A 45280-nucleotide genomic window follows, 5' to 3' on the forward strand; every position below is an offset into this window, starting at 1 on the left:
CTCCCATAGAAGGATGTTAACTGAATATTGCGACCGCTGGTGTTCCTGATCCTGCCCCTGTCTGTCTTCTTCGCGATCTACCCCGGACTCTTCATCCTCCGGCTCGGCATCGGCTGAGCTCCCACGAAAGGAATCCCATGAACCCGACCCTTCCCTCCCGCGCCCGCGCGACCCGGTGGATGCGCGCGCTCGCGCATGATGACCGCGGCGATGTGCCCGGCTGGGTGCTCGTGACCCTCATGACCGCCGGGCTCGTCGTGCTCATCTGGGCGGTCGCCGGCCCGGCGCTGTCGGATCTGTTCGAGCAGGCGATCCAGCGGGTCTCCGGGCTCCAGTGAGTTCGCCCGGGATCCGCGACGACGAGCGGGGATCGAGCCCCGTCGAGTTCGTGCTCGTCGGAACGCTCCTGACCGCGCTCACGCTCGCCGTGATCCAGCTCGGCGTTGCCGTCTACGTGCGAAACGTGGTGCATGATGCAGCGGTCGAGGGGGCGTACCACGCCGCGCTCGCCGACACCACGCTCGACGAGGGTGCCGAGCGGGCGCGCGAGGTGATCGAGCGCGCAGTGGGGGCCGCCTACGCCGAGGACATCGCCGTCGACGTCACCGACCTCGGCGACCGCGATCGCGTCGATGTGCGCATCCGGACGACGTTCCCGCTGGTCGGCTTGATCGGCATCCCCGCCGGCTGGGAGGTGACCGCGCATGCCCCGATGGAGAGCCTGGGGGAGGAATGACGACGGCTCCGCCGCGCTGGAGTTCATCACGGTCGGGGTGATCCTGCTGGTGCCGTTCGCCTATCTCGTCATCGTGCTGGGCGCCATCCAGGAGCAGCCCTTGGGGGCGGAGGCCGCTGCACGCCACATCGCCCGGACCATCGCGCTGTCGACCGGCCCGGAATCGGCGGCCCTCGCCGCAGACGACGTGCTCACCGCGGTCATCGACGAGTACGGCATGGACGCCGAAGCCACCGACCTCGCTCTTTCCTGCGTGCCCGAGGCGGCCGAGTGCCCTGCGAGCGGCGCGACGATCCGAGTCACGGTGACCACCGTGGTGCGGATGCCGTTCGTGCCGGAGATGCTGGGCCTCGACAGCGCACTCGCCGTTCCGCTGGAAGCCTCCTCCCTGCAGAAGGTCGGTCGCGGATGGGAGAGCGGATGATGCGGCGTCGTGCGAGCGAAGCCGAGGAGGGGAGCATCCTGCTTCTGACCCTGGGCTACGTGCTTCTCTCCCTCGCGATCGTGCTCGTCTGCGTGTGCGCCACCGACCTGTACCTCGCGCAGAAACGGCTCGACGCGCTGGCCGACTCGGCGGCGGCAGCGGCAGCGGACGGGTTCACGCTGGTCGCGGATGAGGACGGCGTCCGTGCCGAGCTCAACGACGACGACATGCGGGAGCAGGCGCTCGAGATCATTGACGCGGTCGAGGGAGACGCCGATCTCATCGACGCGTGGACACCCGATGGCGTCTCGGTGCGGGTGACGGTGACGGCGCCCTGGCACCCGCCGGTGTTCTCGCCCTTCGTGCCCGATGGCGTCGTGCTCGAGGCGACCGCCACGAGCCGCACCGCGCTGCGATGAGCGACCGTCAGCGGGGAGGCGGCGCCGGGTCGTCATCCCGCGCTCGAGGGACGAAACGAGGGATCCACCGGACGAACCCGACGGCACCGAGCAGACCGATCACGCCAATCGCCGCGGCCGCGATCGGAAGAGATGCGACCGCGGTGATCGCCGACACCAGCAGCGGAGCGACCGCCCCACCGGCATCGGTGAGCGTCCGCCAAGACCCGAGGAAGGCCGCGGGCTCGCGCTTCGGGGCGACATCGGCCCCCAGCGTGAGCAGGATGCCGCTGGACAGGCCGTTGCCCACACCGAGCACCGCGGCGAACATCCCGAACCACAGCACCGGAGCCTCGACGTCGTGCGACAGCGAGAGGGCGACGAAGCCCGCTCCCATCAGGATCATCGCCGGCATCGCCGCCCACATCCGTCCGAACCGGTCCATGACCTGCCCGCTCGCGTAGAACAGCGCGAAATCGATCGCGCCCGAGATCCCGACGACCAGTGCGATCGTCTGTGCGTCGAGGCCGAGCGAGAGTCCCCAGAGCGGCAGCACGACCTGGCGGGCCGACCGCACGGCCGACAGCGACGCCGCGGCGAGGCCGAGCCGGCTGAGCACCGTGCGCTGCTGCCACATCGTGCGGAAGATCCCGATCCGCTCGACGGTCGGGATCGCTCCGCTGACCGCCTCGCCCGAATCCTCGGCCGTGCCGATGCGGATGGGGGAGGTCACAGCGACCGGGATCGTCTTCTCCGGATCCGGGCCGAAGAGCACGAGCAGCACCATCACCGTGAGGCATCCCAGGAAGAACCAGATCGCGGCGGCCTCGGTGGCGAACACCTCCAGAAGCCCCGCCGCGACGAACGGCCCGATGAAGATGCCCAGGCGGAAGCTGCCGCCCAGCAACGACAGCGCGCGTGCGCGGAACTCGATGGGCACCCGCGTGGTCATGAAGGCGTGACGCGCGAGTCCGAACGCTGCGGCGCAGAAGCCGAGGACGAAGACGGATGCCGTCAGCACGCCGATCGACGGCGCGAGGACCATCCCGACCGCCGAGAGCATGGCGATCGCACCGGCGATGACCATGGTGAGCCGCTCGCCGATGCGGGCGACCGCCCATCCGGCGGGGAGATTGCCGCAGAGCTGGCCCACGACCAGCGCCGAGGCGACCAGCGCCGCGAACGCGACGTCGGCCCCCATGGATGCCGCGATGACGGGGATCAGCGGGATCACCGCGCCCTCGCCGAGCGAGAAGAGCACGGTCGGGAGGTACACCATCGGTCCGAATCGTCGGAGGACCGTGGATGCACTGCTCACCGTTCGAGGCTACTCCCGCGGCGGCGACAGGATAGGCTCGGTGATCATGCTCGAACTCGATCTCTCCGCCGACATCCAGGCACTCAGGCACACCTTCGGCGACATCAGCGAGGTCGTCGACGTCGCACGACTCCGCGATGAGATCGCGCGTCTCAGCGAAGAAGCAGGCGCCCCCGACCTCTGGGACGACACCGAGAACGCGCAGAAGATCACCAGCGCGCTGAGTCACCGCCAGTCGGAGCTCGCCCGCGTCACCGGTATCGCCCAGCGTCTCGACGATCTCGAGGTGCTCGTCGGCCTGGCCAACGAGATGGGCGACGAGGACTCCGCGCAGGAGGCTCGCGCCGAACTCGCGGCCCTCACCGAGCTCATCAACCAGCTCGAGGTGCAGACGCTGCTCGACGGCGAGTACGACGAGCGATCCGCGATCGTGACGATCCGCTCGGGCGCGGGTGGCGACGACGCCACCGACTTCGCCGAGATGCTCATGCGCATGTATCTGCGCTGGGCCGAGCGTCACAAGTACCCCGTCAAGGTCATGGACACCTCCTACGCCGAGGGCGCGGGAATCAAGTCCGCAACGTTCGAGATCGATGCGCCCTACGCATTCGGCACGGTGTCGGTCGAGGCCGGCACGCACCGACTGGCGCGCATCAGTCCCTTCGGTTCGGCCGACAAGCGTCAGACGTCGTTCGCCGCGGTCGAGGTCATCCCGCTCATGGAGGAGGCGACCGAGGTCGACATCCCCGAGAGCGACATCCGCGTCGACGTCTTCCGCTCGTCCGGCCCCGGAGGGCAGTCGGTCAACACCACCGACTCCGCCGTTCGTCTGACGCACCTTCCGACCGGCATCGTCGTGTCGATGCAGAACGAGAAGTCGCAGATCCAGAACCGTGCCGCAGCCATGCGCGTCCTGCAGACTCGCCTTCTCCTGCTGCAGAAGGAGCAGGAAGCGGCGAAGAAGAAGGAGCTCGCGGGCAACATCACCGCCAGCTGGGGCGACCAGATGCGCTCGTACTTCCTCTACGGTCAGCAGCTCGTGAAGGATCTGCGCACCGGATACGAGTCAGGCAACCCGATGGCGGTCTTCGACGGCGATCTCGACGGCTTCATCTCGGCCGGCATCCGGTGGCGCAAGCGTCCCGAAGAGGACTGATCGCGAGCGGGCCGCCTGCAGCTCAGCGGGCGACGCCCTCGAGCGTGCCGGTGACTGTGCCGTCGTAGCTGTAGATCAAACACTGCATGGTGCGGTCTCCGCCGGCCCACGACGTCTCCGTCGGCGTGAGCCACCAGTAATCCAGCTCGGAGTCCTCGTAGGCGATGTCGGCGAAGTCCTCGAACTCGGGTTCACACTCGCGGATCGCGGCGTCGGCGAGTGCGTCCTCACCGGGGAAGTCGCCGTCCGGCAGAGTGAACTCGTAATAGATCTCGTCGAGATGCGGGCCGTCGCAGGGCACGGTCGTCACCTCGAGGAACTCCTCACCGTCGAGTCCCTCGGGCAGGCAGTCGCCCACCTCCAGATCGCTGGCGTAGATGACCTCGCTGCCGGGCACGTCGTCAGCGCTGCTCGAGCCGGCGGGGGAGACTTCCGCGACGAACGCGAGCACCGCGGCGATGAGCGCTCCGAGCACCGCGACAGCCAGGCCCGCAATCCCCGCCCACTTCCGGGCGCGGAGGAAGAGCGAGACGATCGACAGAACGAATCCGGCACCGAGGAGCAACCATCCGAGGAGCGGGATCTGCGGGATGCACGCAACGATCGCCCCGAGCCCGGCTGCGACGAGGCCGGCGAGTCCGATGGCCGGGAACGGCGCAGGGGAGGCCGCGGGGAGGGCGTAGCCGTCGTAGACCACCGGCGTCCCGGTCGCCGGCGAGGGTGGCGGAAACTGCGCGGCCGACGGATGTGACGGATGCCCCGGAGCCGACGGATATGCCGGTGCCGAGGGGAACTGCGGCGCTGATGTGTACTGCGGGACCGCGGGAGACTGCGGCGCAGCGGCGGGCGGCGTGAAGGGCGGTACGAACGGCGCGGGTTCGGGAGCCACGGGTTCTGGAGCCACCGGCGCGGCGACGTGCGTCGTCCACCCCGATCCGTCCCACCAGCGTTTCTGCCCGGATCCGTCGTCGTACCAGCCTGCGGGAGTCGACACCTCGGTGGTGCTCGTCGTCTCGACGGCCCGCGGTCAGCGGGCGCTGGCCTCGACGGTCACTTCCGCGACGTCCTGCATCAGTTCGTCCCTGATGACGATCGTGTAGGAGTCGCTCTGCGCGACGTCGAACGACAGCGTGCCCTGCGCGGTCTCGCCCGGAGCCAGCTGGGCGGACTCGAGCGTGGCGTCGCCGAAGTAGTCGTAGGTGCCTTCGTTGCCGTCGGCATCGATCACCGTGAAGTAGAGGGGGTTCACCGAAGTGTCACCGCTGATGGCCTCCCACGTGAGCTCGACCTGCAGATATCCGCCGTTCTCGGCCTCGAAGCTCGAGCCGTTCGACGTGCCCCACGACGCGGCGGTGATGGTGACTTCACTCTCGCCCGCGTACTGATTCACGGTGACGGGGGAGCCCATCGTGCCCTCGACGATCTCGCCGGAGTCCTCTCCGCCGTCGGTGCCGATCGAGGGCACGGGCGGGGGTGAGTACGACTCCGCGGTGTCGATCGCGATCTGGGCGATACCGAACGTGAAGAACACGATCGCCATGATGCCGCCGACGATTCCACCCAGGACGGACACGCCGATTCCCGTGATTCCCGGCCACTTCTTGCCCTTGAGGAAGAGCGAGACGATCGACACGACGAGGCCGGCGAAGAGCAGGATCCAGCCGAAGACCGCGGTCAGCAGGAAGCAGACGAGGATCGTTCCCAGAACGGCGAGACCGAGTCCGACCAGGCCGAGAACCGACATCGGGCGGGGCTCGGCGACGGCGGAACCCGGGTACGGGGCGTAGCCGCCGGGGGCGCCGCCGTAGGGAGCGCTGCCGGGGTAAGCGCCCGTCGGAGTGACGCCGTAGGCCGGAGCGGTGCCGGGGGCGCTCGTCGGGTAGCCGGGCGCGGAGACGGCCGGCGCCGCGTACGCAGGCGCCTCGGGGGCCGCATATGCGGGGGGTTCGGGAGCCGCGTACGCGGGCGCTTCGGGTACGGCAGAGGCGGGCGCCTCGGGAGCCGAGAAACCGGGCGATTCGGGGGCGACGTACGCGGGCGATTCGGGGGCGACGTACGCGGGCGATTCGGGGGCGGAACCGGATTCGGTCTCCCCGGCTGCGGCATCCGCATGCGCCGACGGCTCGTCCTCTTCGGCGACCGCGATGGTCGCATCGATCTCGGCCTCGGTCGGAACGACGGGGAGCGGTTCCTCCGCGACCTGCTCGGTCGGCTGCGCGGAGACCGGGGTCGCCTCGGGAGCGGTCGCCTCGGGGGCGAAGTGCTCGGTCCACTGCTCGCCGTCCCACCAGCGCTGACGCCCGGAACCGTCGTCGTACCAGCCTGCAGGTGTCGTCATGGCATCCCCCTCGGATCTCGCGTCCGCGTGGATGCCGCGGACTGCCACTTCATGTATAGCAGTGGCCCGGGACATCGACGGAGACGGATGTCCAACGATGCACTCTCGTACGTCCGGCCCGCGCGGGGTGTCGCACGCGGCGCGGGAGGGGAGCGCGCTTAGGCTCGTACCGCCATGATTCGGTTCGAGAACGTCACGAAACGCTACCGCGGGACGTCCAAGCCCGCCCTCTCCGGAGTCGACTTCGAGGTGCAGCGCGGGGAGTTCGTCTTCCTCGTCGGCGCCTCGGGCTCCGGGAAGTCGTCCTGCCTGCGGCTCATCTTGCGCGAGGACGTGCCCACCACGGGACGCGTCGCCGTGATGGGGCGCGACCTCCGATCGCTCGCGAACCGCAAGGTGCCGTACTTCCGGCGCCACATCGGTTCGGTGTTCCAGGACTTCCGGCTGCTTCCGTCGAAGACGGTGTACCAGAACGTCGCCTTCACCCTGCAGGTGACCGGTTCGTCACGGGGCTTCATCCAGCAGGCCGTTCCCGAGGCGCTGGCCCTGGTCGGTCTCGACGGCAAGCAGAAGCGCATGCCGCACGAGCTCTCGGGCGGTGAGCAGCAGCGCGTCGCGATCGCGCGCGCTCTCGTCAACCGCCCGCAGGTGCTGCTCGCGGATGAGCCGACGGGAAACCTCGACCCCGCCACCTCGGTCGACATCATGCAGCTGCTCGCTCGCATCAACGCCGGCGGCACGACCGTGCTCATGGCCACGCACGAGGCCGGTTTCGTCGATCAGATGAAGCGCCGCGTGATCGAGCTCCGAGATGGCGTGATGGTCCGCGACGAGGTGCACGGCGGTTACGGCGACACCTCCAACATCCCGCGGCTCGTTCCCGAGGAGGTGCGCGGTGCCGCAGCCGCGGCCGCCCTCACGGCGGTGCAGGAGGTGCAGCGTCAGACGTCGGATCTGTCGATCGTGCGGGCGGCATTGACCGAGGAGCTCAGCGCACAGCGCAAGGCCGCGGCATCCGCTCCGACTCCCGCCGCGTCGGCATCCGCTCCGGTTCCCTCCGCCCCGGCACCCGCGCCGACCTCGGATCCGGTGCCCGCCGCGGCTCCTGCGGAGCCCGTCGCCGAAGCGGCGGTGCCTACCGAAGACGATGCCGCGCCCACGCCTCCCACAGGTCCGCGCACGCATCCGATCGTGCTCCCCGAGGTGAACGTCGCCGAGCTCGGAGTCGCCGACAGACTCGGCCTCTCCAGCGGCGACGACGAAGAAGTGGGGCCGACCTCATGAGAATCGGACTGATCCTCACCGAGGCCCTTCTGGGCCTGCGCCGGAACATCTCGATGGTGATCTCGGTGGTGCTCGTGACGTTCGTCTCGCTCACCTTCGTGGGCGCCGCGATCCTGATGCAGTCGCAGATCGGCGTCATGCGCGGGTACTGGAGCGAACGCGCCCAGGTCGCCGTGTACATGTGCTCGGCGGTGTCGGAGTCCGACACCTGCGTCGACGGGGCTGCGAGCGAGGAGCAGGTCGCCTCGGTGCGCGCCCAGCTCGAGGGCGACGCGCTCGCACCGCTCATCAGCTCGATGACCTTCGACACGAAGGAAGACACTTACGCCAAGCTCGTCGAGCAGGTGGGCGAGGAACAGGCGAGCGTGATCACCCCGGACCAGGCGTTCGAGGTCTTCTTCGTGACGATGAAGGATCCGGGGCAGTCCCAGGTGCTCTCCGAGGCTTTCAGCGGTCAGACCGGCGTCGAGCAGGTCAAGGATCAACTGCAATACCTCGAACCGCTGTTCTCGGCCCTCACCGTCGCGACATACGTGGCCGTCGGGATCGCCGTGCTCATGCTCATCGCGGCGACGCTGCTCATCGCCACGACCATCCGATTGTCGGCGTACGCGCGACGGAAGGAGATCGGGATCATGCGCCTGGTGGGCGCGTCGAACCGGTTCATCCAGACCCCGTTCGTGCTGGAGGGCGTCTTCGCCGCTCTCCTCGGATCCGCTCTCGCGAGCGCCGCGATCGTCGCCGGTGTCCACTTCGGGGTGAACGGATACCTGCGGGGACGCGTGCCCTTCATCACCACGTGGATCGGAATGCAGGATGCCGCGTGGGTGGTGCCGGTGCTGATCGGCATCGGTGTCGTGCTCGCCGCGCTGTCCGCGGGGTTCGCGATCCGGCGCTGGCTGCGCACCTGACCCTGGCCGCCGAGCCGGAAGTGGCTCGGAGGCACGCGACGCAGGTATGCTGAAAGGCTGTTGTGCGAGCGCACGACACGGATCAGGAGAGCATCATGCCCAGGGAACGCGGGGAGAAGGTCATCGCGACCAATCGTCGCGCACGTCACGACTACAACATCGAGAAGTCGTACGAGGCGGGGATGGTGCTCACCGGCACCGAAGTCAAGTCACTGCGTCAGGGGCGCGCGAATCTCTCGGACGGTTACGCGTTCGTCAAGGGCAACGAGGTCTTCCTCGACTCCGTGCACATCCCCGAGTACTCGCAGGGGCACTGGACGAACCATTCGGCCAAGCGCATCCGCAAGTTGCTGCTGCACCGCGAGGAGATCGCGAAGATCGCCCATGCGGTCTCGGCGGGCGGTTACACGCTGATCCCGCTCAAGCTGTATTTCTCCGACGGTCGCGCCAAGGTCGAGATCGCACTCGCGAAGGGCAAGCGCGAGTACGACAAGCGCCAGACGCTCCGCGAGCGTCAGGACACGCGCGAGGCCGAACGCGCGATGCGACTGCGCAACCGCGTCGGCGAATAGCCGCCGCTCAGGGCGACGGCGTGAAGCCGAATGCCCGACCGAGGAACGCGAGTTCGCGCTCGAGTGCATCGACGACGGTCTCCGCGCGCCGGAAGCCGTGTCCTTCTCCGGGGTAGAGCACGTACTCGTGATCGACGCCCCGTCGGGCGAGTGCCTCGCGGATGGCTTCGGACTGCGACGGCGGGACGACGATGTCATCGGCGCCCTGCAGCAGCAGCACCGGAACACCGATCCGGTCGGCGTGCGTCAGGGGGGAGCGCTCGATGTAGAGCTCTTCGGCCGCTGGGAGCGGACCGACGAGGCCGTCGATGTAGTGCTTCTCGAAATCGTGGGAGTCGGCCACGAGCATCCTCAGGTCGGAGACGCCGTAGCGCGAGATACCGGCCGCGAAGGCGCCCCCTCGCACGAGCGCGGACAGGACGGTCCACCCGCCGGCCGAGCCTCCGCGGATCGCGAGGCGCGTCGGGTCCGCAAGGCCGGACTCCGCGAGGCCATGCGCCGCGGCGATGACGTCGTCGACGTCGACGACACCCCACTGGCCGTCGAGTCGCTCGCGATAGGCGCGTCCATAGCCCGTCGACCCGCCGTAGTTGACGTCGAGCACCCCGATCCCACGGCTCGTATAGAAAGCCAGTGCCGCCGAGGTCGCGCCGGTCACGTGGGCCGTCGGGCCGCCGTGCACCAGCACCAGGTAAGGCGGGAGTTCGTCGGCGGATGCCGCAGCACCCGGGTTCGCGGGCGGATACGCGTAAGCGTGAACCGGACCGTGGAGGCCGTCGAAGGTGAGCGGGAGGGGCGAGGGCATCCACGCGGGATCGACGGGTTCGCCCCCGCGGACCGCGACGACGGCACCCGTGTCGAGATCGGCGCACCACACGCCGGAGGTGACACCCGATCCGTTGCCCGAGAGGAGGACGAGCGAGCCGACGACGTCATCGATGCTGACGTGTCCATCGCACGGCGCCTCGACGCGTCGCTCCGAGCCGTCGGCGGAAAGGACGACGATCTCGTCTCGGCCGTTCGTGCGCACGGCCACGAGACGACCGTCATCGAGAGGTTGGAACCAACGATTGCCGAGAACCCACAGTCCGTAGCCGGTGTCGGCGTCGGCGGGGGCGAGTGGGACCGGCGGAGTCGTGGGCGCGATCCCGTCGACAGCGATCCGGTGGACTCCCCAGCGCCCGTCGTGGTCGTCGGCGAAGACGAGTTCGCTCTCGGATCGCCATTCCGGCTGCAGAGCCGCACGCGTGGACACGGAGCCGGTCTCGCCGGTGCGCAGGTCGCGCAGACGCAGATGCGCTTCGTCCCACGGCATCCGCTCGCCCGACCACTCGACCCAGGCCAGCCGCGTGCCGTCGGGGGAGAGCGCGGGATGGGCGTAGAACGCGCCGCTCTCGACGTGCACGATGACGGCGGACGCGGACTCGCCGGCCGACCCGTCGGTCGGGATCTCGACGATCGCTCGACGATGCTCCCTCGAGTCCTCCCGCACGGCGAGAAGACGGCCGTTCTGCACACGTAGCCCGCCGTGGGCGGGGCCCGGAGGGGTGAGCGCCACGGGCTCGGTCCCGCGTCGGAACCGGTAGACGCGCTGATCGTCGGCGTGCACGAAGAAGAGGGTGCCATCGGCATCCGCCGTCCATGCTCCGCCGCCGTACTCGTGCACGCGCGAACGCGCGCCCCAGGGCGCAGGGAGCACCTCGTGGCCGAGCGAGGAGCGCACCGTCATCCGACCGCCCTCGGCGGGCACCGACTCCGCCCACCAGATCTCCTCACGGACGAACCGTGCTCCGTCGAGGCGGGGTGAGGCCGCGGCAACGGATGCCGCGGTGAAGGGCGAGGGCCAGGAACCGTACGGTGACGACATGGTTCGAGCCTATGCGTCGGCGGGAGCGCGACGGGCCCGGGTGCGTGTCAGACCGCGCGGAGAACAGCGACGACCTTTCCGAGCACGACGGCTTCGTCGCCCAGGATCGGTTCGAACGCGGAGTTGCGCGGAAGCAGCCACGTGTGGCCGTCGCGGCGCCGGAAGGTCTTGACCGTCGCCTCGCCGTCGAGCATCGCCGCGACGATCTCACCGTTCTCGGCGGTGTGCTGGGACCGGACGACGACCCAGTCGCCGTCGCAGATCGCCGCGTCGATCATGGACTCGCCCGAGACCTTGAGCATGAACAGATCGCCTTTGCCGACGAGCTGTCGCGGCAGAGGGAAGATCTCCTCGACGTGCTGGTCGGCCGTGATCGGGACGCCGGCGGCGATGCGGCCGACGAGGGGCACCAGAGCGGCGTCGCCCACGGGAGTCGCGACATCTGCGGGGTTCTCGGTGCTCGTGCCGGGCAGATCGATCAGGACCTCCATGGCACGCGTCTTGCCGGGATCGCGACGCAGGTAGCCACTGAGCTCGAGCTGGCCGAGCTGGTGGGTCACGCTCGAGAGCGACTTGAGCCCCACGGCGTCGCCGATCTCCCTCATGCTGGGCGGATACCCCTGCTGGGCGATCGACGCCTGGATCACCTCGAGGATGGCCATCTGCTTGGGGCTCAGGCTCTTCCGACGACGTGTGCGCGGTGCCTCGGGATCGGGGGCGGTGATCTCGCTCATGATGCTCCTTCGGTGCGCGATTCCGGCGTCCTTCGTCGAATGTCGGAGGCCCGTGGTTCGGTGTTGATATCGAAACCGTATCCGAGAAAAGCGCGGATGTGGAAGATCTGTTCGAGCGTGTCGGCGAAATCGCGAATGCGATTTCGAAGAAAGCTTGACAGATATTCGAATTCGAAGATACCTTCGGAACGTAGCTTCGCACTCGCCTCTCCCGGCCGAGAGGCGGATGCGAACGCTACGCCAACGTGGTCATCGCTCGCGGGTGATGACAGACCTCCGGTTCGCCGGAGCAAGGCAGAGGAGAACGACATGAGCAGCATCACCTTCAGCACCGTAGCCGTCCGTCCGGTTCACCCGTCGACGCGTCTCCGGCTGACGGCGCGCGGTCGTCGTGTCCTGCTCGCCCTGGCCGCGCTTCCTCTCGCGTTCGGCATCGCCTTCGCCGCACTCAGCGGCGGTAGCGCGCTGGCGACCGGAGAAGGCGCCGGCACGGTGACGTTCGAGACGGTCACCGTGATGCCCGGAGACACGCTGTGGTCGATCGCGGCCGAGGTCTCGCCCGAGTCCGACCCGCGAGAGGTGATCGGCGAGATCACCCGTCTCAACATGCTGCAGGGCGGCGTGCTGCAGATCGGCCAGGAGCTGTCGATCCCGGCGGAGTACGCGAGCTGATTCGTCCGGACGGTCGTCCGGATCGCGAAAGGCGGTAACGCGAAGAGCGCGCCCGGCTGTGCCGCCTAGCATGGAGTGGTGACTTCTTCGCTCGATGATCTCCCTCTCCGCGACGATCTCCGAGGGCTCACCCCGTATGGGGCCCCTCAGGCGCCGCTTCCGATCGCTCTGAACGTCAACGAGAACACGCATCCCGTGCCGGATGCGGTGGCGAGCGACATCCTCGACGACATCGCGGTCGCGCTCCGTGACGTGAATCGTTACCCCGACCGCGAGTTCACCGCTCTCCGCGAAGGCTTCGCACAGTACCTGGGTCACGGCCTCGACGCCGCGCAGATCTGGGCAGGCAACGGGTCAAACGAGGTTCTCCAGCACATCCTCCAGGCCTTCGCGGGGCCAGGGCGGACGGTGTTCGGCTTCGCGCCGACGTACTCGATGTACCCGCTGCTGACTCAGGGGACAGGCGCGCGCTGGATGGCGGGGGAGCGCCAGCCCGACTACACGATCACCCCGGAAGAGGCGGTCGCTCAGATCGAGCAGGCCGATCCCGATGTCGTTCTTCTGTGCTCTCCGAACAATCCCACGGGTACGCCGCTCGGACTCGATGTCGTTGAAGCGGTGTATGCCGCCACTCGCGGTGTGGTCGTCGTCGACGAGGCCTATCAGGAGTTCGCTCCGCACGACGCACCTTCGGCGCTCACGCTGCTGGAGGGGCGCCCGCGGCTCGCGGTGTCGCGCACGATGAGCAAGGCCTTTGCCTTCGCCGGAGCGCGAGTGGGATACCTGGCCGCCGATCCCGCGTTCATCGACGCTCTGCGTCTCGTTCGGCTGCCGTACCACCTGAGCGCGCTCACCCAGGCGGCGGCGGTCGCGGCGCTCCGCAACTCCGACGTCATGCTGGGCATGGTCGAGGAGATCGTCGCGCAACGCGATCGGATCACGGCGACGCTCGAGGCGCTCGGATACACGCCTCACGAGTCCTGGTCGAACTTCGTCCTGTTCGGCGGTGTCGCCGACCCGAAGGCGACGTGGCAGCGCCTCTACGAGCAGGGCGTGCTGATCCGTGACGTCGGGATCCCCGGCCACCTGCGCGTCACCGCGGGCACCGAGGCGGAGACCACGGCGTTCCTGGATGCGCTCGCCTCGATAGAATCGGCATCATGAGCACCTCCACCCCGACCCCGCGCGTCGCGCGTCGCGTGCGCAGCACGTCGGAGTCCACCGTCGAGCTCGAGCTGAACCTCGACGGCACCGGCGCCAGCCGCATCGACACCTCCGTGCCGTTCTTCGACCACATGCTCACCGCCTTCGCCAAGCACTCGCTCACCGATCTGACGGTGCGGGCGTCGGGCGACACCCACATCGATGCGCACCACACCGTGGAGGACATCTCGATCGTGCTCGGCCAGGCGATCGGCGAGGCGCTCGGCGACAAGGCGGGCATCTCTCGCTACGGCGACGCACTCGTGCCCCTCGACGAGGCGCTGGCCCAGGCTGTCGTCGACATCTCGGGTCGCCCGTACCTCGTGCACGAGGGGGAACCCGCGGGCTTCGAACAGCACCTCATCGGTGGCCACTTCACGGGCTCGCTCGTGCGTCACACCTTCGAGGCGATCGCGTTCAACGCCGCGCTCACCGTGCACGTGCGCGTGCTGGGCGGCCGCGACCCGCACCACATCGCCGAGGCGGAGTACAAGGCCTTCGCGCGCGCCTTCCGCGAGGCCAAGGCGCTCGACCCGCTGGTCGACGGCATCCCGTCGACCAAGGGTGCACTGTGACCCGCACACCTCGGGTCGCCGTCTTCGACTACGAGTCCGGCAACGTGCACTCGGCGGTGAAGGCGCTGGTCGCCGCGGGAGCGGATACCGTTCTCACCCGCGATCGCACCGAGGCACTCGAAGCCGATGGGCTGCTCGTGCCCGGTGTCGGCGCGTTCGCCGCGGTCCGAGACGCGCTGCGGGCGCACGGGGGAGACGACATCATCGATCGCCGGCTCGCGGGTGGACGCCCGGTCATGGGGATCTGCGTCGGGATGCAGGTGCTCTTCGAACGCGGCGTCGAACGCGGGCAGAACACCGAGGGACTGGGGGAGTGGCCGGGGGCAGTCACCGAGCTCAACGCCTCGGTCCTCCCGCACATGGGCTGGAACACGGTGTCCCCGGGGCCCGACAGCGTCCTGTTCGACGGCATCGAGGACGAACGCTTCTACTTCGTGCACTCGTACGCGGCACAGACCTGGGAGCTCGACGTCATCCCGCCGTTCCCGCAGCCCGTTCTCACGTGGACGACGTACGGCGATCCGTTTCTGGCCGCGGTCGAGAACGGCCCGCTCACCGCGACGCAGTTCCACCCCGAGAAGTCGGGGGACGCGGGCATCCGCCTGCTGCGCAACTGGACCCGGAGTCTCTGAGAGACGCCGCCCGGCGTCACGCATTTTGAGGCCCGCGCGACCGCAGAGTACCCTCGAATCTCGTGCCCGCAGCGGGCGCCGAGCCCCCACACCAAGGACGTCATGAACGACTTCGCACAGTCTCCCTCTCTCACGCTGCTCCCCGCGGTCGATGTCGCCGGTGGCAAGGCGGTTCGCCTCACGCAGGGCGAGGCCGGCACGGAGACGAGCTACGGCGACCCGTTGGATGCCGCCGGCGAGTGGGTCTCGCAGGGCGCTCAGTGGATCCACCTCGTCGACCTCGATGCGGCGTTCGGCCGGGGGAGCAACGCGCCGATCCTGCGCAAGGTCATCAAGCAGTACCGCGGCGTCAACGTCGAGCTCTCGGGCGGGATCCGCGACGACGCGACCCTCGAGGCCGCTCTCGAGAGCGGGGCGACCCGGATCAATCTCGGGACGGCCGCGCTGGAGAACCCGGAGTGGGCGGCCGATGTGATCGGCCGTTACGGCGAAGCGATCGCCGTCGGTCTGGACGTCCGCGGTACCACCCTCGCTGCGCGTGGGTGGACGAAGGAGGGCGGCGACCTCTGGGAGGTGCTCGACCGCCTGGAAGACGCGGGCTGCAGCCGTTACGTGCTCACCGACGTGACCAAGGACGGCACGCTCCGCGGGCCGAACCTGGAACTCCTGCGCGAGGTCACCGCGCGCACGCCCAAGCCCGTCGTCGCCTCGGGCGGTATCTCGAGCCTCGACGACATCGCCGCGCTGCGCGAGTTGGTGCCGCTCGGAGTCGAGGGTGCCATCGTCGGCAAGGCCCTGTACGCCGGGGCGTTCACCCTGGCTGAGGCGCTGGATGTCGCCGGCGACTGACGACTCGTGCGGTCACGGCCCGCACGGTTACGGTTCCCATGACGACGAAGGTCCGGTCAACCGTGGCGACTCCGCGGGCGTTCCCTGGGAGGGGCGCAGCTTCGAGGCGAACCAGCACGCCGCCGACGACGGCTCCGCCGACCCCGCTCTGCTCGCCGCGTTGCTGAGCTTCCGTGCGGGCGCCGGCAGCCAGACGGAGGTCGTGGACGCCTTCCGCCATTCTCGTGTGCTCATCCCGCTCGTGGCCGAGAAAGGGGAGGAGGGCGTGGCCCCGAGTGGTCTCGCCGTCGACAAGACGCAGGAGCTCTCGATCGTCACGGTCGCGGCCCCGGACGGGCGCCGCGTGCAGCCCGTGTTCTCCTCGGTGGACGCGATGCGGCGATGGGATGCGTCGGCGCGACCCATCCCCGTCGAGGCTGTTCGCGCGGCTCTCGCGGCATCCGCCGACGACACCGACCTGATCGTGCTCGACCCGACGTCGGAGACCGAGTTCGTGATCCGCCGCCCCGCGGTGTGGGCGATCGCGCAGGATCAGGCGTGGGAACCGAGCTTCCTCTCGCCCGAGGTCTTCGCCGCCCTGCAGGCGAGCATCGCGCAGGAGCTCGCGGTGATCGACGTGGCCGTGGCGGCGGGCGACCCGGATGCGCGTCTGCGGGGTCCCGAGTTGATCGTGATCCTCGAACTCGTCGACGGTCTCGAGCGCGAGGTCCTCGACGCGGTGCTGGCCCGCCTCGCTCAGCGGTGGGCGTCCGATGACCGCATCGCGGTGCTCGCGGACTCTCTCACCGTGAAGCTCCGCCGCAGCGCCTGACCCGCGGCGTCGCTGCGCTCGCCTCGGAGAGCCTAGTTGACCGGGCCGGTCCACTTCTCGCCCGGCCCTTTGCCGATCGGGTCGGGGATGACGGACGCCTCCCGGAAGGCGAGCTGGAGCGAGCGCAATCCGTCGCGCAGAGAGCGCGCGTGCATGTCGCTGATCTCCGGGGCGCCGGCGGTGATGAGCCCCGCGAGGGAGTTGATGAGCTTGCGCGCCTCGTCGAGGTCGAGCTGGTCCTGCGCGTTCGGGTCGTCGGCGAGACCGAGCTTGACGGCGGCCGCGCTCATGAGGTGCACGGCGGCGGTCGTGATGACCTCGACGGCGGGGACGTCGGCGATGTCGCGCGTCGCGGACGACGCGGCCTCCTCCTGCCGTGCCCAGCGCTCTTCGCGCTCGCGGTCAGCCTCGTTGGATGCCTGGTTCGTCACTTCGCCTTGCCTTCTGTTAGACTTTGTCGGGCTCCGGAGCGTCATGCTCCGGCACGAAAGAGGATTCACTTCCCACCCGCGCTTGCCGTTCCAGGCTACCGGGTCTTGCACTCCACCGGATCCGCTCACAGAGCGGGACGGTCGTCAGGGTGCGAAGCCGGCGTCTGAAGGCCGGTGGGTGGGGGACGATTCTGATTTCGCCCGGAATGCTGACAGCATCCCGGTGGCCGAATCCCATCGTCTAAGGAGTTCCGCATCAGCGATCCCCGCACCAATGAGCGCATCCGCGTCCCCGAGGTCCGCCTCGTCGGCCCCGCGGGTGAGCAGATCGGCGTCGTCCGCATCGAGGCGGCGCTGCGCCTTGCGCAGGAAGCCGACCTCGACCTCGTCGAGGTCGCACCCAACTCGAAGCCCCCCGTGGTCAAGATCATGGACTACGGCAAGTTCAAGTACGAAGCCGCCCAGAAGGAGAAGGAGGCTCGCCGCAACCAGGCGAACACCGTTCTCAAGGAGGTTCGCTTCCGCCTGAAGATCGAGGCGCACGACTACACGACCAAGCTCAAGCGTGCCGAGGGCTTCCTGAAGGCCGGCGACAAGGTCAAGGCCATGATCCTGTTCCGCGGCCGCGAGCAGTCGCGTCCCGAGCAGGGCGTTCGTCTGCTGCGCAAGTTCGCCGAGGACGTCGCGGAGCTCGGAACCGTCGAGTCGAACCCGACGATCGACGGCCGCAACATGGTGATGGTCGTGGCTCCGCTGAAGAGCAAGTCCGAGGCCAAGCAGGAGCAGAACGCCGTTCGCGACGCACAGCGCGCCGCCAACAAGCAGGCTGCCCGCGAGGCGAAGGCCGAGACTCCGGCCGAAGCCGCCGCGGAGTGACACCCGCCCCACACACTCCCGCACCGCGGGTTGACACCGTCGCCTGAGAAGGCGCCATACGAAGGAAGAGAAGATGCCGAAGCAGAAGACCCATTCGGGTGCGAAGAAGCGCTTCAAGATCACCGGCAGCGGAAAGCTGAAGAAGCAGCAGGCTGGCATGCGTCACAACCTCGAGCACAAGTCGAGCCGTCGCACCCGTCGCCTCAACCAGGACCAGGTTCTGTCGAAGGCAGACGCCAAGGTCGCGAACAAGCTTCTCGGTCGCTGACGCGCCGAACGCACGATAGGAATACAGGAAAATGGCAAGAGTCAAGCGGGCGGTAAACGCTCACAAGAAGCGCCGGGTCATCCTCGAGCGCGCCTCCGGTTACCGCGGCCAGCGTTCGCGCCTCTACCGGAAGGCCAAGGAGCAGGTCATCCACTCCCTGGTCTACTCGTACCGGGACCGTCGCAAGCGCAAGGGTGACTTCCGTCGCCTCTGGATCCAGCGCATCAACGCTGCGGCACGCCAGAACGGCATCACCTACAACCGCTTCATCCAGGGCCTCGGCCTCGCGGGTGTGACGGTCGACCGTCGTATGCTCGCCGACCTCGCGGTCAACGACGCGGCGACGTTCACGACTCTCGTCGAGACGGCCAAGAAGGCGCTGCCTTCCGACGTCAACGCTCCGAAGTCGGCTGCGTAAGCAGCGATCTCTTCAGAAGGCGCTCTCCTCCGGGAGGGCGCCTTCTGCATTCTCGCGGCGTGGTCGCAGCGCGGAGCGCACGCCGACGTCGATAGCGACGGTCACCGCGACGGCGCAGACGTAGACGACCAGATCCCGGGGATCGAATCCGGAACCCAGCACCAGGTGCACGGGTGGGAACGCCTCGGCCAGAGCGCGCGGGATGCCGGTGAGCTGTGAGAACTCGACGGTCGCGCACACGAGGGCGGCCGCCACCGCCACGGCGTCGGAGCGCGCACGGGGGAGCGCGCAGGTGATGAGTGCGTAGATCAGCACGGCGTAGAGGGCGTCCCCGGCGATGTCGCCCACCGGCCCCTCGGCGAGACCGTGGACGAGAAGGCCGACGCCGATGACGCACGCGGCTGCGGCAGCGGAACCGATCCGTCGGCGTCGCCTCGCCCGCGAGGATGATGCGCTGTCGGTGGCCACGCGCGAACCCTATCGATCGAACCTGTAACTGCGCCTGCCTCAATGGCTCGGCGCGGGGGAGGTGTTCTCTAGACTGAGATGGTGCTGGAGAACCCCCGCTCCCCCCGAGTCCGAGCCGTCGCGAAGCTGACGAAGCGCAGCGCACGCACCGAGACCGGGCTTTTCCTCCTCGAAGGGCCGCAAGCCGTCCGAGAGGCGCTGACCTACCGTCCCGAGGCGATCGTCGAACTCTTCGCCACCCCGACCGGGTGGGAGAGGCATCCCGACATCCGGGCGCAGGCCGCGGATGCCGGCATCGATGTCGAGCACGTCACCGAGTACGTCCTGAACGCGATGGCCGACACGGTCACCCCGCAGGGGCTCGTCGCCGTCGTCCGACAGACGCCGACGTCTGTGCGCGACGTCTTCGCGGCATCCCCCCGTCTGGTCGCGATCTGCCAGGAGGTGCGCGATCCCGGCAACCTCGGGACGATCATCCGTGCGGCGGACGCAGCGGGAGCGGACGCCGTCGTCCTCACCGGACGCACGGTCGATCCGTACAACCCCAAGGTCGTGCGCGCGACGACCGGATCGCTGTTCCATCTCCCGGTCTCCGTCGGCGGGGAACTCGACGATGTCGTCGCCCGCGCACACGAAGCCGGCTTGCGTATCCTCGCCGCGGATGTGAAGGGTGACGACCTGCTCTCCGCGCGTGCCGAGGGTGTGCTCGCCGAACCGACCGCGTGGCTGTTCGGAAACGAGGCACGAGGACTGGAGGACGACGCTCTGGAGCTGGCCGACCGTGTTCTGCGCCTCCCGATCTTCGGGAAGGCGGAGTCGCTGAACCTTGCGACCGCTGCGAGCGTCTGCCTGTACGAGAGCGCGTTCGCGCAGCGCGCCGTGACGGTCGGCTGATACTTTTGCTCCTGCCCGTCCGTCGCCGCCGACGGGGAGAGGAGGGGAGCGCATGCGGATACTGATCGTGGAAGACGATGATCGCGTCGCCGCCGCGCTCGACGCCTTCCTCGCCCGCTCGGGGTATGCGACCGTGAGAGCATCCGACGGTGCCGCGGCGATGGATCTCCTGGGCGCGGACACCGAGGTCGTCCTCCTCGATCTCGGTCTGCCCGACGTCGACGGGATCGATCTGTGCCGCCGTATCCGTGGCCGCTCCGACGTGCCGATCGTCGTCGTGACGGCGCGCAGTCAGGTCACCGAGCGCATCAAGGGGCTGCGTGCCGGCGCCGACGACTTCGTGGTGAAGCCGTACGACGTGCACGAGCTCCTCGCCCGGATCGAGGCGGTGACACGGCGGTCGCGAGCGGTGCGCCCCGAGTCGGACGGCGTGGTCACGATACACGGCGGTGCGGTCGCGATCGATCTCGTGGCGCGGCAGCTCCGGGTCGACGACCAGGCGGTCGATCTCACGCCGAAGGAGTTCGACATCGTCGCGGTGCTCGCGCGCTATCCCGGAGTCGCGGTGCCGAAGGATCGACTCATCCGCGAGGTGTGGAACACCGATTGGCGCGGCTTCGGACACTCGCTCGAAGTGCACGTCGGAGCGATCCGCAAGAAGACGGGCTCGCGCCGGGTCATCGAGACGGTGCGTGGCGTCGGCTACCGGCTCGTGGGGTCGTAGCCGGTGCGCAAGCGGCTCGTGATCGTCTTCCTGGTGCCCCTGGTCGCGATCCTCCTCTCCCTCGGCGGCGCGACGGGATGGAGCGCCGCGCGCAGCATCCAGCAGGCCGTCTACACCGAGCAGATCGGCGATCTCGGCTACTTCGCCACGACAGCACGGCAGGCGCTCCGCTCGGATGCGGCCGGGGTGTTCGAGGGTGAGGCGCGCAGGTTCGAGCAGGTCTACGGCATCGAGGTCGCCGTCTACGACCTCACCGGGTCCGTCTGGGCGGCGAGCGAGTCGGAGCCGGGGGTGCTCTCCGAGGAGGAAGCCGAGCAGGTGCGACTCGCGCTCTCCGGGCGCCGCGCGGAGGCGCCGGAGGCATTCTTCCCCTGGATCATCTCGGACGCCACGATGGTCGAGCCGGTGTTCGACGACGGCGATGTGATCGGCGCGGTGATGATCTCGGCCGAGGTGGAGGCCCCGCGCACGGCGATCCTGCAGCAACTGCTGATCCTGATCGGAGTCGCCCTCGTCTCGATCTCCTTGGGCGTTCTCCTGGTGTTCCAACTCGCCCGTTGGGTGCTCTCGCCCGTGCGGCGCCTCGACGATGCGATGGTGGCGATCGAGCACGGCGAGATGGATGCGCGCGTCGCGGAGGACACCGGGCCCCCTGAACTGAGGCGGATGACGCGGGTCTTCAACGGCATGGCAGAAGAGATCGAGCGCAGCCTCGCCCGCCAGCAGGAGTTCGCGTTGAACGCCTCGCACGAACTGCGCAATCCTCTCAACGCCCTGCTGCTGCGTGTCGAGCATCTGGCGACGGGGCTCGACGACGACTGGAAGGACGACATCGCGGAGACGCGCGAGGAAGGGCGCCGGATGACGCGGATCCTCGAGACCATGTTGAACCTGGCCCGCAGCGGTCGCGCCGATTCGATGTTCTCGGCGGTCGACCTCACCACGCTCGTCGAGCGTCGCAGCGATGCCTGGCGCGAGGTGGCGGGGCCCCGCGGCATCGGCTTCCGACGCACGGGGCAGGGGATCGTCATGTGCGTGACCGATCGCACGATCGTCGAGAGCGCACTCGATGCGGTCATCGACAATGCCGTGAAGTTCTCGCCCGCCGACTCGGTGATCGAGCTGGGGGTGGAACGCGACGGCGAACGCTGTCGATTGACCGTACGCGATCACGGGCCGGGGCTCGCCGGGGATCAGGTGGAGTACGCCACCGACAGATTCTGGCGCAGCGCCGACAGCGACGACACCCCGGGCACGGGACTCGGGCTGGCGATCGCCACCGACCTGCTCGCATCGATCGGCGGCGAACTGGTCGTGTCATCGCCGGACGACGGAGGTCTCCTGGTCTCGCTCGTGCTCGCGAACGGGGGAATCGAATGATCCGGGATCGGATGCCCAGGATCGCGCGCCGTATCGCTGTCGTGATCTGCGCCGCCGTCGTCGCCCTCGGCGCGAGCGGCTGCAGCCCGCGCGCGGGCGAGTGGCCGACGGACACGGCCGTGATCGCCGGCGGAGGGACGACGGGCGTCTACTTCGACTACGGCGGGCACCTCGCCGAGGAACTCTCGACCGCGCTCGGCGTATCGGCGGAAGTGACCGAGACCGATGGCTCCGTCGACAACCTGCGCAGGGTCGCGTCCGGCGAGGCGCTGCTCGGATTCGCGCAGGGCGATGCAGCTGCGGATGCCGTGGCCGGTCGCGGCGCGTTCGACGCTCCCCTCCCGATCCAGGCGGTGGCGCGCCTGTACGACGAATATGTGCACGTCGTCGTGCGGGCGGACTCCGACATCGACGGCATCGCCGAACTCGCCGGCAGGACGGTGTCGCTGGGCGCCGTCGGATCGGGCGTCAACGTCATCGCCACGCGCATCCTCGCTGCCGCCCGGGTGGACGACGCGTCGGTGAGTAATCCGCAGCTCGATCTGCGCGAGTCGATCGCCGCGCTCCAGAGCGGCGAGATCGACGGGTTCTTCTGGGTCGGGGGACTGCCGACGCCCGGCATCGAGAACCTCTCGGGTTCCCTGCCCCTGCGACTGCTGCCGATCGAGCAGGACTGGGTCAATGCCGTGAACGAACGGTACTCCGACGCCTACCGTTCGTCGGACTTCCCCGCGGGCGCCTACGGGATCGCGCGATCGGTGCCGACGATGGCTGTTCCGAACTATCTGATCGTCGCCTCCGCGACCCCGGGCGCGGTCGTGAGAGACGTGCTGACGGTGCTCTTCGACGCGCGCTCGCGCATGGCGGAGGACGTGCCGGCGGCAGCACTCCTGAGCCGTCGCCAGGCGATCTTCACCGTGCCGGTGGAGCTACACCCCGGGGCCGTGGACTTCTATCGCGACCAGCGTGGATGAGATCGCCGGGGCTCTCGGCGACCGCCGCGTAACGCCCTTGTTACGACCCTCAAGAAATCCTCAAGAAGTCTGACAGCGCCCGGGGGCTCTGGGATCGTGAGGTCGGTCGCGCACCGTTCGACGATGAACGCGGATGCCCCTGGGGACGGGTGGCGCGAGACTGAACCCACCGGGGCCGACCCCCGATCGAGCACTGCCGACGACCTGGCGAGTTTGGAGAAAAGATGACCACCGGTAAAGCCCTTGTCGTGGTCGACAACGTGCAGAAGCACTACGGCGAGTTCCAGGCTCTGACCGATATCGACCTGACCGTGAACGCCGGCGAGGTGGTCGTCGTGATCGGCCCGTCCGGATCGGGCAAGTCGACCCTGTGCCGCACCATCAACCGGCTCGAGACGATCACCAGCGGGTCCATCAGCATCGACGGCAAGGCGCTTCCCGCCGAGGGACGCGGTCTCGCCGAACTCCGCGCCGATGTCGGCATGGTCTTCCAGTCCTTCAACCTCTTCGCCCACCTCACGATCCTCGAGAACGTCACTCTCGGTCCGATCAAGGTGCGCGGTCTCAAGAAGGCCGATGCCGAGCGAGAGGCGATGGAACTGCTCGAGCGGGTCGGCGTCGCCCAGCAGGCTTCCAAGCTTCCGGCTCAGCTCTCCGGCGGGCAGCAGCAGCGCGTCGCGATCGCGCGAGCGCTGGCGATGCATCCGAAGGTCATGCTCTTCGACGAGCCGACCAGCGCGCTCGACCCCGAGATGATCAACGAGGTTCTCGACGTCATGGTCGAGCTCGCCCAGGAGGGCATGACGATGATCGTCGTCACCCACGAGATGGGCTTCGCCCGGAAGGCTGCCGACCGCGTGGTCTTCATGGCCGACGGACGGATCGTCGAAGAGGCGACGCCCGAGGAGTTCTTCACACACCCGAAGAGCGATCGTGCGAAGGACTTCCTCTCGAAGCTCCTCACGCACTGATCAACCAGACCCTGCACCCACAGCACACGAAGGAGACGCACATGCGACGCACACGGACACTGGCAGGCATCGGAATCGCGGCGGCGGCGCTGCTCGCGCTGACCGCCTGCAACAGCGGCACCCCGTCGAGCACGGGCACCGACGGCGGCGGTGACGGCGGCGACGCCTCGAGCAGCACGCCCTGGACGGTGGCGTCCGACGTCAGCCTCGACGGCAGCCCGACGTTCGACCGGATCTCGTCCAGCGGGACGATCAAGGTGGGTGTCAAGGAGGACCAGCCCGGACTCGGCTACCTCGACCCCGTGACGGGAGAGCGCACCGGTTTCGACGTCGACATCGCTCGCTGGATGGCCGCATCGCTCGGGGTCGACCCCGAGAAGATCGAGTTCCAGGCGATCGCCTCGGCGAACCGCGAGCAGGCGATCGTGAACGGCGACATCGACTACTACGTCGGTACGTACTCGATCACCGACAAGCGCAAGGAGCAGATCTCCTTCGCCGGTCCGTACTTCGTGACGGGTCAGGGTCTCCTCGTCGGTGCAGACAGCGATATCGCGAGCGTCGACGACCTCGACTCGTCGACCACGGTGTGCTCGGCCACGGGCTCCACGCCGATCCAGAACATCAACACGAACTACCCCGACGTACCCACCAAGGAGTACGACACGTACTCCAAGTGCGTCGAGGACCTCAAGAACGGCCAGGTGGATGCCGTCACGACCGACGAGGCGATCCTCATCGGCTACGCGGCTCAGGACCCCGACAACCTCAAGGTCGTGGGCGAGCCGTTCAGCGAGGAGCGCTACGGCATCGGTGTGGCGAAGGATGACACGGCACTCGTGGAGTACTTCAACACGCAGCTGACCGATGGCGGCGACGTCTGGGAGCAGATCTTCGACAACAACCTCGGAGCCTCCGGCGTCAAGGCGACCCAGCCCGAGGTCGACCCGATCAGCTGATCGCAGCGGGGCGGCCGACATCGTCGGCCGCCCCGCTCATCGGCAGAGCGTCGCGCCACTACGAATCGACAGGAGCACCAGTGGGAGTCATCACCGACCACCTCGACCTCTGGGGGGAAGCGCTGTGGGGAACGATCGCGCTGTTCCTGGGTGGAGGTCTCATCGCGATCGTCCTCGGACTGATCGTCGGCGCGGCCAGAGTGTCCCCGGTCCCGATCGCGCGTTCGGTCGGCGGCGTGTACGTGAACTGGATCCGCAACACCCCGCTGACCCTGGTCATGTTCTTCTTCGCGTTCTGCCTGCCGATCCTGCTCGGAGAACGGGTCAACTCCCTCCTGCTCGCCGTGATCGCCCTCGGCATCTACACGGCCACCTACGTCGCAGAGGCGCTGCGCGCCGGAATCAACACGGTGCCGGTCGGCCAGGCCGAGGCCGCTCGGGCGATCGGCCTGAACTTCGGTCAGGTCATGCGCTACGTCATCCTGCCGCAGGCGACCCGATCCGTCGTCCCTCCGATGATGAGCGTGCTCATCGCCCTCATGAAGAACACGACGGTCGCGGCCGGCTTCTCCGTCGTGAATCTGGGCACGATCCGCGCCGCGCTCAGTGAGCGCGGAGAGAGCGCCCTGGTCGTGCTGCTGTGGGTGATGGTCATCTTCGTCGTGCTGGTGCTGCTGCTCGCGTGGGTCCAGCGAGTACTCGAGAACAAGTGGAGGATCTCGCGATGAGTTCCGTTCTTTTCGACGTCCCCGGTCCCCGCGCCATAGCCCGCAACAGGCTCATCGGAGTCGCGACCGTGCTCGTGGTGCTCGCCGTGCTCGGTTGGGTCGTGTGGCGGCTGTTCGCCACCGGTCAGTTCACGGCGGAGAAGTGGAACATCTTCACCTTCTCCGCGGTCTGGGTACGCTTCGGCGAGGGTCTGCTCAGCACCCTCGCCGCCTTCGCCGCCGCCGGTATCGGCTCGCTCGTGCTCGGTTTCGTGCTGGGTATCGGACGTCTGTCCGAGCACGCCTGGGTCCGGGAACCGGTCCGGTGGATCATCGAGGTGCTGCGCGCCGTCCCGGTGCTCGTCCTCATGATGCTGCTGTACTACGGGCTTCCCGTCGTCGGCGTCAAGATGTCGCCGTACTTCGCGGTCGTGATCGCGCTCATCGTCTATAACGGGTCGGTGCTCGCCGAGGTGTTGCGCGCCGGTGTCGAATCGCTCCCGCGGGGGCAGGCCGAAGCCGGGTACGCGATCGGACTCCGCAAGAGCGGGGTGATGTGGTTCATCCTCCTGCCGCAGGCCGTTCGCGCCATGATGCCCGTGATCATCGCGCAGCTCGTCGTCGCCCTGAAGGACACGGCTCTCGGCTTCATCATCACCTACCAGGAGCTGCTGTACGTCATCAACCAGATCGGCAACCAGGCACCCTACGGCTCTCCGCTCATCCCCGCGGCGATCGTCGGCGGCTCCATGTACGTCGCCGTCTGCCTGGTGCTCTCGTACATCGCGTTCCGCCTGCAGCGCCGCACGAAGCGTTCGCCCCGGGCCGGAGACGCGGCTCCGGATCCGCGTCAGCATGCGGGGGAGACCAACACCGAGCTGATCACGCTGCAGCGCGGCGGGACGGACACCGGGCGAAGCGCAACCCCCGGGGCGTGACGGTCGGCGGGATCGTCCGATCCCGCCACCCCGCGCCGGTAGACTCGTCTCTCGTGTCCGAGACTCCAGAAATCACCCCGGAAGCGGTCGAAGCAGCTGTCGCCGCCGCCCTGGCAGCGATCAACGCAGCGACCGACACCGCCGAGCTCAAGGCGGCCCGTGCCGCCCACGTGGCCGACGGTTCGCCCCTCGCCGTCCTGAACGCCTCGATGCGTCAGGTCGCCCCCGAGAACAAGGCCGCCTTCGGCAAGCTCGTCGGCCAGGGGCGTGGTCAGGTCACCCAGGCGCTCGCCGCCAAGGAGGCCGAGCTCGCCGCCGCCGAGGTCGCGGCGCGCCTCGAGGCCGAGCGGATCGACATCACGGCTGTGCCGTCTCGCACGCGCGTCGGTGCGCGGCATCCGCTCTCCCTGCTCCAGGACCAGGTCTGCGACATCTTCGTGGGCATGGGATGGGAGATCGCGGAGGGTCCCGAGCTCGAGCACGAGTGGTTCAACTTCGACGCCCTCAACTTCGACGTCGATCACCCCGCCCGCCAGGAGCAGGACACGTTCTACGTCGACCCCGCCTCGCGACACCTGGTCATGCGCACGCACACGAGCCCCGTGCAGGTGCGCTCGATGCTCGACCGTGACGTGCCGATCTACGTGCTCTGCCCCGGGCGGGTCTACCGCACCGACGAGTTCGACGCGACGCACCTGCCGGTGTTCACCCAGTTCGAGGGCCTCGTGATCGACAAGGGCATCACGATGGCGCACCTCAAGGGCACGCTCGACCACTTCGCGAAGCAGCTGTTCGGCCCCGAGGCCAAGATGCGCTTCCGCACCAACTACTTCCCCTTCACCGAGCCCTCCGCCGAGCTCGATCTGTGGCACCCGACCTTCAAGGGAGGGGCACGGTGGATCGAGTGGGGCGGCTGCGGCATGGTCAACCCGAACGTGCTGCGTGCGGCCGGGATCGATCCCGAGGTGTACAGCGGCTTCGCGTTCGGCATGGGCATCGAGCGGGGACTCATGTTCCGCAGCGATGTGCAGGACATGCGTGACATGGCCGAGGGCGACGTCCGATTCAGCGAGCAGTACGGGATGGTGGTGTGATGCGCATCCCGCTTTCGTGGTTGCGTGAGTACGTCGATGTGGCAGCGGATGCGTCTCCCGAAGACGTCCTCGCGGCGCTGGTGACCGTCGGCTTCGAAGAGGAGGACGTTCACCGCTTCGACATCACGGGTCCTGTCGTCGTCGGACAGGTGGTCTCGCTCGAGGGCGAACCGCAGTCCAACGGCAAGACCATCAACTGGTGCCAGGTCGACGTCGGTGAGGCGAACGGCGGCGTCCGCGGCATCGTCTGCGGCGCTCACAACTTCGTCGCCGGCGACAAGGTCATCGTGACGCTCCCGGGCGCGGTGCTGCCCGGGCCGTTCCCGATCGCGGCACGCAAGACCTACGGGCACGTGTCGGACGGCATGATCGCCTCGGCGCGGGAGCTCGGGCTCGGTGACGAGCACAACGGCATCCTCGTGCTGTCCGACCTGGGGATCGACGCTCCTGTCGGCACGGACGCGATCGCCCTCCTCGGGCTCGACGACGTCGCGGTCGAGATCAACGTCACGCCCGATCGCGGGTACGCCTTCTCCCTGCGCGGCGTGGCCCGCGAGTACTCGCACGCGACGGGCGCGGAGTTCCGCGACCCGGCCGAGCGGGACTTCGCCGAGCTGCAGCCGGGCACCGGCCACCTCGCGATCGTCGACGATCAGGCGCCCGTTCGCGGACGTGTCGGCGCGAGCGAGTTCGTGACCCGCGTCGTCCGAGGGGTCGACCCGTCCCGCCCGACCCCTCCGTGGATGATCGCGCGGCTCTCGCTCGCGGGCATGCGCTCGCTCGGCGTGCTGATCGACATCACGAACTACGTCATGCTCGAACTCGGCCAGCCGCTGCACGGGTACGACCTCGACAAGCTCACGGGCGGCATCACGGTGCGCCGCGCTCGGGCCGGCGAGAAGATGACGACTCTCGACGGACAGGAGCGCACGCTCCACGTCGAGGATCTGCTCATCACCGACGAATCCGGACCCATCGGCCTCGCCGGCGTCATGGGCGGCGGCACGACCGAGATGAGTGACACGACGACCGACGTCCTCATCGAGGCCGCGTCCTTCGATCCCATCACGATCGCGCGCACCGCACGCCGGCACAAGCTGCCCAGCGAAGCGTCCAAGCGCTTCGAGCGCGGTGTCGACCCGCTCATCCCGTTCGTGGCGGCCCGTCGCGCGGCCGACCTCATGGTCGAGCTGGCCGGCGGCACGCTCACCGACGAGGGGGGCGCGCTCTTCGCCGAGGTGTTCGTCGGCGAGATCGACCTCCCCGAAGGCTTCGTCGAGGGCCTCATCGGCGTCGACTACACGGAGAACGAGATCACCGGCGCCCTCACGACGATCGGAGCGGAGGTGACCGCTGCCGACGACGGGTGGACCGTCATCCCTCCGACCTGGCGTCCCGATCTGACCGACAAGTGGACGCTCGCCGAGGAGGTCGCCCGTATCCACGGGCTCGACCGCATCCCCTCGGTGCTCCCCACGCCGCCGTCGGGTCGCGGGCTCACCGCGCACCAGCAGGGCCGCCGCCGGGTGGCGAACGCCCTGGCTGCCGCAGGCTTCGTCGAGACCCCCGCCTTCCCGTTCACGACCGAGGCGCAGAACGACCTCCACGGATCGGCGACAGGGGAGCACCTCCCCAGCATCCGCCTGGCGAACCCGCTCGACGGCCAGGTGCCGTTCCTGCGACGCTCGCTGGTGCCGGGCTTGCTCCAGACGGCGCACCGCAACATCTCACGCGGACTCACCGACCTCGCGATCTTCGACACGGGCGTGGTGTTCCTGCCCGAACCCGGGGCGACCTACGGCACGGACGAGGTTCCGCCGCTGGGGGAGCGCCCATCGGAGGAGACGCTCGCCGAGTTGAACGCGTCGATCCCGCCGCAGAACCGCTTCCTCGCGGTTCTCCTGACCGGTAACGCGACCCCGCGCCAGCCGGGGCGTCCGGCCGAGCCTGCCGGACTCTCGGATGCCCTCGACGCCGTGCGCGTGATCGCGACGGCCGCGGGCGTCGAGATCGATGTCGTACAGAGCACGCGTGCCGCCCTCCACCCGGGGCGCACGGGCGAGCTGCGCGTCGCGGATCGCGCCGTCGGCTACGTCGGCGAGCTCCACCCCGCCGTCACGGCGGATGCGGACCTCCCGGGGCGCGCGACCGTGCTCGAGCTCGACCTCGATCTCGTGCTCTCCCTCGCGGGCGAGCGCATCGTCGCCGCATCGCTCTCGACCTACCCCGCCGCGACGCAGGACGTCTCGCTCGCTGTGCCGGTCGAGGTGCCGGCCGCGGATGTCGAGGCAGCGCTCGCCGAGGGCGCAGGTGCGCTTCTCGAATCGGTGCGCTTGGTCGACGATTATCGCGGCGAAGGCGTCCCTGCGGGATCGAAGAGCCTGAGTTTCGCCCTGCGCTTCCGCGCCGACGACCGCACTCTCACAGCGGCGGAGGCCAGCGAGGCGAAGCTCGCGGGCGTCGCCGTCGCCGCCGAGCGCTTCGAGGCGGCTCTCCGCGACTGAGCCCCGCCCGACTCCTGCTGGCACTGGCCGTCGCGCAGCGTTCCGCTAGCGTGACGGCCAGTGCCAGCTGGGGCGCTCGAGCGGCAGCTGATCGCGCACTCGGGTTCCGTAGCCGGTCGACTCGAGCTCGACGACCGTCCCGCCCGCGTCGGCGAGTGCGCGGCGCAGGGGCGCCGAGTGCGTGACGACGATCACCTGCGTCTGGGACGCCGCATGAGCGAGCAGCGAGCCGAGAGGGTCGATGAGGCTCTCATGGAGACTCGACTCGGGCTCGTTGACGACGAGGAGCGGCGGCGGGTCGGCGGGCAGAAGGGCCGCGCACCACAACAGGTACCTCAGAGTGCCGTCGGAGAGTTCGGCGGCATCGAGCGGGCGCAGCAGCCCGGGTTGCCGCAGGTGCAGCCGGAACGAGCCGTCGGTGACGGAGATCTGTACTCGCGATCCCGGGAAGGCGCGGTCGACGGCCTCGTCGAGCGCCGCGCCGCGTCCGGCTTCCGTCGTCGTGGCCCATACGGCAGCGACGTCGGAGCCATCGTCACTCAGCCAACGCGTGCGGGTTCCGACCTGTGGCAGTCGCGCAGGGGCGGCAGCGTCGGTGCGGAAGTGATCGTAGAAGCGCCAGCTGGCGATCCGGGCGCGCAGAGATGCGGTCTCCCACCGCGCGGTGCCGTCGACGAGGTCGAGCAGCACACTCTGCCCCGGTCCCATCGACTGCCCCACCGATTCCCAGCCGTCGTCGCCCCGCACCCGCACGCCGCCGCGTTGACGATCCACGAACAGCGTTCCCGGCCGCGCGAACGGGCCGCTGAACAACTGCTCGCGTTTGATTTCGGGGTCGCGCGTGAAAAGGCTGCGCGCGTCGGTCTGCGGCAGGCCCAGGTCGATGAGGTACCCGACCTCGTCGGCGGCGACGCCGAGACGCACCGAGATCGGTCGGCTGCGCCGTGTGCCCTGAGCGCCCTCACCCTGCGGCGTCTCGGGACCCGCCCACAGCACGCTGTCGAGGCCTCCCTCCCGCGCGACGGCGGCGACCGCGCGGCCGTGTCCGGTCGCCGCGAGCAGGCGCAGCGCACGGTAGAGGTTCGATTTGCCCGTGCCGTTCGCCCCCGTGATCACGGTGAGCGGATCGAGCGGCACGACGACGTCGACGAGCGAGCGGTAGCCGGAGACGGCGAGAGTCCTGAGCATGGCCCCATCGTGTCAGCCGCATCCGACACTCTGCTCTGAGCGGATGCGGTTCCGCCTCGTCTCCGTTGCTGGTGTGCTGGAGTCATGCTGAATGCCTTGATCCTCGGTGGCACCGGATGGCTGTCGAGCAGGGTCGCCGGCCGTCTCATCGAGGAGGGCGCCGCCGTGACGTGCCTCGCGCGGGGGACCCGTCCGGTGCCGCGCGGAGCGACGCTCGTGATCGGGGACCGCGCCGGTGCCGACCCGTACGCCGGACTCGACGGCGCAGGGGATCTCGTCGTCGACGTCTCGTCATCGGCGCCCCAGGTCGCCCGGGCCGTCGATGAGCTCGGAGACCGCGCCGCGCGCTGGACGTACGTGTCATCGATCTCGGTGTACGCCGACGACGAGACGGTCGGTGCCGACGAGAGCGCGCCGCGGCATCCGTCCTCCGGCGCGGAGGATGCCGACTACGGTGCGCAGAAGGCGGCGGCGGAGGATGCCGTCGCCGCGCTCGGCGACCGGGCGCTGATCGTGCGACCGGGGCTGATCGTGGGTGAGGGCGACCCGAGCGACCGCTTCGGCTACTGGGCGGCGGCGTTCGCACGGGCGGGGGAGCGGCCGGTGCTGGTGCCGCCCCTGGCCGGTCGGGTCGCGCAGATCATCGACGTCGACGACCTCGCCGCGTACATCACCTCAGCGCGAGCTGCCGGTGCCGTGAACGCGATCGGCGACAGCATCCCGCTCGCCGACATGCTCGACGTCGTGCGCCGCGCCGCCGGACACACGGCAGCAGTGCGCGAGGCGAGCGAGGACTGGTTGCGCGCCCGGAGCGTGGAGTACTGGACGGGCGTGCGCTCGTTGCCGCTCTGGTTGCCGGGTGGCATGACCGGATTCATGACCCGCCGCAACGAGAGGTTCCGCGCGACGGGAGGCGCGCTGAGCCCGCTCGACGCCACGGCCGAGCGGGTCCTGGCCGACGAACGCGCGCGCGGTGTGGATCGTCCGCGCCGTGCCGGGCTGCGCCGGGCGGACGAGGACGACCTCCTCGCCGAGCTCGGCGGGTGACGGGGCCGGATTCCGCTCCCCGGGGAGCGGCGCAGCGACTCGATGACGTGATGGATTTGCGGATGCCGTCGAGGGCGCGCTATCGTCGCGACATGCTTTCGGCCGCCTCCGCTGTCTCGACGCTCGTCCCGAGCGCCGCTCCGGTGCGCCGACGCCGCGACCGCCGACGTTAGGCGACCCCGCGCTCCTGCCTGCCGATTCCGGTGGACGATGGTCGAGCACCGGTGTCGCCGCCCCGGTCCCCGACAGCCCCGACCGTTAAGGTAGAAGCATGACGTACTCCGTCGCCGTCTCCGGCGCATCCGGCTATGCGGGCGGCGAGATCCTCCGCCTCCTCGCCGCTCATCCCGACATCGAGATCCGCACGGTCACGGCGCACTCGAACGCCGGGCAGCCGCTCGTCGAGCACCAGCCACACCTGCGCTCCCTCGCGCACCTCACCCTGCAGGACACCACGCCCGAGATCCTGGCGGGTCACGACATCGTCGTGCTCGCGCTCCCGCACGGGCAGTCCGGGCAGTACACGGACGCGCTGGGCGACGTTCCGCTCGTCATCGACGCCGGGGCGGATCACCGCCTGACCTCTCAGGACGCCTGGGACGCGTTCTACGGAGGCGCCTTCCACGACGCATGGACATACGGCGTACCCGAGCTCCTCGTCGACGGAGCGAAGCAGCGCGAGAGCCTGCGCGGTGCCACCCGGATCGCCGCCCCCGGTTGCAACGCCTCCACCGTCAGCCTCAGCCTGGCGCCCGGGGTCGCCGCCGGGGTGATCGACCCGGGCGACATCGTGTCGGTGCTCGCGGTCGGACCCTCGGGCGCGGGGAAGAGCCTGAAGACCAATCTGCTCGCCAGTGAGGTCCTCGGCACCGCGAACCCCTACGCCGTCGGCGGTACCCATCGGCACATCCCCGAGATCCGCCAGGCGCTCGCCGCGGCGGGGCCTGCGGGCACCGGGATATCGGGCGACGGCATCCGCATCTCCTTCACGCCGGTGATCGTGCCGATGTCGCGGGGGATCCTCGCCACGTCGACCGCGCCGATCGCGCCCGGGGCATCCGACGCCGACATCCGCGCAGCCTGGCAGGACGCCTACGGCGACGAGACCTTCGTCCAGTTGCTGCCCGCGGGCGTGTTCCCGCGCACGGCCGACGTGCTCGGCGCCAACACGGCGCTGATCGGTCTCGCGATCGACCGTGCGGCGAATCGGGTCACCGTGGTCGCCGCTGTCGACAACCTCGTCAAGGGCACCGCCGGCGCCGCCATCCAGTCCATGAACATCGCGCTCGGCCTCCCCGAGGATCGCGCGCTCTCAGTGAACGGAGTCGCCCCGTGAGCGTCACCGCCCCCGCAGGTTTCGAGGCGGCAGGCGTCGCCGCCGGCCTCAAGTCCACCGGCAAGCCCGATGTCGCCGTCGTCGTCAACCGTGGCCCGCGCAAAGTCGGCGCCGCCGTGTTCACGAGCAACCGCGCCAAGGCGAACCCGATCATCTGGTCGCAGCAGGCGATCGCCGACCGCGTCGTCGAGGCGGTCGTGCTCAACTCCGGTGGCGCGAACTGCTTCACCGGGAGCTTCGGATTCCAGACGACGCACCAGACGGCCGAGAAGGCCGCGGAGCTGCTCGCCATCAGTGCCGGCGACGTGCTCGTGTGCTCCACCGGTCTGATCGGCACCGGCGACGAGGCGTTCCGCGCGAAGGTGCTCGCCGGCACCGAGCAGGCGATCGCGGAGTTGTCCGCGGATGGTGGCGACGCCGCGGCCCGGGCGATCATGACGACCGATACCGTCGCGAAGACGGCGGTCGTGCAGGGCGACGGGTGGACGATCGGCGGCATGGCGAAGGGCGCGGGAATGCTCGCTCCCGGTCTCGCGACCATGCTGGTGGTCGTGACGACGGATGCCGATCTCGAACCGCTCGAGGCGGATGCGGCGCTCCGTGCCGCGACCGGCACCACGTTCGATCGGCTCGACTCCGACGGATGCATGTCGACCAACGATCAGGTCACCCTCCTCGCCAATGGGGCGAGCGGTGTGAAGCCGGACCTCGATGCGTTCCGCGCGGCGCTGCGCGAACTGTGTCAGGAGCTGGCGGTCAAGCTGCAGGGCGATGCAGAGGGCGCGAGCCACGACATCACGATCGAGGTGCGCGGCGCGGTGTCCGAGCAGGATGCCGTCGAGGTCGGCCGTTCGGTGGCCCGCAACAATCTCTTCAAGGCGGCGATCTTCGGCAACGACCCCAACTGGGGTCGGGTGCTCGCCGCCATCGGCACGACCTCCGCGCAGTTCGACCCCTACGACGTCGACGTCTGGATGAACGACGTGCGCGTATGCACGGCCGGCGGTCCGGACCGACCGCGCGAAGAGGTCGACTTGACGCCTCGGGCGACGAACCTCGTCATCGACCTGCGCTCGGGGGAGGCATCCGCCACGATCCTCACCAACGACCTCACCCACGACTACGTGCACGAGAACAGCGCATACGCCTCATGACCGACATCCAGGACACTCCCGCCGAAGAGGCCGCGCAGAAGGCGACGACGCTCATCGAGTCGCTGCCGTGGTTGAAGAAGTTCCGCGACCAGATCGTCGTGGTCAAGTACGGCGGCAACGCCATGGTGTCGGACGAACTTCAGGACGCCTTCGCACAGGACATCGCGTACCTGCGCTACGTCGGCGTGCAGCCGGTCGTCGTGCACGGTGGCGGTCCCCAGATCTCCGACATGCTCGGACGCCTCGAGATCCCCAGTGAGTTCAAGGGCGGGTACCGCGTCACCAATACCGAGGCGATCGGTGTGGTGCGCATGGTGCTCACCGGCCAGGTGAATCCGCAGCTGGTCACCAAGATCAACTCCCACGGGCCGATCGCGACCGGCCTCAGCGGCGAGGACGCCGGCCTGTTCGGCGGCCGCCGCCGCGGGGTCGTGGTCGACGGGGAAGAGGTCGATCTGGGCCGGGTCGGCGACGTCGTGCAGGTCGATCCGACGGCGGTCATCGATCATCTGGTCGCCGGGCGCATCCCCGTCGTGTCGAGCATCGCGCCCGATCTCGACCACCCGGGGCACTCCCTCAACGTCAACGCCGACGCCGCGGCGGCGGCCCTCGCGATCGCCCTCGGCGCCCGCAAACTCGTGATCCTCACCGACGTGCCGGGGCTCTACGCCGACTGGCCGAACCGTGATTCGCTCGTGTCCCATCTGACGTCGACCGCGCTCGTCGACATGCTGCCGAGTCTCGAGTCGGGGATGATCCCGAAGATGCGTGCGTGCCTCGAGGCGGTCGAGGGCGGAGTGGACGCCGCGGCGATCATCGACGGACGCGTGCCGCACTCGGTGCTCGTCGAACTCTTCACCAGCAAAGGAATCGGAACGGAAGTGGTGGCAGGATGACCATCTGGCAGGACGACGCGCAGCGCGACCTCGTACTCAACGCAGGGGCGCGCCTGGCGCTGCTGACGCGTGGCGAGGGCTCCTATCTGTGGGACTCCGAGGGCCGACGCCACCTCGACTTCCTCGCGGGCATCGCCGTGACCTCTCTCGGCCACGCGCACCCGGTGTTCGTCGAAGCGGTCTCCCGCCAGGCAGCGACGCTCGCTCACGTCTCGAACTACTTCGCGACCCCCTCGCAGCTCGCGCTCGCCGCCCGCCTCAAGCGTCTCGCGGGAGCCGGGATCGACGGGCGGGTGTTCTTCTCGAACTCCGGCGCCGAAGCGAACGAGGCCGCATTCAAGCTCGCCCGTCTTCACGGCGGTGCCGAGCGCCCACGCATCATCGCGCTCGAGAACGGCTTTCACGGCCGCACGATGGGCTCGCTCGCATTGACCGCCAAGGAGGCGATGCGCGCGCCGTTCGAGCCGATGCCCGGCGGCGTCGAGCACATCCCCGCGACGGTCGAGGCGCTCGAAGCGGCGATGGACGATCGTGTCGCGGCGGTCATCGTCGAGCCGATCCAGGGCGAGGCGGGCGTGGTCGAGCTGCCCGAGGGGTACCTCGCCGCTGCCCGCTCGCTGACGCTCGCGCACGGAGCGCTCCTCATCGTCGACGAGATCCAGACCGGTGCCGGGCGCACCGGCGCCTGGTTCGGCTTCAGTCATGAGGGCATCACCCCGGATGCGATCACGCTCGCGAAGGGGATCGGTGGAGGTTTCCCGATCGGCGCGCTGGTGACCTACGGTGCGGCGAGCGATCTGTTCACCCCCGGCTCGCATGGCTCGACCTTCGGCGGGAATCCGCTGGCCACAGCGGTGGCGGACGCCGTGCTCGCCGAGATCGAGGACGCAGGGCTCGTCGACAACGCCGCGCGTCGCGGCGAGGAGCTGCGCGAGACCATCCTCGGACTGGACTCGCCGCTGGTGTCGGGTGTGCGCGGTCGCGGTCTGCTGATCGGCGTCGCCCTCACCGAGCCGGTCGCGGGTGCGGTGGTCGCCGCGGCACAGGAGCGCGGTCTCATCGTCAACGCGGCCAACCCCGACACGGTGCGCATCGCGCCCGCCCTCACGATCGGCGACGCCGAGATCTCCGAGTTCCGCGAACTGTTCGCGGCGACGCTCTCCGACGTCTTCGCGACGCTCCCCGGAAAGGTATCCGTATGACCCGCCACCTGCTGCGCGACGACGACCTCACGCCCGCCGAACAGGCCGAGATCCTCGATCTCGCGATCGAGTTGAAGAAGGATCGGTGGGCGGACAAGAGTCTCGCCGGACCCCAGACGGTCGCGGTGATCTTCGACAAGTCGTCGACCCGCACCCGAGTCTCGTTCGCGGTCGGGATCGCCGACCTCGGCGGATCGCCGCTCATCATCTCGACCGCGAGCAGCCAGCTCGGCGGTAAGGAGACGCCCTCGGACACCGCGCGGGTGCTCGAGCGGCAGGTCGCCGCGATCGTGTGGCGCACCTACGCGCAGTCGGGTCTCGAGGAGATGTCGGCCGGTACCCGGGTGCCCGTGATCAATGCGCTGTCCGACGATTTCCACCCCTGCCAGCTGCTCGCCGACCTGCTCACGATCCGTGAGCACAAGGGTGAGCTCGCGGGGCTCACCCTGACGTTCTTCGGCGATGGGCAGAGCAACATGGCGCACTCTTATGCGCTCGCCGGTGTCACGGCGGGCATGCACGTGCGCATCGCCTCTCCCGCCGACTACTCGCCCCGGGCGGACGTCGTGGAGGCGGCCGACCGTCGGGCGGCCGAGACCGGTGGGTCCATCACGCTGTACACCGATCCGGTCGAGGCTGCAGCGGGTGCCGACGTCGTCGTCACCGATACGTGGGTGTCGATGGGCAAGGAAGAGGAGAAGATCGCACGCATCCGGGATCTCGGCGGCTACAAGGTGACGCCCGAGACGATGACACTCGCCGACTCGGAGGCCATCTTCATCCACTGCCTTCCTGCCGATCGCGGATACGAGGTCGACTCCGAGGTCATCGACGGTCCGAAGAGCGTGGTCTGGGACGAGGCCGAGAACCGCCTGCACGCGCAGAAGGCGCTGCTGGTGTGGCTGCTGCGGAAGAACGGTTCGGCATCGGCCCTCGCCGGAGCATCCGCATGAGCGGCACGAAGAGCGACGGCACGAACGAGGGCGCTCTCTGGGGCGCCCGGTTCGCGACCGGTCCGTCACCCGAGCTCGTGGAGTTGAGCCGGTCGACGCATTTCGACTGGATCCTGGCCCCGTACGACATCGCGGGTTCGCATGCTCATGCCACGGCTCTCGAGGCTGCGGGCTACCTGGAGCCGGACGAGGCGGTGCGCATGCACGCGGGCCTCGACGCGGTCGCACGCAAGGTCGCCGACGGCACGTTGCTCCCGGCGCCGACCGATGAGGACGTCCACGGTGCTCTCGAGCAGGCGCTGATCGCCGAGCTCGGCCCGGAGCTGGGCGGACGCCTGCGCGCCGGCCGCAGTCGCAACGATCAGATCGCGACGCTCGTGCGCATGTATCTCATCGACCATGCGGCGGTGATCGCCCGCGACATCCTGCGGGTGATCGACGCGCTCGTCGCGCAAGCCGAGGCGCACCCCGAGGCGATCCTCCCGGGACGAACGCATCTCCAGCACGCACAGCCCGTGCTGCTGGCCCATCACCTGCAGGCCCACGGTTGGCCGCTGGTGCGGGAGCTCGAGCGGCTGGTCGACTGGCGTCGTCGTGCCGGCGTCTCGCCGTACGGCGGGGGAGCACTCGCGGGCTCCACGCTCGGTCTCGATCCGTCGCTCGTCGCCGCCAAGCTGGGGCTCGATCGTCCGGCGGAGAATTCGCTCGACGGCACGGCGGCGCGCGACGTGGTCGCCGAGTTCGCGTTCGTGACCGCGATGATCGGTGTCGACATCTCGCGCCTGTCGGAGGAGATCATCCTCTGGAACACGCGCGAGTTCGGCTTCGTGACCCTCGACGACGGCTACTCGACCGGGTCGAGCATCATGCCGCAGAAGAAGAACCCCGACATCGCCGAGCTCGCGCGGGGCAAGTCGGGGCGGCTCATCGGAAATCTCTCGGGGCTTCTCGCGACGCTCAAGGGCCTGCCGCTGGCCTACAACCGTGACCTGCAGGAGGACAAAGAGCCGGTCTTCGACTCGGTTCGCACCCTCGAGGTCGTGCTTCCCGCCTTCGCCGGCATGATCGCCACGGTGCGATTCGACACGGATCGGATGGCGGCCCTCGCCCCGCAGGGCTTCTCACTCGCGACGGATGTCGCGGAGTGGCTCGTGAAGCGGCGGGTGCCGTTCCGCGATGCGCACGAGATCTCGGGTGCGCTGGTGCGAGCCTGCGAGGAGCAGGGGATCGGTCTCGAGGACGCTTCCGACGAGCTGCTCGCCGGGGTCTCGTCGCACCTGACCCCGGAGGTGCGCGAGGTCCTCACGATCGAGGGCTCCGTCGCCTCGCGCACGGGTATCGGCGGAACCGCTCCGGTGCGCGTGGCCGAGCAGCGCGCCGAACTCGTCGCCCGCGCGCAGGCCGCCGCGCACGCGCTCGGTATCTGAACAGTGCTCCGGCCCCCGGTGGGCCGGAGCACCGTGCTCAGTGCAGGTCGGTGTCGGCGGGTGTCCGCGTCCAGCGGGTGAATCGCACGACGAGTCCGCTGCGCGTCGGCGCGGCGAGGAACGGGCCGGCGGATGCTGCGGCGTCGCCGTCGAACGGGGTGACGCGCACGAGTCGCCACGGGCCTTCGGCCGCGCGGGCCCGCACGATCAGGGCATCCGCCCACCGGCTCACACGCACCGTGACCTCGGCGTCGAGCCAGTCGTCGACGTACCCGACGGACCAGTCCGAGCGGATGGCGGTGACGACGGCGCCGAGGCCGAGGTGCCCGTCGGCGTATTCGAGGCCGGCTTTCATCCAGTGCTCGTCGTCGATGCGCACGAACACGCCGGCTTGATCGAACTCGCCGGTCCAAGGCGCCTGGAAGGCGACCTCCATGGCTTCGCCGACGGCGAGCGGTGCGAGGAGTGCGTGCTCGCTGTCGTGGACGAACCCGTAGGCGGTGTGCCGCCAGGCATCGCTTCCCTCGACGGCGGTCGCGATGAGCTCTTGCCCGCTCTCGGTCGAGAGGGGAGGATGGGTCCAGGCTCCGGCGCTCCACGAAACGTTCTGTGATTCAGGCATATTTCGAGAATATAGCCAATGAAGGCATAACTCAAGAATATGCATGATATGGTTATACGCATGGTCATCGCCGTGATCGCCGACATCGTCGGCTCCCGTTCTCTGAGTGACCGCGGGGTCGCCCAGCGTCGCCTCGACGACGCGATCGCTCGGGTCGAGCGCGATCGCCCGCTGGCGCTGCAGGCACTCACTCCGACCGTCGGCGACGAGCAACAGGCCGTCTATGCCGATCTCGAGGGGGCGATGACGTCGCTCCTGATGATCCGTCTCGCGCTCCCCGACGGCATCGGGTTGCGGTTCGGGCTCGGTGTGGGGGAGGTCGGCCGCGTGGATTCCGCCCACGGAGCGCTTCCCGACGGGCCGGGATGGTGGGCCGCACGCGAGGCGATCGACGTCGCTCACGAGCGTGAAAGGCGAGCGGTCCCGCACTCGCGCACGTGGATTGTCGGTGCCCCCGGCCAGAATGAGGTCATGGAGTCGACCATCGCCGTATCGAACGCCTACCTCCTCGTGCGCGACGAGCTGGTGGGAGCGATGAGCGAGCGGGAGCGACGACTGACCTACGGTCGCGTCGTGGGCCACTCCCAGCAAGAGCTCGCCGAGATCGAGGGCGTGACCCAACCCAGCGTCTCCAAGTCGCTGCGTCGGGCCGGATCCCAGGCCCTCATCGACGGTCTGGCGACGCTGCGCGGTGACATCGCATGATCCTCGCCGGCTTCCTCCTTCTCGCCGTCGGTGCCGTGGATCTCGTGCGGCAGTTCGCCGCGCGACGCTGGATCGGCTACCTGGTGGTCGCCGTGCTGCTGCTCGTGCTCGGCAGCGTCGGAGACGCACTGCTCCCGATGCTGGCGGCGCTCGTAACCGGTGCGCTCTGGGTGTGGTGCATGCCCGACGACCGTCCATCACCCGCCGGGTTCTGGCCGGCCGTTCTGCTCGGCATCGTCAGCGTCGGCGCTGTGGTCACGCTGCCCGAACGATCAGACGCGGGGCTGATCGGCGAGGTGTGGCACCTTGATTCGCCGGTCGGCACGATCTCCTTCGATCTCGCCGTGCTGGTGGTCGGTGCGGCGGCGTTCCTTCTCGAATCCGCGAACCTCGTGGTGCGCGCGGCGCTCGATGGCGAACACACCTGGCGCCCGATCGAGCGCCGAGGGCTCGATGCGAACGTCGCGGACGCCGAGCGAGTCGACGGCGAGTCATCCGTCTCCGAGCCGACGGCGGCGATCGATCGACGCAGTGCCTTCCAGGGCGGGAGATTGATCGGCCCGCTCGAGCGGATCCTGGTGCTCATGCTGACCCTCGCCGCCGCGTACCCGCTCCTGGCGGCGATGCTCGCGGCCAAGGGCATCGTGCGATTCCCCGAGATATCGCGCGGACGCGAGACCGGTGCACGGGCGGAGTACTTCCTCGTCGGCAGCCTCGTCAGTTGGGTGATCGCCCTCGGCGCGGCCTTCCTCGTCTGGTGGTCGGCGAACGGGTGAGCCGTCCGGCGCTGATAGCCTGGAAAACGTGTCTGATCCCGCTCTGACGACTGCGACGCCGGCGATCGACCCCACGTTCGAGAACGTGTGGGACGAACTCGTGTGGCGTGGTCTCGTCCATGTGTCCACCGACCAGGAGGCGCTGCGCGCCCTGCTCGCGGGAGACCCCATCACGTACTACTGCGGATTCGATCCCACGGCTCCCAGCCTGCACCTGGGCAACCTCGTGCAGCTGCTGACCCTGCGACGCATCCAGCTCGCCGGTCACAAGCCGCTGGGGCTCGTCGGCGGATCGACCGGGCTGATCGGCGACCCGCGGCCGACGGCCGAACGCACGCTGAACACGCGCGAGACGGTGGCCGAGTGGGTCGATCGTCTGCGTGCGCAGGTCGAGCGCTACCTCAGCTTCGAGGGCGAAAACGCCGCCCGGATCGTCAACAACCTCGACTGGACGGCGCCGCTGTCGGCGATCGACTTCCTGCGCGAGATCGGTAAGCACTTCCGCGTGGGCACGATGCTCAAGAAGGACGCGGTGGCTGCCCGCCTCAACTCCGACGAGGGCATCAGCTACACCGAGTTCAGCTACCAGATCCTCCAGGGCATGGACTTCCTCGAGCTCTACCGCCAGTACGACTGCGTGCTGCAGACCGGTGGGTCCGATCAGTGGGGCAACCTCACCAGCGGCACGGATCTCATCCGGCGAGCCGAGGGTGCGTCCGCCCACGCGATCGGCACCCCGCTGATCACGAACAGCGACGGCACCAAGTTCGGCAAGAGCGAGGGCAACGCGATCTGGCTGGACGCATCGATGTGCAGCCCGTACCGCATGTACCAGTTCTGGTTGAGCACCGCGGATGCCGATGTGATCGAGCGTCTGAAGGTCTTCACGTTCCTCTCGCGTGCCGAGATCGAGGAATATGCGGCGCTCGTCGAGTCCGAACCGTTCCGCCGAGCCGCCCAGAAGCGGCTCGCCCTCGAGGTGTGTGCGACCGTGCACGGCATCGAGGCGACGGCGGCGGTGATCGCGGCATCCGACGCCCTCTTCGGCCAGGGCGATCTGACCACGCTCGACGCGGCCACGCTGCGGACCGCCCTCGAGGAACTCCCGAACACGACCGTCGCGCTGGGATCACCGGTGGTCGAGGCTCTCGTCGCGACGGGTCTGGTGTCGAGTCTCTCCGAGGCACGTCGCGCGATCGCCCAGGGTGGGGTCTCGATAGACGGCGCCCGGGTCGAAGGCGAGAACGACACGGTGCGCGGCGGTCTCCCGGGCGGTGTGTCCGTGCTCCGTCGCGGCAAGAAGACCCTGGCCGGCGTCTTCATCGCCTGACGGTTCCGCATCGTCGCGCCCTCGCGCCGACACCGAGGAGGACGGATGCCGTTCACACCCAGTCACGCACTGGTCGCTCTGCCGTTCATCCGCACGCCGCTCGTGCCGGCGGCGATCGCGATCGGGGCGATGACCCCGGATCTCCCGCTGTTCCTCCGGGGCGCGGGGCTAAATTACTCGTTCACCCACACCGCGGCGAATGTGGTCTGGACGGCGCTCCTCGCGTTCGTGCTCTTCCTCGTATGGCGCATCGTGCTGCGTCCGGCCGTGCCGGAGCTCGTTCCGGCGTGGGTCGCGCGGCGGCTTCCCTCGGGTTGGGATCGCACGGCGATCGCCGCGGCCGGTGAGGCCGTCGGAGTCGGCGAGCGTCGGGCGTATCCGGTGCTGCTCGCGGTGTCGCTGATCCTGGGTGTGATCTCGCACATCCTCTGGGATCTCTTCACGCACGAAGGCCGTACCGGCGTCGAGCTGTTTCCGGTTCTCGACGAGATGTGGGGTCCGCTCCCGGGCTACAAGTGGATGCAGCACGGGTCGAGTGTGATCGGACTCGCGATCATCGGAGTGTGGGCGCTGGTCTGGCTGAGCGGTCGATCTCCTCGGGAGAGCATCGATCGCCGGGTGCCGCACGGCGTGCGCGTCACCTGGTGGGTGTCGCTCCCCGTCGTGCTGATCGGCGCCTGGATCGTGGGCTCGCTCATCTGGGGGCCGCTGGACGCGGAGTTCACTGCGCAGCACCTCGCGTACCGGGTGCTGCCTCCGGCTTGCGCGATCTGGGGAGCGGCCACGATCGTGCTGTGCCTCGTGATCGCGCTGCGCCGCTCACGTCACCAACGCGGGTGATCCCGTCCCCAGGGTCGCGGAGCTGCGAAGTCGAATCCGGGGATCACCGGGCCGACGGTGATGACGCGCCGCCCGCCGACGGAGAACCCCGTCGTATGGCGAGAGACGTCGATCGTTCGCTCGGCGGCGACGACATCGTGCCGCTGTAGCCCGAGCAGTTCGGCGGCGATCCGTCGCAGCGAGGTCGTGACGAGCCAGCTTCCGCCCTCGAACTCCCGCCGGCGGAGAGCGACGGAGACGGCGGCGGCCAGCAGATAGCCCGCGCTGTGATCGAGAGCCTGAGCCGGGAGCGCACCGGGCGTGCGCCCGTCGCGAGACTCGATCCAGGAGATGCCGGACTCGGCTTGCACGAGGCTGTCGAAACCCGCGCGATCCGAATGCTTGCTGCCCCAGGCGCTCAGCTGGGCGACGACGAGATGCGGATGCCGTCGTGCGAGGGATGCCGGATCGAGGCCGAGGCGGTGGAGGGCCGCAGGCCGATAACCGAGTACCGCGGCATCGGCGGAGGCCAGCAGCTCTTCCATCTGTGAAGAGCGGCCATCGAGGAGAGCCGTTCGCTTCCCGTGACCGGTGTCGAGGTGCTGCCAGTCCGGCTCGGGGAGATGCGGAGGGTCGATGCGTAAGACGTCGGCACCGAGAAGCGCGAGTGTCCGCGTGCAGACGGGACCCGCGATCACGCGGGTGAGATCGAGCACGCGCGACCCGGCGAGGGGAAGATCGGCGTTCGCGGATGCGGGGAGATCCGCGACGTCCGGGCGCTCTCCGTCGCGGGTCACCTGCAGCAGCGGTGTTGCCCGGAGGGTGTGATCGTGGGCGGGGTGCTCGGACGAGACGGCGACGGCGAGTCCAGCGCTCGCACGGATGGCGCGGATGGCATCGGCGGTCGTCAGACGGGAGAGGGCAGAGGCGACCTCTGCAGGTCCGACCGTCTCTGTGAGACGGAGACCACGCCGAAGCGCTGCCGCATGATGCGGGTAGTTCCCATGGGTACGGATCCACCCGTCAGAGGTGGGCCAGAACCCGGAGAACGGCGACCATACCTGGGGAGGCGAACCGTCGACCGAAAAGAACCGGTCGCTTCGATACGCCAGGGAGATTCGATCGGGGTCGAGTGTCCGATGGTCACTGCCCGCGATGACGGTGATCGCCGACACGCTGGCGAGCGCGAGTTCGTCCGTCGCGAGCCGTGAGGGGAGGGGGACCGTCGCGCCCGAACCGAAGGGGTCCACATCTGCAGGAGGACTCGTCCGCAGATCAGCGAAGACGCGTCGAAGCAGCCACGAGGGCATGGGTCGAGGGTAGTCCTGGCGCGGCGTGACGAGAAACGCCCGCTGATCGGGACGAACGTCCTGCACCGACGCCGGCGACACGCCCGAGGGGTGGCGCTCGATTTGCCAGAACTCCGGAATCCACGTAACTTATTACTTGTTCGCCCCACAGGGAAGCGGAGAAAGCCTAGAGCTTCACCCCCCTCAAGCGGAGAACGAATCCCAACCCACTCTCACTTGAGAGAACAGACGCTTGCGTCTAGGATGGGAGACTCACCTCTTCTACAGCTTGTCCGGCTGTGTAGTGGATCAACGATCTGCTCGACACGCCGACTTGACAAGCCGGATGAGATGGGTAAGGTAGAGAAGTTGCCCTTCGGGCCTGGTTGTGATGACTGGGTCGTGGGAGCATCCGATCCTTGAGAACTCAACAGCGTGCACTTGTCAAAT

General features: G+C 68.9%; 49 protein-coding genes (1 of these 49 cut by a window edge). 38 read left to right on the forward strand and 11 right to left on the reverse strand.

Going from position 1 to position 45280, the window contains the following annotated elements:
* Positions 1–7, reverse strand: partial view of a recombinase family protein gene (locus tag ACIPVN_RS15340; protein ID WP_400444570.1) — the 5' end (the start) only. Its footprint begins 1409 nt before the window's first position; the window shows 7 of its 1416 coding nt (coding positions 1–7); the start codon lies at positions 5–7; the stop codon falls past the left edge of the window.
* Between the two features lie 130 nt (positions 8–137).
* On the opposite strand from ACIPVN_RS15340, the gene ACIPVN_RS15345 reads away from it, so the two are divergent.
* From ACIPVN_RS15345 to ACIPVN_RS15360, 4 genes are read left to right on the forward strand one after another with little or no spacing between them, the layout of a single operon-like run.
* Entirely contained in the window at positions 138–338 is a 201-nt protein-coding gene (locus tag ACIPVN_RS15345) for a hypothetical protein (RefSeq protein ID WP_400444572.1), read from the forward strand.
* Positions 335–736: a TadE/TadG family type IV pilus assembly protein gene (locus tag ACIPVN_RS15350; RefSeq protein ID WP_400444574.1), complete on the forward strand. Its 402-nt coding sequence runs from the start codon at positions 335–337 to the stop codon at positions 734–736. The genes ACIPVN_RS15345 and ACIPVN_RS15350 overlap by 4 nt, the downstream gene beginning before the upstream one ends.
* Positions 705–1160: a TadE family protein gene (locus tag ACIPVN_RS15355; RefSeq protein ID WP_400444577.1), complete on the forward strand. Its 456-nt coding sequence runs from the start codon at positions 705–707 to the stop codon at positions 1158–1160. Before ACIPVN_RS15350 ends, ACIPVN_RS15355 begins: the two co-directional genes overlap by 32 nt.
* On the forward strand, positions 1145–1579 hold the full coding sequence (locus ACIPVN_RS15360) for a pilus assembly protein TadG-related protein (RefSeq protein WP_400444580.1): 435 nt from the start codon (positions 1145–1147) through the stop codon (positions 1577–1579). Before ACIPVN_RS15355 ends, ACIPVN_RS15360 begins: the two co-directional genes overlap by 16 nt.
* Before the next feature lie 7 nt (positions 1580–1586).
* On the opposite strand, the gene ACIPVN_RS15365 is transcribed toward ACIPVN_RS15360, so the two are convergent.
* Positions 1587–2837, reverse strand: coding sequence for an MFS transporter (locus tag ACIPVN_RS15365; RefSeq protein ID WP_400444717.1), 1251 nt, complete (start codon positions 2835–2837; stop codon positions 1587–1589).
* 85 nt (positions 2838–2922) lie between these two features.
* Here ACIPVN_RS15365 and prfB point away from each other — a divergent pair, with 85 nt between their 5' ends.
* Positions 2923–4032 carry a peptide chain release factor 2 gene (gene prfB, locus ACIPVN_RS15370; RefSeq protein WP_400444582.1) on the forward strand — a complete coding sequence of 370 codons (1110 nt, stop codon included), beginning with the start codon at positions 2923–2925 and terminating at the stop codon, positions 4030–4032.
* A 22-nt stretch (positions 4033–4054) separates the two neighbouring features.
* Here the strand turns inward: prfB and ACIPVN_RS15375 are convergent, their stop codons facing one another.
* Together ACIPVN_RS15375 and ACIPVN_RS15380 are read right to left on the reverse strand one after the other, a co-directional pair.
* Positions 4055–5026 carry a septum formation family protein gene (locus ACIPVN_RS15375; protein WP_400444585.1) on the reverse strand — a complete coding sequence of 324 codons (972 nt, stop codon included), beginning with the start codon at positions 5024–5026 and terminating at the stop codon, positions 4055–4057.
* 33 nt (positions 5027–5059) lie between these two features.
* Complete coding sequence (locus ACIPVN_RS15380) at positions 5060–6370, reverse strand: DUF2510 domain-containing protein (RefSeq protein WP_400444588.1); 1311 nt, start codon at positions 6368–6370, stop codon at positions 5060–5062.
* Positions 6371–6544: 174 nt separating this feature from the next.
* Between ACIPVN_RS15380 and ftsE the strand changes: the two genes are divergently transcribed.
* From ftsE to smpB, 3 genes are all read left to right on the forward strand, one after another.
* Positions 6545–7654: a cell division ATP-binding protein FtsE gene (gene ftsE / locus ACIPVN_RS15385; protein WP_400444591.1), complete on the forward strand. Its 1110-nt coding sequence runs from the start codon at positions 6545–6547 to the stop codon at positions 7652–7654.
* Positions 7651–8565: a permease-like cell division protein FtsX gene (ftsX, locus tag ACIPVN_RS15390; RefSeq protein WP_400444592.1), complete on the forward strand. Its 915-nt coding sequence runs from the start codon at positions 7651–7653 to the stop codon at positions 8563–8565. The genes ftsE and ftsX overlap by 4 nt, the downstream gene beginning before the upstream one ends.
* A 95-nt stretch (positions 8566–8660) precedes the next feature.
* Entirely contained in the window at positions 8661–9137 is a 477-nt protein-coding gene (smpB, locus tag ACIPVN_RS15395; RefSeq protein WP_247956542.1) for an SsrA-binding protein SmpB, read from the forward strand.
* A gap of 7 nt (positions 9138–9144) precedes the next feature.
* On the opposite strand, the gene ACIPVN_RS15400 is transcribed toward smpB, so the two are convergent.
* Both ACIPVN_RS15400 and lexA read right to left on the reverse strand, forming a co-directional pair.
* Positions 9145–11004 carry a S9 family peptidase gene (locus tag ACIPVN_RS15400; RefSeq protein WP_400444596.1) on the reverse strand — a complete coding sequence of 620 codons (1860 nt, stop codon included), beginning with the start codon at positions 11002–11004 and terminating at the stop codon, positions 9145–9147.
* A gap of 47 nt (positions 11005–11051) precedes the next feature.
* Complete coding sequence (gene lexA, locus ACIPVN_RS15405) at positions 11052–11738, reverse strand: transcriptional repressor LexA (protein ID WP_247625332.1); 687 nt, start codon at positions 11736–11738, stop codon at positions 11052–11054.
* A 309-nt stretch (positions 11739–12047) separates the two neighbouring features.
* Here lexA and ACIPVN_RS15410 point away from each other — a divergent pair, with 309 nt between their 5' ends.
* The 6 genes from ACIPVN_RS15410 (at position 12048) to ACIPVN_RS15435 (ending at position 16480) form a co-directional block, all read left to right on the forward strand.
* Positions 12048–12410 carry a LysM peptidoglycan-binding domain-containing protein gene (locus tag ACIPVN_RS15410; RefSeq protein ID WP_400444599.1) on the forward strand — a complete coding sequence of 121 codons (363 nt, stop codon included), beginning with the start codon at positions 12048–12050 and terminating at the stop codon, positions 12408–12410.
* Between the two features lie 78 nt (positions 12411–12488).
* The gene (locus ACIPVN_RS15415) at positions 12489–13574 is read left to right on the forward strand and encodes a histidinol-phosphate transaminase (RefSeq protein WP_400444602.1); all 1086 of its coding nucleotides are present in this window, start codon (positions 12489–12491) and stop codon (positions 13572–13574) included.
* Positions 13571–14188 carry an imidazoleglycerol-phosphate dehydratase HisB gene (gene hisB, locus ACIPVN_RS15420; RefSeq protein WP_400444604.1) on the forward strand — a complete coding sequence of 206 codons (618 nt, stop codon included), beginning with the start codon at positions 13571–13573 and terminating at the stop codon, positions 14186–14188. The genes ACIPVN_RS15415 and hisB overlap by 4 nt, the downstream gene beginning before the upstream one ends.
* A complete protein-coding gene (hisH, locus tag ACIPVN_RS15425; protein WP_400444607.1) occupies positions 14185–14820 on the forward strand; it encodes an imidazole glycerol phosphate synthase subunit HisH in 636 nt (211 codons plus the stop codon). Before hisB ends, hisH begins: the two co-directional genes overlap by 4 nt.
* A gap of 102 nt (positions 14821–14922) precedes the next feature.
* On the forward strand, positions 14923–15669 hold the full coding sequence (gene priA, locus ACIPVN_RS15430) for a bifunctional 1-(5-phosphoribosyl)-5-((5-phosphoribosylamino)methylideneamino)imidazole-4-carboxamide isomerase/phosphoribosylanthranilate isomerase PriA (RefSeq protein WP_400444610.1): 747 nt from the start codon (positions 14923–14925) through the stop codon (positions 15667–15669).
* A complete protein-coding gene (locus ACIPVN_RS15435; protein ID WP_400444613.1) occupies positions 15653–16480 on the forward strand; it encodes an SseB family protein in 828 nt (275 codons plus the stop codon). The genes priA and ACIPVN_RS15435 overlap by 17 nt, the downstream gene beginning before the upstream one ends.
* 32 nt (positions 16481–16512) lie before the next feature.
* Here ACIPVN_RS15435 and ACIPVN_RS15440 read toward each other — a convergent pair whose 3' ends face one another.
* Positions 16513–16911: a DUF1844 domain-containing protein gene (locus tag ACIPVN_RS15440; RefSeq protein ID WP_247956537.1), complete on the reverse strand. Its 399-nt coding sequence runs from the start codon at positions 16909–16911 to the stop codon at positions 16513–16515.
* A gap of 231 nt (positions 16912–17142) precedes the next feature.
* Here ACIPVN_RS15440 and infC point away from each other — a divergent pair, with 231 nt between their 5' ends.
* From infC to rplT, 3 genes are all read left to right on the forward strand, one after another.
* Positions 17143–17787: a translation initiation factor IF-3 gene (gene infC / locus ACIPVN_RS15445; protein ID WP_400444720.1), complete on the forward strand. Its 645-nt coding sequence runs from the start codon at positions 17143–17145 to the stop codon at positions 17785–17787.
* 73 nt (positions 17788–17860) lie between these two features.
* Positions 17861–18055 carry a 50S ribosomal protein L35 gene (rpmI, locus tag ACIPVN_RS15450; protein ID WP_247625340.1) on the forward strand — a complete coding sequence of 65 codons (195 nt, stop codon included), beginning with the start codon at positions 17861–17863 and terminating at the stop codon, positions 18053–18055.
* Positions 18056–18086: 31 nt separating this feature from the next.
* Positions 18087–18473 carry a 50S ribosomal protein L20 gene (gene rplT / locus ACIPVN_RS15455; protein ID WP_045252681.1) on the forward strand — a complete coding sequence of 129 codons (387 nt, stop codon included), beginning with the start codon at positions 18087–18089 and terminating at the stop codon, positions 18471–18473.
* A gap of 12 nt (positions 18474–18485) precedes the next feature.
* On the opposite strand, the gene ACIPVN_RS15460 is transcribed toward rplT, so the two are convergent.
* Positions 18486–18941 (reverse strand): DUF2809 domain-containing protein, encoded by a 456-nt coding sequence (locus tag ACIPVN_RS15460; RefSeq protein ID WP_400444617.1) that lies wholly within the window; start codon positions 18939–18941, stop codon positions 18486–18488.
* Between the two features lie 81 nt (positions 18942–19022).
* On the opposite strand from ACIPVN_RS15460, the gene ACIPVN_RS15465 reads away from it, so the two are divergent.
* The 10 genes from ACIPVN_RS15465 to pheT all read left to right on the forward strand — a co-directional run bounded on the left by ACIPVN_RS15465 (position 19023) and on the right by pheT (position 30086).
* A complete protein-coding gene (locus ACIPVN_RS15465) occupies positions 19023–19835 on the forward strand; it encodes a TrmH family RNA methyltransferase (protein WP_400444624.1) in 813 nt (270 codons plus the stop codon).
* 52 nt (positions 19836–19887) lie between these two features.
* The gene (locus ACIPVN_RS15470) at positions 19888–20559 is read left to right on the forward strand and encodes a response regulator transcription factor (RefSeq protein ID WP_400444630.1); all 672 of its coding nucleotides are present in this window, start codon (positions 19888–19890) and stop codon (positions 20557–20559) included.
* A gap of 3 nt (positions 20560–20562) precedes the next feature.
* The gene (locus ACIPVN_RS15475; RefSeq protein ID WP_400444633.1) at positions 20563–21939 is read left to right on the forward strand and encodes a sensor histidine kinase; all 1377 of its coding nucleotides are present in this window, start codon (positions 20563–20565) and stop codon (positions 21937–21939) included.
* Between the two features lie 11 nt (positions 21940–21950).
* Entirely contained in the window at positions 21951–22913 is a 963-nt protein-coding gene (locus ACIPVN_RS15480) for a TAXI family TRAP transporter solute-binding subunit (RefSeq protein WP_400444636.1), read from the forward strand.
* 224 nt (positions 22914–23137) lie between these two features.
* Positions 23138–23884, forward strand: coding sequence for an amino acid ABC transporter ATP-binding protein (locus ACIPVN_RS15485; protein ID WP_400444639.1), 747 nt, complete (start codon positions 23138–23140; stop codon positions 23882–23884).
* Between the two features lie 41 nt (positions 23885–23925).
* Positions 23926–24843, forward strand: coding sequence for a glutamate ABC transporter substrate-binding protein (locus ACIPVN_RS15490; protein ID WP_400444642.1), 918 nt, complete (start codon positions 23926–23928; stop codon positions 24841–24843).
* 80 nt (positions 24844–24923) lie between these two features.
* The gene (locus tag ACIPVN_RS15495; protein ID WP_400444645.1) at positions 24924–25571 is read left to right on the forward strand and encodes an amino acid ABC transporter permease; all 648 of its coding nucleotides are present in this window, start codon (positions 24924–24926) and stop codon (positions 25569–25571) included.
* Complete coding sequence (locus ACIPVN_RS15500) at positions 25568–26488, forward strand: amino acid ABC transporter permease (RefSeq protein ID WP_400444648.1); 921 nt, start codon at positions 25568–25570, stop codon at positions 26486–26488. Before ACIPVN_RS15495 ends, ACIPVN_RS15500 begins: the two co-directional genes overlap by 4 nt.
* 53 nt (positions 26489–26541) lie before the next feature.
* Positions 26542–27582 (forward strand): phenylalanine--tRNA ligase subunit alpha, encoded by a 1041-nt coding sequence (gene pheS, locus ACIPVN_RS15505; RefSeq protein ID WP_400444651.1) that lies wholly within the window; start codon positions 26542–26544, stop codon positions 27580–27582.
* On the forward strand, positions 27582–30086 hold the full coding sequence (pheT, locus tag ACIPVN_RS15510) for a phenylalanine--tRNA ligase subunit beta (RefSeq protein WP_400444653.1): 2505 nt from the start codon (positions 27582–27584) through the stop codon (positions 30084–30086). Before pheS ends, pheT begins: the two co-directional genes overlap by 1 nt.
* 45 nt (positions 30087–30131) lie before the next feature.
* Here the strand turns inward: pheT and ACIPVN_RS15515 are convergent, their stop codons facing one another.
* A complete protein-coding gene (locus ACIPVN_RS15515; protein WP_400444656.1) occupies positions 30132–31274 on the reverse strand; it encodes an AAA family ATPase in 1143 nt (380 codons plus the stop codon).
* 84 nt (positions 31275–31358) lie between these two features.
* On the opposite strand from ACIPVN_RS15515, the gene ACIPVN_RS15520 reads away from it, so the two are divergent.
* From ACIPVN_RS15520 to argH, 7 genes are all read left to right on the forward strand, one after another.
* Positions 31359–32321 (forward strand): NAD-dependent epimerase/dehydratase family protein, encoded by a 963-nt coding sequence (locus tag ACIPVN_RS15520; RefSeq protein WP_400444658.1) that lies wholly within the window; start codon positions 31359–31361, stop codon positions 32319–32321.
* A 271-nt stretch (positions 32322–32592) separates the two neighbouring features.
* Positions 32593–33657 carry an N-acetyl-gamma-glutamyl-phosphate reductase gene (gene argC / locus ACIPVN_RS15525; protein ID WP_400444660.1) on the forward strand — a complete coding sequence of 355 codons (1065 nt, stop codon included), beginning with the start codon at positions 32593–32595 and terminating at the stop codon, positions 33655–33657.
* Entirely contained in the window at positions 33654–34811 is a 1158-nt protein-coding gene (gene argJ / locus ACIPVN_RS15530; RefSeq protein ID WP_400444663.1) for a bifunctional glutamate N-acetyltransferase/amino-acid acetyltransferase ArgJ, read from the forward strand. The genes argC and argJ overlap by 4 nt, the downstream gene beginning before the upstream one ends.
* The gene (gene argB / locus ACIPVN_RS15535) at positions 34808–35707 is read left to right on the forward strand and encodes an acetylglutamate kinase (RefSeq protein ID WP_400444665.1); all 900 of its coding nucleotides are present in this window, start codon (positions 34808–34810) and stop codon (positions 35705–35707) included. The genes argJ and argB overlap by 4 nt, the downstream gene beginning before the upstream one ends.
* Positions 35704–36909 (forward strand): acetylornithine transaminase, encoded by a 1206-nt coding sequence (locus ACIPVN_RS15540; protein ID WP_400444668.1) that lies wholly within the window; start codon positions 35704–35706, stop codon positions 36907–36909. The genes argB and ACIPVN_RS15540 overlap by 4 nt, the downstream gene beginning before the upstream one ends.
* Positions 36906–37862 carry an ornithine carbamoyltransferase gene (argF, locus tag ACIPVN_RS15545; RefSeq protein ID WP_247956524.1) on the forward strand — a complete coding sequence of 319 codons (957 nt, stop codon included), beginning with the start codon at positions 36906–36908 and terminating at the stop codon, positions 37860–37862. The genes ACIPVN_RS15540 and argF overlap by 4 nt, the downstream gene beginning before the upstream one ends.
* Entirely contained in the window at positions 37859–39289 is a 1431-nt protein-coding gene (argH, locus tag ACIPVN_RS15550; RefSeq protein ID WP_400444672.1) for an argininosuccinate lyase, read from the forward strand. Before argF ends, argH begins: the two co-directional genes overlap by 4 nt.
* A 37-nt stretch (positions 39290–39326) precedes the next feature.
* On the opposite strand, the gene ACIPVN_RS15555 is transcribed toward argH, so the two are convergent.
* Entirely contained in the window at positions 39327–39911 is a 585-nt protein-coding gene (locus tag ACIPVN_RS15555; protein ID WP_400444675.1) for a DUF1349 domain-containing protein, read from the reverse strand.
* 60 nt (positions 39912–39971) lie between these two features.
* Between ACIPVN_RS15555 and ACIPVN_RS15560 the strand changes: the two genes are divergently transcribed.
* Genes ACIPVN_RS15560 through ACIPVN_RS15575 form a run of 4 tightly spaced genes read left to right on the forward strand, consistent with a single transcriptional unit; the run spans position 39972 to position 43562 of the window.
* Positions 39972–40616 carry a SatD family protein gene (locus ACIPVN_RS15560; protein WP_400444678.1) on the forward strand — a complete coding sequence of 215 codons (645 nt, stop codon included), beginning with the start codon at positions 39972–39974 and terminating at the stop codon, positions 40614–40616.
* Positions 40613–41392: a hypothetical protein gene (locus ACIPVN_RS15565; RefSeq protein ID WP_400444681.1), complete on the forward strand. Its 780-nt coding sequence runs from the start codon at positions 40613–40615 to the stop codon at positions 41390–41392. The genes ACIPVN_RS15560 and ACIPVN_RS15565 overlap by 4 nt, the downstream gene beginning before the upstream one ends.
* A gap of 28 nt (positions 41393–41420) precedes the next feature.
* Positions 41421–42722, forward strand: a complete 1302-nt coding sequence (tyrS, locus tag ACIPVN_RS15570; RefSeq protein WP_400444683.1) for a tyrosine--tRNA ligase — start codon at positions 41421–41423, stop codon at positions 42720–42722.
* A 45-nt stretch (positions 42723–42767) separates the two neighbouring features.
* A complete protein-coding gene (locus tag ACIPVN_RS15575) occupies positions 42768–43562 on the forward strand; it encodes a DUF4184 family protein (protein ID WP_400444686.1) in 795 nt (264 codons plus the stop codon).
* Here the strand turns inward: ACIPVN_RS15575 and ACIPVN_RS15580 are convergent.
* Positions 43547–44851, reverse strand: coding sequence for a CoA transferase (locus tag ACIPVN_RS15580; protein ID WP_400444690.1), 1305 nt, complete (start codon positions 44849–44851; stop codon positions 43547–43549). The genes ACIPVN_RS15575 and ACIPVN_RS15580 overlap by 16 nt on opposite strands.
* Positions 44852–45280 lie beyond the last annotated feature (429 nt).

This window comes from Microbacterium sp. NPDC090003 (assembly GCF_044748385.1).
Lineage (GTDB): Bacteria > Actinomycetota > Actinomycetes > Actinomycetales > Microbacteriaceae > Microbacterium.

Coding starts and splice junctions, on each gene's coding strand:
- ACIPVN_RS15345 (WP_400444572.1), top strand. CDS start 138: ATGAACCCGACCCTTCCCTCCCGCGCCCGCGCGACCCGGTGGATGCGC.
- ACIPVN_RS15355 (WP_400444577.1), top strand. CDS start 705: ATGCCCCGATGGAGAGCCTGGGGGAGGAATGACGACGGCTCCGCCGCG.
- ACIPVN_RS15360 (WP_400444580.1), top strand. CDS start 1,145: ATGGGAGAGCGGATGATGCGGCGTCGTGCGAGCGAAGCCGAGGAGGGG.
- ACIPVN_RS15365 (WP_400444717.1), bottom strand. CDS start 2,837: ATGGTGTACCTCCCGACCGTGCTCTTCTCGCTCGGCGAGGGCGCGGTG.
- prfB (WP_400444582.1), top strand. CDS start 2,923: ATGCTCGAACTCGATCTCTCCGCCGACATCCAGGCACTCAGGCACACC.
- ACIPVN_RS15380 (WP_400444588.1), bottom strand. CDS start 6,370: ATGACGACACCTGCAGGCTGGTACGACGACGGTTCCGGGCGTCAGCGC.
- ftsE (WP_400444591.1), top strand. CDS start 6,545: ATGATTCGGTTCGAGAACGTCACGAAACGCTACCGCGGGACGTCCAAG.
- ftsX (WP_400444592.1), top strand. CDS start 7,651: ATGAGAATCGGACTGATCCTCACCGAGGCCCTTCTGGGCCTGCGCCGG.
- smpB (WP_247956542.1), top strand. CDS start 8,661: ATGCCCAGGGAACGCGGGGAGAAGGTCATCGCGACCAATCGTCGCGCA.
- ACIPVN_RS15400 (WP_400444596.1), bottom strand. CDS start 11,004: ATGTCGTCACCGTACGGTTCCTGGCCCTCGCCCTTCACCGCGGCATCC.
- lexA (WP_247625332.1), bottom strand. CDS start 11,738: ATGAGCGAGATCACCGCCCCCGATCCCGAGGCACCGCGCACACGTCGT.
- ACIPVN_RS15410 (WP_400444599.1), top strand. CDS start 12,048: ATGAGCAGCATCACCTTCAGCACCGTAGCCGTCCGTCCGGTTCACCCG.
- hisB (WP_400444604.1), top strand. CDS start 13,571: ATGAGCACCTCCACCCCGACCCCGCGCGTCGCGCGTCGCGTGCGCAGC.
- priA (WP_400444610.1), top strand. CDS start 14,923: ATGAACGACTTCGCACAGTCTCCCTCTCTCACGCTGCTCCCCGCGGTC.
- ACIPVN_RS15435 (WP_400444613.1), top strand. CDS start 15,653: ATGTCGCCGGCGACTGACGACTCGTGCGGTCACGGCCCGCACGGTTAC.
- rpmI (WP_247625340.1), top strand. CDS start 17,861: ATGCCGAAGCAGAAGACCCATTCGGGTGCGAAGAAGCGCTTCAAGATC.
- rplT (WP_045252681.1), top strand. CDS start 18,087: ATGGCAAGAGTCAAGCGGGCGGTAAACGCTCACAAGAAGCGCCGGGTC.
- ACIPVN_RS15470 (WP_400444630.1), top strand. CDS start 19,888: ATGCGGATACTGATCGTGGAAGACGATGATCGCGTCGCCGCCGCGCTC.
- ACIPVN_RS15480 (WP_400444636.1), top strand. CDS start 21,951: ATGCCCAGGATCGCGCGCCGTATCGCTGTCGTGATCTGCGCCGCCGTC.
- ACIPVN_RS15485 (WP_400444639.1), top strand. CDS start 23,138: ATGACCACCGGTAAAGCCCTTGTCGTGGTCGACAACGTGCAGAAGCAC.
- ACIPVN_RS15490 (WP_400444642.1), top strand. CDS start 23,926: ATGCGACGCACACGGACACTGGCAGGCATCGGAATCGCGGCGGCGGCG.
- ACIPVN_RS15500 (WP_400444648.1), top strand. CDS start 25,568: ATGAGTTCCGTTCTTTTCGACGTCCCCGGTCCCCGCGCCATAGCCCGC.
- pheT (WP_400444653.1), top strand. CDS start 27,582: ATGCGCATCCCGCTTTCGTGGTTGCGTGAGTACGTCGATGTGGCAGCG.
- ACIPVN_RS15515 (WP_400444656.1), bottom strand. CDS start 31,274: ATGCTCAGGACTCTCGCCGTCTCCGGCTACCGCTCGCTCGTCGACGTC.
- ACIPVN_RS15520 (WP_400444658.1), top strand. CDS start 31,359: ATGCTGAATGCCTTGATCCTCGGTGGCACCGGATGGCTGTCGAGCAGG.
- argC (WP_400444660.1), top strand. CDS start 32,593: ATGACGTACTCCGTCGCCGTCTCCGGCGCATCCGGCTATGCGGGCGGC.
- argB (WP_400444665.1), top strand. CDS start 34,808: ATGACCGACATCCAGGACACTCCCGCCGAAGAGGCCGCGCAGAAGGCG.
- ACIPVN_RS15540 (WP_400444668.1), top strand. CDS start 35,704: ATGACCATCTGGCAGGACGACGCGCAGCGCGACCTCGTACTCAACGCA.
- argF (WP_247956524.1), top strand. CDS start 36,906: ATGACCCGCCACCTGCTGCGCGACGACGACCTCACGCCCGCCGAACAG.
- argH (WP_400444672.1), top strand. CDS start 37,859: ATGAGCGGCACGAAGAGCGACGGCACGAACGAGGGCGCTCTCTGGGGC.
- ACIPVN_RS15555 (WP_400444675.1), bottom strand. CDS start 39,911: ATGCCTGAATCACAGAACGTTTCGTGGAGCGCCGGAGCCTGGACCCAT.
- ACIPVN_RS15560 (WP_400444678.1), top strand. CDS start 39,972: ATGGTCATCGCCGTGATCGCCGACATCGTCGGCTCCCGTTCTCTGAGT.
- ACIPVN_RS15565 (WP_400444681.1), top strand. CDS start 40,613: ATGATCCTCGCCGGCTTCCTCCTTCTCGCCGTCGGTGCCGTGGATCTC.
- ACIPVN_RS15575 (WP_400444686.1), top strand. CDS start 42,768: ATGCCGTTCACACCCAGTCACGCACTGGTCGCTCTGCCGTTCATCCGC.
- ACIPVN_RS15580 (WP_400444690.1), bottom strand. CDS start 44,851: ATGCCCTCGTGGCTGCTTCGACGCGTCTTCGCTGATCTGCGGACGAGT.